Origin of the sequence: Pseudoalteromonas sp. T1lg24, from assembly GCF_002964745.1 — a bacterium.
Lineage (GTDB): Bacteria > Pseudomonadota > Gammaproteobacteria > Enterobacterales > Alteromonadaceae > Pseudoalteromonas > Pseudoalteromonas spongiae.
The window spans coordinates 173,014-230,423 of record NZ_PQCB01000006.1; the positions used below are offsets into that span (position 1 = coordinate 173,014).

Annotated in this window: 63 protein-coding genes and 1 pseudogene (1 of these 64 running past the window's edge); 28 read left to right on the forward strand and 36 right to left on the reverse strand. The window is 41.3% G+C overall.

Going from position 1 to position 57,410, the window contains the following annotated elements; genetic code table 11:
- Positions 1–2: 2 nt before the first annotated feature.
- From C2M30_RS03765 to murJ, 7 genes are all read right to left on the reverse strand, one after another.
- Positions 3–1,013, reverse strand: coding sequence for a sensor histidine kinase (locus tag C2M30_RS03765; protein WP_105170713.1), 1,011 nt, complete (start codon positions 1,011–1,013; stop codon positions 3–5).
- Between the two features lie 15 nt (positions 1,014–1,028).
- Positions 1,029–1,958, reverse strand: coding sequence for a 4-hydroxy-3-methylbut-2-enyl diphosphate reductase (gene ispH / locus C2M30_RS03770; protein WP_105170714.1), 930 nt, complete (start codon positions 1,956–1,958; stop codon positions 1,029–1,031).
- Entirely contained in the window at positions 1,958–2,398 is a 441-nt protein-coding gene (gene fkpB / locus C2M30_RS03775; RefSeq protein ID WP_100912970.1) for an FKBP-type peptidyl-prolyl cis-trans isomerase, read from the reverse strand. Before fkpB ends, ispH begins: the two co-directional genes overlap by 1 nt.
- Complete coding sequence (lspA, locus tag C2M30_RS03780; protein ID WP_100912969.1) at positions 2,395–2,883, reverse strand: signal peptidase II; 489 nt, start codon at positions 2,881–2,883, stop codon at positions 2,395–2,397. Before lspA ends, fkpB begins: the two co-directional genes overlap by 4 nt.
- Positions 2,884–2,892: 9 nt before the next feature.
- On the reverse strand, positions 2,893–5,721 hold the full coding sequence (ileS, locus tag C2M30_RS03785; RefSeq protein WP_105170715.1) for an isoleucine--tRNA ligase: 2,829 nt from the start codon (positions 5,719–5,721) through the stop codon (positions 2,893–2,895).
- A gap of 25 nt (positions 5,722–5,746) precedes the next feature.
- Positions 5,747–6,673: a bifunctional riboflavin kinase/FAD synthetase gene (gene ribF / locus C2M30_RS03790; protein ID WP_105170716.1), complete on the reverse strand. Its 927-nt coding sequence runs from the start codon at positions 6,671–6,673 to the stop codon at positions 5,747–5,749.
- A 73-nt stretch (positions 6,674–6,746) separates the two neighbouring features.
- Positions 6,747–8,309, reverse strand: coding sequence for a murein biosynthesis integral membrane protein MurJ (gene murJ / locus C2M30_RS03795; RefSeq protein ID WP_199775870.1), 1,563 nt, complete (start codon positions 8,307–8,309; stop codon positions 6,747–6,749).
- Between the two features lie 289 nt (positions 8,310–8,598).
- Here murJ and rpsT point away from each other — a divergent pair, with 289 nt between their 5' ends.
- Positions 8,599–8,859, forward strand: a complete 261-nt coding sequence (rpsT, locus tag C2M30_RS03800) for a 30S ribosomal protein S20 (RefSeq protein WP_010560657.1) — start codon at positions 8,599–8,601, stop codon at positions 8,857–8,859.
- A 71-nt stretch (positions 8,860–8,930) separates the two neighbouring features.
- Here rpsT and C2M30_RS03805 read toward each other — a convergent pair whose 3' ends face one another.
- On the reverse strand, positions 8,931–9,311 hold the full coding sequence (locus C2M30_RS03805; protein WP_010560658.1) for a response regulator: 381 nt from the start codon (positions 9,309–9,311) through the stop codon (positions 8,931–8,933).
- 99 nt (positions 9,312–9,410) lie between these two features.
- Here C2M30_RS03805 and C2M30_RS03810 point away from each other — a divergent pair, with 99 nt between their 5' ends.
- The 3 genes from C2M30_RS03810 to smrA all read left to right on the forward strand — a co-directional run bounded on the left by C2M30_RS03810 (position 9,411) and on the right by smrA (position 10,822).
- Positions 9,411–9,863, forward strand: a complete 453-nt coding sequence (locus C2M30_RS03810; protein WP_105170717.1) for a hypothetical protein — start codon at positions 9,411–9,413, stop codon at positions 9,861–9,863.
- Positions 9,864–9,956: 93 nt separating this feature from the next.
- Complete coding sequence (locus tag C2M30_RS03815; protein WP_054978487.1) at positions 9,957–10,196, forward strand: hypothetical protein; 240 nt, start codon at positions 9,957–9,959, stop codon at positions 10,194–10,196.
- A 50-nt stretch (positions 10,197–10,246) separates the two neighbouring features.
- Positions 10,247–10,822: a DNA endonuclease SmrA gene (smrA, locus tag C2M30_RS03820; protein ID WP_105170718.1), complete on the forward strand. Its 576-nt coding sequence runs from the start codon at positions 10,247–10,249 to the stop codon at positions 10,820–10,822.
- A 14-nt stretch (positions 10,823–10,836) separates the two neighbouring features.
- On the opposite strand, the gene C2M30_RS21920 is transcribed toward smrA, so the two are convergent.
- Together C2M30_RS21920 and C2M30_RS03825 are read right to left on the reverse strand one after the other, a co-directional pair.
- Entirely contained in the window at positions 10,837–10,971 is a 135-nt protein-coding gene (locus C2M30_RS21920) for a hypothetical protein (RefSeq protein WP_267890920.1), read from the reverse strand.
- Positions 10,972–11,092: 121 nt separating this feature from the next.
- Positions 11,093–12,010: a 2-hydroxyacid dehydrogenase gene (locus tag C2M30_RS03825; RefSeq protein WP_105170719.1), complete on the reverse strand. Its 918-nt coding sequence runs from the start codon at positions 12,008–12,010 to the stop codon at positions 11,093–11,095.
- A gap of 155 nt (positions 12,011–12,165) precedes the next feature.
- On the opposite strand from C2M30_RS03825, the gene C2M30_RS03830 reads away from it, so the two are divergent.
- Complete coding sequence (locus tag C2M30_RS03830; protein ID WP_010560663.1) at positions 12,166–12,831, forward strand: OmpW/AlkL family protein; 666 nt, start codon at positions 12,166–12,168, stop codon at positions 12,829–12,831.
- Between the two features lie 91 nt (positions 12,832–12,922).
- Here C2M30_RS03830 and C2M30_RS03835 read toward each other — a convergent pair whose 3' ends face one another.
- Entirely contained in the window at positions 12,923–13,528 is a 606-nt protein-coding gene (locus tag C2M30_RS03835; RefSeq protein WP_010560664.1) for a peroxiredoxin C, read from the reverse strand.
- A 357-nt stretch (positions 13,529–13,885) separates the two neighbouring features.
- Positions 13,886–14,608, reverse strand: coding sequence for a fatty acid metabolism transcriptional regulator FadR (gene fadR, locus C2M30_RS03840; protein ID WP_105170720.1), 723 nt, complete (start codon positions 14,606–14,608; stop codon positions 13,886–13,888).
- 271 nt (positions 14,609–14,879) lie between these two features.
- Here fadR and dsbB point away from each other — a divergent pair, with 271 nt between their 5' ends.
- Both dsbB and C2M30_RS03850 read left to right on the forward strand, forming a co-directional pair.
- On the forward strand, positions 14,880–15,404 hold the full coding sequence (gene dsbB / locus C2M30_RS03845; protein WP_105170721.1) for a disulfide bond formation protein DsbB: 525 nt from the start codon (positions 14,880–14,882) through the stop codon (positions 15,402–15,404).
- A gap of 1 nt (position 15,405) precedes the next feature.
- Complete coding sequence (locus C2M30_RS03850; protein ID WP_010560667.1) at positions 15,406–15,708, forward strand: DUF6170 family protein; 303 nt, start codon at positions 15,406–15,408, stop codon at positions 15,706–15,708.
- 21 nt (positions 15,709–15,729) lie between these two features.
- Here the strand turns inward: C2M30_RS03850 and C2M30_RS03855 are convergent, their stop codons facing one another.
- Positions 15,730–16,050, reverse strand: a complete 321-nt coding sequence (locus C2M30_RS03855; protein ID WP_105170722.1) for a ComEA family DNA-binding protein — start codon at positions 16,048–16,050, stop codon at positions 15,730–15,732.
- A 163-nt stretch (positions 16,051–16,213) separates the two neighbouring features.
- On the opposite strand from C2M30_RS03855, the gene C2M30_RS03860 reads away from it, so the two are divergent.
- From C2M30_RS03860 to C2M30_RS03875, 4 genes are read left to right on the forward strand one after another with little or no spacing between them, the layout of a single operon-like run.
- On the forward strand, positions 16,214–16,948 hold the full coding sequence (locus C2M30_RS03860) for a TrmH family RNA methyltransferase (protein WP_105170723.1): 735 nt from the start codon (positions 16,214–16,216) through the stop codon (positions 16,946–16,948).
- Positions 16,949–16,951: 3 nt separating this feature from the next.
- Entirely contained in the window at positions 16,952–17,686 is a 735-nt protein-coding gene (locus tag C2M30_RS03865) for a 5-oxoprolinase subunit PxpA (protein ID WP_105170724.1), read from the forward strand.
- Positions 17,679–18,371, forward strand: a complete 693-nt coding sequence (gene pxpB, locus C2M30_RS03870; protein ID WP_105170725.1) for a 5-oxoprolinase subunit PxpB — start codon at positions 17,679–17,681, stop codon at positions 18,369–18,371. The genes C2M30_RS03865 and pxpB overlap by 8 nt, the downstream gene beginning before the upstream one ends.
- A gap of 1 nt (position 18,372) precedes the next feature.
- Positions 18,373–19,290: a biotin-dependent carboxyltransferase family protein gene (locus C2M30_RS03875; RefSeq protein ID WP_234004695.1), complete on the forward strand. Its 918-nt coding sequence runs from the start codon at positions 18,373–18,375 to the stop codon at positions 19,288–19,290.
- 48 nt (positions 19,291–19,338) lie between these two features.
- Here C2M30_RS03875 and C2M30_RS03880 read toward each other — a convergent pair whose 3' ends face one another.
- Positions 19,339–19,788 carry an Hsp20 family protein gene (locus C2M30_RS03880; protein ID WP_010560673.1) on the reverse strand — a complete coding sequence of 150 codons (450 nt, stop codon included), beginning with the start codon at positions 19,786–19,788 and terminating at the stop codon, positions 19,339–19,341.
- Positions 19,789–20,067: 279 nt separating this feature from the next.
- Here C2M30_RS03880 and C2M30_RS03885 point away from each other — a divergent pair, with 279 nt between their 5' ends.
- The 3 genes from C2M30_RS03885 to C2M30_RS03895 all read left to right on the forward strand — a co-directional run bounded on the left by C2M30_RS03885 (position 20,068) and on the right by C2M30_RS03895 (position 21,240).
- On the forward strand, positions 20,068–20,499 hold the full coding sequence (locus C2M30_RS03885) for a TlpA family protein disulfide reductase (RefSeq protein WP_325050730.1): 432 nt from the start codon (positions 20,068–20,070) through the stop codon (positions 20,497–20,499).
- Positions 20,500–20,556: 57 nt separating this feature from the next.
- Positions 20,557–20,835, forward strand: coding sequence for a peptidylprolyl isomerase PpiC (ppiC, locus tag C2M30_RS03890; RefSeq protein WP_010560675.1), 279 nt, complete (start codon positions 20,557–20,559; stop codon positions 20,833–20,835).
- A 138-nt stretch (positions 20,836–20,973) separates the two neighbouring features.
- On the forward strand, positions 20,974–21,240 hold the full coding sequence (locus C2M30_RS03895) for a GrxA family glutaredoxin (RefSeq protein WP_010560676.1): 267 nt from the start codon (positions 20,974–20,976) through the stop codon (positions 21,238–21,240).
- A gap of 92 nt (positions 21,241–21,332) precedes the next feature.
- Here the strand turns inward: C2M30_RS03895 and C2M30_RS03900 are convergent, their stop codons facing one another.
- The 5 genes and pseudogenes from C2M30_RS03900 to prmB form a co-directional block, all read right to left on the reverse strand.
- Positions 21,333–21,608 (reverse strand): YfcL family protein, encoded by a 276-nt coding sequence (locus tag C2M30_RS03900; RefSeq protein WP_105170728.1) that lies wholly within the window; start codon positions 21,606–21,608, stop codon positions 21,333–21,335.
- On the reverse strand, positions 21,609–22,736 hold the full coding sequence (locus tag C2M30_RS03905) for an ATP-NAD kinase family protein (protein WP_105170729.1): 1,128 nt from the start codon (positions 22,734–22,736) through the stop codon (positions 21,609–21,611).
- Positions 22,720–23,274, reverse strand: a complete 555-nt coding sequence (locus tag C2M30_RS03910) for an elongation factor P hydroxylase (RefSeq protein ID WP_105170730.1) — start codon at positions 23,272–23,274, stop codon at positions 22,720–22,722. The genes C2M30_RS03905 and C2M30_RS03910 overlap by 17 nt, the downstream gene beginning before the upstream one ends.
- 86 nt (positions 23,275–23,360) lie before the next feature.
- A pseudogene (aroC, locus tag C2M30_RS03915) lies at positions 23,361–24,460 on the reverse strand (chorismate synthase).
- Positions 24,461–24,537: 77 nt separating this feature from the next.
- Entirely contained in the window at positions 24,538–25,470 is a 933-nt protein-coding gene (gene prmB / locus C2M30_RS03920) for a 50S ribosomal protein L3 N(5)-glutamine methyltransferase (RefSeq protein WP_105170731.1), read from the reverse strand.
- A 93-nt stretch (positions 25,471–25,563) separates the two neighbouring features.
- On the opposite strand from prmB, the gene smrB reads away from it, so the two are divergent.
- On the forward strand, positions 25,564–26,103 hold the full coding sequence (gene smrB / locus C2M30_RS03925) for an endonuclease SmrB (RefSeq protein WP_105170732.1): 540 nt from the start codon (positions 25,564–25,566) through the stop codon (positions 26,101–26,103).
- A gap of 46 nt (positions 26,104–26,149) precedes the next feature.
- Here smrB and sixA read toward each other — a convergent pair whose 3' ends face one another.
- Complete coding sequence (gene sixA, locus C2M30_RS03930; protein ID WP_105170733.1) at positions 26,150–26,635, reverse strand: phosphohistidine phosphatase SixA; 486 nt, start codon at positions 26,633–26,635, stop codon at positions 26,150–26,152.
- 199 nt (positions 26,636–26,834) lie between these two features.
- On the opposite strand from sixA, the gene C2M30_RS03935 reads away from it, so the two are divergent.
- Positions 26,835–29,570, forward strand: coding sequence for an insulinase family protein (locus C2M30_RS03935; RefSeq protein WP_105170734.1), 2,736 nt, complete (start codon positions 26,835–26,837; stop codon positions 29,568–29,570).
- A 46-nt stretch (positions 29,571–29,616) separates the two neighbouring features.
- A complete protein-coding gene (locus C2M30_RS03940; protein ID WP_100912948.1) occupies positions 29,617–31,866 on the forward strand; it encodes a sensor domain-containing protein in 2,250 nt (749 codons plus the stop codon).
- Between the two features lie 18 nt (positions 31,867–31,884).
- Here C2M30_RS03940 and C2M30_RS03945 read toward each other — a convergent pair whose 3' ends face one another.
- From C2M30_RS03945 to fadI, 3 genes are all read right to left on the reverse strand, one after another.
- Positions 31,885–32,085, reverse strand: a complete 201-nt coding sequence (locus C2M30_RS03945) for a hypothetical protein (protein WP_105170735.1) — start codon at positions 32,083–32,085, stop codon at positions 31,885–31,887.
- A gap of 122 nt (positions 32,086–32,207) precedes the next feature.
- Positions 32,208–34,340 carry a fatty acid oxidation complex subunit alpha FadJ gene (fadJ, locus tag C2M30_RS03950; protein WP_105170736.1) on the reverse strand — a complete coding sequence of 711 codons (2,133 nt, stop codon included), beginning with the start codon at positions 34,338–34,340 and terminating at the stop codon, positions 32,208–32,210.
- Position 34,341: 1 nt separating this feature from the next.
- Positions 34,342–35,652 (reverse strand): acetyl-CoA C-acyltransferase FadI, encoded by a 1,311-nt coding sequence (fadI, locus tag C2M30_RS03955; RefSeq protein ID WP_105170737.1) that lies wholly within the window; start codon positions 35,650–35,652, stop codon positions 34,342–34,344.
- 287 nt (positions 35,653–35,939) lie between these two features.
- Between fadI and C2M30_RS03960 the strand changes: the two genes are divergently transcribed.
- The 9 genes from C2M30_RS03960 (at position 35,940) to C2M30_RS04000 (ending at position 44,493) form a co-directional block, all read left to right on the forward strand.
- Positions 35,940–36,143 carry a hypothetical protein gene (locus C2M30_RS03960; protein ID WP_010560689.1) on the forward strand — a complete coding sequence of 68 codons (204 nt, stop codon included), beginning with the start codon at positions 35,940–35,942 and terminating at the stop codon, positions 36,141–36,143.
- A 247-nt stretch (positions 36,144–36,390) separates the two neighbouring features.
- Positions 36,391–37,347, forward strand: a complete 957-nt coding sequence (locus C2M30_RS03965; protein WP_100912943.1) for an AAA family ATPase — start codon at positions 36,391–36,393, stop codon at positions 37,345–37,347.
- Between the two features lie 7 nt (positions 37,348–37,354).
- On the forward strand, positions 37,355–38,287 hold the full coding sequence (locus C2M30_RS03970) for a DUF58 domain-containing protein (RefSeq protein WP_105170738.1): 933 nt from the start codon (positions 37,355–37,357) through the stop codon (positions 38,285–38,287).
- 7 nt (positions 38,288–38,294) lie between these two features.
- Positions 38,295–38,756: a DUF4381 domain-containing protein gene (locus C2M30_RS03975; protein WP_105170739.1), complete on the forward strand. Its 462-nt coding sequence runs from the start codon at positions 38,295–38,297 to the stop codon at positions 38,754–38,756.
- Positions 38,749–39,729 (forward strand): vWA domain-containing protein, encoded by a 981-nt coding sequence (locus C2M30_RS03980; protein ID WP_105170740.1) that lies wholly within the window; start codon positions 38,749–38,751, stop codon positions 39,727–39,729. The genes C2M30_RS03975 and C2M30_RS03980 overlap by 8 nt, the downstream gene beginning before the upstream one ends.
- Entirely contained in the window at positions 39,726–41,618 is a 1,893-nt protein-coding gene (locus tag C2M30_RS03985; RefSeq protein WP_105170741.1) for a vWA domain-containing protein, read from the forward strand. Before C2M30_RS03980 ends, C2M30_RS03985 begins: the two co-directional genes overlap by 4 nt.
- Positions 41,612–43,228 carry a BatD family protein gene (locus C2M30_RS03990; RefSeq protein WP_105170742.1) on the forward strand — a complete coding sequence of 539 codons (1,617 nt, stop codon included), beginning with the start codon at positions 41,612–41,614 and terminating at the stop codon, positions 43,226–43,228. The genes C2M30_RS03985 and C2M30_RS03990 overlap by 7 nt, the downstream gene beginning before the upstream one ends.
- Before the next feature lie 10 nt (positions 43,229–43,238).
- Positions 43,239–43,793: a sigma-70 family RNA polymerase sigma factor gene (locus tag C2M30_RS03995; RefSeq protein WP_010560696.1), complete on the forward strand. Its 555-nt coding sequence runs from the start codon at positions 43,239–43,241 to the stop codon at positions 43,791–43,793.
- Positions 43,786–44,493: a DUF3379 domain-containing protein gene (locus C2M30_RS04000; RefSeq protein WP_105170743.1), complete on the forward strand. Its 708-nt coding sequence runs from the start codon at positions 43,786–43,788 to the stop codon at positions 44,491–44,493. Before C2M30_RS03995 ends, C2M30_RS04000 begins: the two co-directional genes overlap by 8 nt.
- A gap of 143 nt (positions 44,494–44,636) precedes the next feature.
- On the opposite strand, the gene C2M30_RS04005 is transcribed toward C2M30_RS04000, so the two are convergent.
- Complete coding sequence (locus C2M30_RS04005; protein ID WP_100912936.1) at positions 44,637–46,190, reverse strand: AbgT family transporter; 1,554 nt, start codon at positions 46,188–46,190, stop codon at positions 44,637–44,639.
- Between the two features lie 154 nt (positions 46,191–46,344).
- On the opposite strand from C2M30_RS04005, the gene C2M30_RS04010 reads away from it, so the two are divergent.
- Entirely contained in the window at positions 46,345–46,878 is a 534-nt protein-coding gene (locus tag C2M30_RS04010) for an NUDIX hydrolase (protein WP_105170744.1), read from the forward strand.
- Positions 46,879–46,888: 10 nt separating this feature from the next.
- Here the strand turns inward: C2M30_RS04010 and C2M30_RS04015 are convergent, their stop codons facing one another.
- The gene (locus tag C2M30_RS04015; protein ID WP_105170745.1) at positions 46,889–47,461 is read right to left on the reverse strand and encodes a tRNA-(ms[2]io[6]A)-hydroxylase; all 573 of its coding nucleotides are present in this window, start codon (positions 47,459–47,461) and stop codon (positions 46,889–46,891) included.
- A 60-nt stretch (positions 47,462–47,521) separates the two neighbouring features.
- Positions 47,522–48,118 carry a sulfotransferase family protein gene (locus C2M30_RS04020; protein WP_234004679.1) on the reverse strand — a complete coding sequence of 199 codons (597 nt, stop codon included), beginning with the start codon at positions 48,116–48,118 and terminating at the stop codon, positions 47,522–47,524.
- A 92-nt stretch (positions 48,119–48,210) separates the two neighbouring features.
- On the opposite strand from C2M30_RS04020, the gene C2M30_RS04025 reads away from it, so the two are divergent.
- A complete protein-coding gene (locus C2M30_RS04025; protein ID WP_105170747.1) occupies positions 48,211–48,969 on the forward strand; it encodes an MBL fold metallo-hydrolase in 759 nt (252 codons plus the stop codon).
- Here C2M30_RS04025 and C2M30_RS04030 read toward each other — a convergent pair.
- The 10 genes from C2M30_RS04030 to C2M30_RS04075 form a co-directional block, all read right to left on the reverse strand.
- Positions 48,956–49,252, reverse strand: coding sequence for a hypothetical protein (locus C2M30_RS04030; RefSeq protein ID WP_105170748.1), 297 nt, complete (start codon positions 49,250–49,252; stop codon positions 48,956–48,958). The two genes, C2M30_RS04025 and C2M30_RS04030, sit on opposite strands and share 14 nt — an antisense overlap.
- 1 nt (position 49,253) lies before the next feature.
- On the reverse strand, positions 49,254–49,718 hold the full coding sequence (locus C2M30_RS04035; protein ID WP_105170749.1) for a cyclic nucleotide-binding domain-containing protein: 465 nt from the start codon (positions 49,716–49,718) through the stop codon (positions 49,254–49,256).
- Positions 49,719–49,730: 12 nt separating this feature from the next.
- Positions 49,731–50,639, reverse strand: a complete 909-nt coding sequence (locus C2M30_RS04040; protein WP_105170750.1) for a M14 family metallopeptidase — start codon at positions 50,637–50,639, stop codon at positions 49,731–49,733.
- 249 nt (positions 50,640–50,888) lie between these two features.
- On the reverse strand, positions 50,889–51,944 hold the full coding sequence (locus tag C2M30_RS04045) for a hypothetical protein (protein WP_105170751.1): 1,056 nt from the start codon (positions 51,942–51,944) through the stop codon (positions 50,889–50,891).
- Positions 51,945–52,155: 211 nt separating this feature from the next.
- Positions 52,156–53,604: a sigma-54 dependent transcriptional regulator gene (locus C2M30_RS04050; protein WP_105170752.1), complete on the reverse strand. Its 1,449-nt coding sequence runs from the start codon at positions 53,602–53,604 to the stop codon at positions 52,156–52,158.
- 136 nt (positions 53,605–53,740) lie between these two features.
- Positions 53,741–54,526 (reverse strand): flagellin N-terminal helical domain-containing protein, encoded by a 786-nt coding sequence (locus C2M30_RS04055; RefSeq protein ID WP_105170753.1) that lies wholly within the window; start codon positions 54,524–54,526, stop codon positions 53,741–53,743.
- 65 nt (positions 54,527–54,591) lie between these two features.
- Positions 54,592–55,404 carry an SDR family oxidoreductase gene (locus tag C2M30_RS04060; protein ID WP_100912927.1) on the reverse strand — a complete coding sequence of 271 codons (813 nt, stop codon included), beginning with the start codon at positions 55,402–55,404 and terminating at the stop codon, positions 54,592–54,594.
- Positions 55,401–56,114 carry an acylneuraminate cytidylyltransferase family protein gene (locus tag C2M30_RS04065; RefSeq protein WP_100912926.1) on the reverse strand — a complete coding sequence of 238 codons (714 nt, stop codon included), beginning with the start codon at positions 56,112–56,114 and terminating at the stop codon, positions 55,401–55,403. The genes C2M30_RS04060 and C2M30_RS04065 overlap by 4 nt, the downstream gene beginning before the upstream one ends.
- A gap of 133 nt (positions 56,115–56,247) precedes the next feature.
- Positions 56,248–57,117, reverse strand: a complete 870-nt coding sequence (locus tag C2M30_RS04070) for a Gfo/Idh/MocA family protein (RefSeq protein ID WP_105170754.1) — start codon at positions 57,115–57,117, stop codon at positions 56,248–56,250.
- Positions 57,111–57,410 carry the final stretch of a nucleotidyltransferase family protein gene (locus tag C2M30_RS04075; protein WP_105171145.1) on the reverse strand. It continues 759 nt past the right edge of the window, so the window shows 300 of its 1,059 coding nt (coding positions 760–1,059); the start codon falls outside the window, past its right edge — the gene reads right to left on this strand; the stop codon is at positions 57,111–57,113. The genes C2M30_RS04070 and C2M30_RS04075 overlap by 7 nt, the downstream gene beginning before the upstream one ends.

Consider the following 57,410-nt stretch of genomic DNA (forward strand, 5'->3'; position numbering starts at 1 on the left):
TGCTATCTCGGGATCACCAACTTAGTGCGAAAACTATCGCCTTGAACAAAATGAGTCAATTTTGCCCGTTTGCCAAAATACATTTGCAGCCGCTCTTTAATATTCTCTACCGCAATACCATTGCTAGGCCTTGATTTAGACGCTTCAGGCAAGTACGGATTATCGACAATAAGCGACACCGAACTGTTACTTACTAATAATTGCACTGAAATATGCGATGAATTCACACTTGGTTCAACGCCATGGCAAATCGCATTTTCTAAAAGAGGTTGAATAGTTAACGCAGGTATTTTAAGTTCAGGTAATTTCTCTGGAATTTGCCAATCAACGGTTAACCTATCACCAAAACGCCAAGACTCAACCAGCATATATTGTTGGGCTAATAACACGTCTTTTTCAAGTAAAATCGCTTCATCGCAATGCATTGCAGCACGGGATAAATCTGCCAGCGCTAAAATTGTTTTTTCAGCATCTTGTGCATCGTGATACACCAATTCAGCTGCCATATTAAGACTGTTAAACAAAAAGTGTGGTCTGATCCGCGCTTGTAACGAACTTAACTGTGCCTTGGTTGCGACTTGTTCTGAATGGCTGCGCTCCGCATGCATAATGCTAAATTGCGCGTAAAGCATTGCAATTATAAAGGCGATAAGTAAATTTCGTGTTAGAAATTCGAGCAGCGAAATTTCATCTAAAATCTCAAACGAATAAACAAAGTAGCTGGTCGCAAGTGTAAAACCGCATATAAGCAGTACTAGTACAATAAGTTGCTGCTGATAACTCGCTTTTTGCAACTGACTTTTAAGCAAATAAATTGACGTTAAACTGGTTAGTGAAACAAAATGAATAAACAGACTAACGGGTGCGAGGGCAAGCCAAGGGTCGCGGTGAATAAGGGGTGAGAAGGTTAAAATAACTGCCAAGAGTTGGCCGACAATAATTACTGCTAACAGTGCGCGGTCATTAAGTAAGCTTGCTAATAAATCGCCTTTAATTTGATTCATCGAAATCATTAGCAAGCCTTGTCGTTATCTCAATTCAGCAGGTACCGCAAAGATGATATTTTCTTCTTCACCTGGGTTTTCAATTGCTTCCGTGCCACCCCATGCTTTGAGTTGGTCTACCACTTGTTGCACCAAGACTTCTGGTGCAGATGCTCCTGCGGTTACACCGACACTCGATACACCCTCAAACCAAACTTGCTCCATTACGCTTGCATCGTCAATTAAGTGTGCAGGTGTTCCTACTTTTGCACTTAGCTCACGTAAACGATTTGAGTTAGAGCTGTTTTTAGCGCCAACCACTAATACTAAATCACTCTTGTCGGCTAAATCACGCACAGCATCTTGGCGATTTTGTGTTGCATAGCAAATATCGTCTTTACGCGGGCCATGAATGTTTGGGAATTTTGCTCGCAGCGCATCAATCACATCGGCAGTATCATCCACCGACAGTGTTGTTTGACTACAGTAGAACAGGTTATCCGCATCTTTCACTGAAAGTGTTGCTACATCTTCTGGTGTTTCCACCAAGTAAATGCCGCCGTCATCATTGTCGTACTGACCCATAGTACCTTCCACTTCTGGGTGACCATGGTGACCAATTAACACACATTCTGTGCCTTTGCGGCTAGCGCGTGTTACTTCCATATGCACTTTTGTGACGAGTGGACAGGTTGCATCAAACACTTTAAGCTCGCGGCGCTTAGCCTCTTTGCGTACGGCTTGCGATACACCGTGAGCGCTAAAAATAACAATGTTATCGTCAGGTACCTGGTGCAATTCTTCGACAAAAATTGCACCGCGGTCTTTGAGACGGTTAACCACATACTTGTTATGCACAACTTCGTGACGCACGTAAATAGGCGGCTTAAATAAGTCTAAAGCACGTTCAACAATGCTAATCGCTCTATCAACCCCTGCGCAAAAGCCACGAGGGTTTGCTAACAAAATTTTCATTAATTTCGCACTTCTAAAATTTCAACTTCAAACTCAACCTGTTGTCCCGCTAATGGATGATTAAAATCAACCGTTACAGAGTCACCCGCCACTTCGCGAATTAAACCAGGAAGGTCGGTGCCATCAGGTTGTGTAAACGCGATAATTGCGCCTACTTCAGCCGGTGTATCTGAACCAAATTTACTGCGGTCAACATAGTAAATATTATCAGGATTAGGCATACCAAACGCATCTTCTGGCGCCAGGGTAAAGCTTTTTTCATCGCCTGCGCATAAGCCTAGCAAACACTTTTCAAAATTTGCAGTTAAGCTGCCATCGCCCATCACTAATTTAGCTGGTTTGTTATGAACTTTCGTTGAATCGGCAGCTGAGCCATCTTCTAATTTGATTGAAAAGTGAAAAATTACTTCTGAGTTTTCACCAATCTTTAAATCTGTCATTTATCGCTCTCTTTTTGCTCAAAAAATGCATCAAGTAACAATAATCCTGCACCAATACTAATCGCCACATCAGCAATGTTAAATACTGGGAAGTCATACTGCTCATAGTACACATGCAGGAAGTCAATCACGTATCCATGTACTAAGCGATCAATCAAATTACCAATTGCGCCAGCTAACACTAAAGCATAAGCACTGCACAGCAGCTTGTTAGTAGCGGGTAATTTCTTTAACCAGTAAATTAACAGCACACTAATCGTTACTGCAATTGTGCTAAAGAAATAACTTTGCCATCCACCCGCTTCGCTTAAGAAGCTAAATGCAGCACCATAGTTGTGCACATAAGTGAAGTTAAACACTGGCAGAATATCAATTGTTTGGTAGAGAGACATTTCTGTGCTCACTACCCATTTAGTAATTTGGTCTAGTGCCAGCAAAATGATGCTGAGCACTAACCAAATTAGACCACTACGTCCTTTTAACACACAAATCCCCTATGCAAATTGACGAACTTCACCTTCGCCATCTACGTTGGTTACACAGCGGCCACAAATATCTTTGTGTTCTTCGTGAGTGCCTACATCATCGCAGTAATGCCAACAACGCTCACACTTTTCTGCTGATGTTGCTGCTACCGAAATAAACAAACCGTCAATTTCGCTTGCAACCGCATCTGCTGGACGGTTTTCTTTATTTTCAACAGCAGCTTTTGAAGTAAGCAATACGAAGCGTAACTCATCGCCAAGCGCATTCAGTTGCGCTTCAAGCTCAGTTCCCACATACAAGGTAACTTCTGCTTGCAATGTCGCGCCGATTTTCTCTTCTTTACGTGCAGCTTCAAGTACTTTGTTTACCTCAGCGCGCACTTCTAAGAGTTGCTGCCAGAAAGCGTTATCTAGCTTAGCTGAATCTGCTTTTACCAGACCTTGGTACCATTCGCCTGTAAATACAAATTCATCACGCTTACCTGGTAGTACTTGCCAGATTTCTTGTGCTGTGAAGCTCATAATTGGTGCCATCCAGCGCGTCATTGCTTCTGCAATATGGTAAAGCGCTGTTTGACATGAACGACGTGCAACACTGTCAGCCTTTGCAGTGTACTGACGGTCTTTAATGACATCTAAATAGAATGAACCAAGTTCAACGGTACAGAAGTTCATTAGCTTTTGAGTTACTACCAGCATTTGATATTCATCGTATGCTGCAACTAGCTCGTCTTGCAATACAGCAGCACGGTCTAAAATCCAACGATCAAGAGCAACCATTTCATCAGCTGCAACCATATCTGTTTCTGGATTAAAACCATTTAGGTTCGCTAATAAGTAACGTGCAGTATTACGAATACGGCGGTAACGATCTGCTGAACGTTTGAAGATTTCGTCCGAAACTGTCATCTCTGCTGTGTAATCAGTAGACGCAACCCATAAACGTAGGATATCTGCACCCATTTTGTTCATGATATCTTGCGGCGATATTACGTTACCCAGTGACTTCGACATCTTGCGACCATTTTGGTCAACTGTAAAACCATGTGTAAGCACTTGCTTATATGGTGCGTGACCGTTAATCGCAACTGATGTCATCATTGACGACATAAACCAACCACGGTGTTGATCAGAACCTTCAAGATATAAATCAGCAGGACCTGTTAATTCTTCACGTGCATCGACAACACATGCGTGTGTTACACCTGAATCAAACCAAACATCTAACGTGTCTTGTACTTTTACGTATTGCGCTGCGTCTTCAGCACTTAGTAGCTCAGTTACTTCTAAGTCATACCAAGCTTGAATGCCCTTTTCTTCCACCTTTGCAGCAACTTGTTCGATAAGCTCGGCAGTATTCGGGTGTAGGCTACCAGTATCTTTATCAACAAATAGTGCAATTGGCACACCCCACGTACGTTGACGTGAAATACACCAATCTGGGCGGCCTTCAACCATGTTCGCAATGCGGCTTTCACCCCACTCTGGTAGCCACTGAGTCTTTTTGATTTCGCTTAATGAATCTTGACGCAAATTTGCCTGATCCATACTAACGAACCACTGCGGCGTTGCACGGAAAATAATTGGCGTTTTATGACGCCAGCAATGCGGGTAACTGTGATTAAGCGCATGATGATGCATTAATGCACCTTTTTCAGTTAATACGTCAATTACGTTAGCATTTGCTTTAAATACATGTTGGCCTGCAAATAGTTCAGTATCAGGTAAATACACACCATTAGCACCCACTGGGTTAGCGACTTCTAAGTTATATTGCTGACCCACAACAAAGTCTTCTTGACCGTGACCCGGTGCAGTATGAACCGCACCCGTACCAGAATCAGTAGTAACGTGCTCACCTAAAATCACAGGAACAGTGAAATCGTAGAATGGGTGATTTGTTTGTAATAATTCAAGGTCTGAACCTTGGCAATAACCAAGTGCATGGAACTTATCCACACCGTAACGATCCATTGCATCTTTTACTAGGTCAGATGCTAATACTAAACGCTGCTTACCTTGTTCAGTTTCAATTTGAACTAAGCTGTACTCAAGACCTTCGTGCACTGCAACCGCACGGTTAGCAGGCAGTGTCCAAGGTGTTGTAGTCCAAATAACAATGCTGATATCGCCTTCGCCTTCATGACCATCCGCTAAGTTAAACTTAGAGATAAGTGCTGCTTGATCAGCAAAGGTGAACTTAACGTCGATTGCAGGCGATTGCTTGTCTTGGTACTCAACTTCTGCTTCAGCAAGTGCCGAACCACAATCAGTACACCAATGAACTGGCTTAGACCCTTTATGAAGGTGACCGTTTTTAATAATACGGCCTAATACGCGAATCGCGTTTGCTTCAAAGTCGAAGTTCATTGTTAAATAAGGCTTGTCCCAATCACCGAATACGCCAAGGCGTTTAAAATCTGCCTTTTGCCCTTCAACTTGCTTTTTAGCGTAGTCGCGGCACTTTTCTCGGAATTCGGCAACAGACACTTTTTTACCTGGCTTGCCTACTTTCTTTTCTACTTGTAGCTCAATTGGTAGACCGTGGCAGTCCCAACCTGGAACATACGGTGCATCAAAACCTGAAAGCGTCTTAGACTTAATAATAATGTCTTTAAGAATTTTATTTACAGAGTGACCTAGGTGAATATTGCCATTTGCATACGGAGGACCGTCGTGCAAAATGAAAGATTTCTTGCCTTTCTTAGCGGTGCGAATTTGACCATATAAGTCTTTTTCGTACCAAGATTTAAGCATTTGTGGTTCGCGTTTTGCTAAGTTACCACGCATTGGAAACTCAGTTTCCGGCAAATTTAAGGTATGTTTGTAGTCGCTCATTTAATTCTACTTTCCGTATCGGCTACTAAATTAAATCAAAATAGGCTTTTGCTTCGTCAACATCACGCGAAATTTGCGCTGTTAACTGGGCAAAGCTATCAAACTTTATTTCATCTCGAAGTTTATGCACAGGTGCGACTTCGATAATCTGACCATAAAGGTCACAATTAAAATCAAAAAGGTGCGCTTCTAAAAGGGTGCGCTTGCCATTAAATGTTGGCTTAGTGCCAATATTAGCAACCCCGTAATAAATTTTACTTGCTACTGTGACTTGTACACAGTACACACCACTTAACGGACTAACTTGTCGTTTAAGCGGAATATTTGCCGTCGGAAAGCCTAGTTCTCGCCCCTTCTTCCAGCCATGTACCACTTTACCAATAACACTGTAAGTTCGGCCTAACATTTCATTTGCCAGATGAATATCACCTTGGCTCAATGCTAAGCGAATTGCAGTACTACTCACGCGACAATCTTTTTGTCGCAAGCTTGCGGTACTTTTTACATTAAAACCATGCGTCGCACCGCTTATTTGTAACATTTGATAATTGCCACTGCGGCCCTTACCAAATCGAAAATCATCGCCCACAGTTAACGCTGCTACGCCAAGTTTTTCAACCAGTACGTGCTCAACAAACTCATCAGCAAATTGATTCGCAAATTTCTCGTTAAATTTTATGCAAATTACACGCTCCACCCCTAATTGAGACAATAACGCTAGTTTGTCTCGTAAACGTGTTAAACGTGCTGGCGCATCACTTTTTCTAAAATACTCTTGTGGCTGAGGTTCAAATATCATTACCGTACTGGGCAATTGATATTGTTTTGCATCTTGAATTAGCCCTTTGATAACCGCTTGGTGACCTAAATGCACACCATCGAAATTACCAATGGTTAATACACAGCCTTTATGTTTTGGCCTTATATTGTGTATACCGCGGATTAACTCCATTACGTACTAGCAAACCTCAAAAAAAGTGAATTAAAATTTAAGCGCCCGATTATAGACTTTTTTTACTCGATTATCAGTTAATATTTTTTATTTGTCTGAATCGCACACCCATAAGCATAAGCAATAAAAAATAAACAACTACTGCGACCACGATAAATCCACTTAACAAAGCCACTTGTTGCATAAAGCCTTGCTGCTGCCATGGAAAATAGTGCTGTAATTGAGAAACAGCTAAAAACATTAAAATACTGGCTATTAAACACTTAATAAAGAACCATACAGTGGTTTTCGACACCCCATAAACGCCCTGTTTGTGCAAAAAGTAATAGAGTAAAATTGCATTACAGGTAGCAGAAAGCGATGTTGCCAGCGCCAAACCTAAATAGCCAAACATTGGGGCTAGGATTAAATTAAACACCATATTTAGTACCATTGCAGCTACGCCAATTTTGGCTGGTGTTTTGGTATTTTGTTTCGCGTAAAAAGCGGGTGCTAATACTTTAATCAACATAAAACTTAACAGGCCAAACGCATACGCGGTAACACCCATAGCCACCTTTTCAACATGATTGCCGCTGGCCATAAATTCCCCATGACCAAACAATACATTAATAATCAAAGGCGCTAACACTATTAAACCAAAACAGGCGGGAATGCCAAGCCAAACAACAAAGCGTACGCCCCAATCGACCGTGGCTTGGAACTGTTTAGGATCATCATTGACATGTAGCTTAGACAAGGTAGGCAAAATAACTGTCGCAATACCAATACCAAATAAGCCAAGTGGAAATTCAATTAAACGGTCAGAATAATAAAGCCAAGCAACTGAGCCTGTAACTAAGAACGATGCAATCACGGTATCTAACAACAAGTTGATTTGGCTTACCGAAACACCAAACATTGCAGGTAACATTAACGTACGCACTTTCTTTACGTTTTTATCGCGCCACGCAAATGTTGGTTTTACCAGCACATTATTTTTTCGTAAAAATGGCAGTTGAAACAAAAGCTGTACTAGACCACCTATAAACACACCAAGTGCCATAGCAAATGCACCAAACTCAAATTTATCGTGAAAGTAATATGCGCAACCAATAATAGAGATATTTAATAAAACAGGCGTAAAAGCGGCAACCGAAAACTGATTGTAGACATTGAGTACTGCGCCAGATAACGCCACAAGACTAACAAAAAACAAATAGGGAAAGGTTAATTTAAGCATTTGACTGAATAGTTCATACTTAAACCCTTCGGCGCCGCCAGAAACATATTCATTGTACCAACCCGGTGCAAATATCGCGGCAACCACACCTGATCCTAATACCCCAAGAATTGTGACAATTAATAACACCGTACCGAGTGTGCCTGCTGCTTGGGCTACAAATACACGTACTCCGTTGTCGCCGTCTTTTTCTTTTACTTCAGTTAATACGGGTACAAACGCTTGTGCGAATGCCCCTTCAGCAAAGAGGCGACGTAAAAAGTTGGGGATTTTATTAGCAAATAAAAAAATATCAGCAGCAGCACCTGCGCCGAGTAAATGAGCTGTAACCGCATCGCGAACCAATCCTAAAATACGGGAAATAAAGGTCATTAAACTCACAACCATGCCCGAACGAAATAGGCCTTTTGCCACTGCTCCCCCTACGCTTTAATAACCGACAATAAAATTAAGTTGCTCAGTATGCCACAAACTTCTTATGTGGTGACACACGCGTATGCAGTTTATAACGATAAATTATCGTGTGAAGTACTAGTATTGCTAAGTGCTTATTTGATATACTCCCGCCACTTGTTCGGTTGAGGCAAGCCAGTACAGCAATTAAGCTAAACTAAAGTACAAAAGTCATTGACTTTTGCTCTTAATGTTGGCATATTCCTCGGCCTTTAAATTAAGCTTATTTTAAGATTGTTAGGAGCAAACCTTGGCTAACATCAAGTCTGCAAAAAAACGTGCTATTACGAGCGAAAAGCGTCGTCAGCACAACGCAAGCCGTCGTTCAATGATGCGTACTTTCTTCAAGAAAGTAGTTGCTGAAATCGAAGCGGGTAACAAAGAAGGCGCACAAGCAGCTTTCGAAAAAGTAGTTCCAGTTTTAGACCGTTACGCAACTAAAGGTCTAATTCACAAGAACAAAGCAGCTCGTCACAAGAGCCGTCTTGCTGCAAAAATTAAAGCACTTTAATTAGTACTTTATTTTGCAAATAAAAAAACCGGTTCACACCGGTTTTTTTATGTCTAAAATTTGTATCGCAACTAAATTGCCAGCTCAGGCAGTAGCTTCTTCAAAATACCTGCAATCTTTTTTGGTGAAAATGGCTTTACCACAAACCCTTTTGCACCACGTTCAATCGCGTCCTTAACGTTTTCAACCGTTGAGTGTGCCGAAACCATAACCACATTCGCCTCGGGTGAAATCTCGTTAATTGATTTGATCAGCTCTTTACCATCACCATCTGGCAATTCAATATCTAAAAAAATCACGTCGTATTGATGGTTTTTAATCTGTTCCAAACACGCTTGTGCAGTTGATGCTTCGTCTATGTTTGCTAAACCAAAATGAATCAAAGTCTGGTGAAGAAAGTTTCTCACTGTCCCTACATCATCTACTATTAAAATAGCGTGCTCACCACTCATAAATCGTCCCGTATTTATTAATGAATTATAATGTTAAACTTATATACTTATAATTCAGATCACAAATTAATGACACTATTGTCAAACGAAATTATACATATGTCTATTAAAATTAAGCGCCAGTCGTTAATGGGCGACTCAGCCAGCAAAAAAAAAGTAAAACAGAGAGCCACAAAAAAACAACCAGCTCAAAGTCCTTCGCAGGCTGAAATTCAAGCCGCACAAAAACAAGTCGCAGCCAAAGTAGAAGCTAAACCGAAAAAAGGCTTATGGTTAAGTTTAGCCTTTATTGCCCTAGCCGCTTTAATTATTCCCAAACCACAATTAATCTCGTACCAAAAGCTTAATGTAGTGGGTACGAGTATCTATTGGCCTGGTTTTTTAGGTCTACCAGCAACCATTTTTGATTCCGACCTCACCCTTGCAGGCGAAATCGAGCAAGGAAAGATCTTTTTATGCGATAACATTAATCAAAATGTAGGTTGTCATAAATATCAAGTAGTTAAACAGGAAGGCTTTATTTCGGTGATCTTGAGCTTATTTTCGGATTAGTTTTTTTATTGTAAAATTGTAGATTTTCTCGTTTGAAGAAAAGCCTTAATGCTCCGATAATTCGCGCCACTTAGTATTATCGGAGGCACCAAAGTGGAAAACTTAATTTTTTTATCAACAAACCTAACAATTGTCGCTTTATGTATTGGTGCATTTTTTATTAGTAATACTAAGGTTATCAAGCTATTTGCCGCAATTTCATTAGTTGCACTTTTTGTTATGCAAAGTATGAATACTGCGCCACAACAGCATTTGTCAAATATCACGCTTATTCTGATTAACGCGTTTTATCTATTTAAAGTTTATACCCAGTATCAACTAGAACAGAATTAAGCATAACGATACAATAGTGACATGATTTCGTAACCATTTGGGGCCATATCATGTCACATTCCGATTCTGACCTTTTTTTACAGCAAATGGCTGATGTAACGCCACTCAAACAAGACGCTGTTTCAACCCCAACCTCTAACGCTAAGAACGCGCTAAGTAATTTCTACAAGCAACAAAGCTCAAAGCAAATAAGCTTACTAAATGATGCATTGAGTAGTGCAACTGTTGAATACGTTGAACCCGACGATTACATTAGCTACAAATCTTCAGGCCTTCAGGCTGGCGTATTTAAAAATTTGCGACTTGCCAAATATGATATCGATGGCAAAATCGAACTGCAGGGCCACTCCATCAAAGAAGCACAGGATAAGTTAATACACGAGTTGTCGGATTGTCATCGTCGCAACATACGTGTTGTGCTTATTAAACACGGTGTTGGCAAAGAAAATAGCGAACAACCAGCTAAATTAAAAAGTCATGTAAATGCGTGGCTTGTGCATTTCCCGTTTGTACTTGGCTTTCATACCGCGCAAACCCATCACGGTGGCTATGGCGCAGTTTACGTATTGTTGAGTAAAAACGAACAAGCAAAACTTGCAAACAAAGAAATTCACGCAAAAAAATAAGGCTCTATTGAGCCTTATTCTGCATTTGTTACTACTGTATTTTGGTTTACGGCTTCATCAGCCTGAGTGAACCAAGCACTCACTCCTAAAAAAGCAACCAATAAAGCGACTGAGCTTAATTTGATCCCTTTTGCCATTGCGCGGTGCATAACTCCCCCAATAATTTTGTTTTTTATTATTGTTTTAGTACATAAACTGTACTGGGGAATCATTCTAAACAATTTACAAATTTTAACAACCCATTAAAACGCTGGTTTTACAACCAGTAGTTTAATAACCTAAGTCACGGTCTACAGTGTTCATGAGCGCTTGGCCCGCTTTTAATCTCAAATAGTTATCACACAACTGACGTGTCACTGTATCAACATTGCTAAGTGCCGAGCAATGAGGGGTAATAGTTATTGCGCTATGCTGCCAAAATGCATGTGTTTGCGGCAAAGGTTCAATACTAAACACATCCAAAATTGCATGCGCTACCTGACCTGAATCGAGATTAGCTAATAGGCTTTGCTCATCGATTATTTCGCCACGTGCAACATTAATAATCACCACGCCTTTTTTGGTTTTTGATAAAAACGCATGATCAATCATATTGTGGGTATGTTTAGTTGATGGCAATAAGCACACAATATAGTCGGCATCACTTACCGCTCGTGCTAAATCATCTTGCGCATAACTAGTAATGCCCTCTAGTGATTTAGCGGTGCGTGACCAAACACTGACATCAAAGCCATTTAGTTGCAGTAAATTTGCGCTGGCAGTACCTAGCTGCCCTGCGCCAAGAACTGTTACTTTATTGCCCACTCTTGCGCGTTTTGGCTTCCAAAGTTTTTCTTGTTGCTGCTTAACGTATAATTCAACTCGATGTTGATACGCTAAAATATGCGTGAGTACGTAGCGGCTCATATCACTCGCTAAATTATCATCAACAATACGGGTAATTGGCACATTGAGTAAACCATTGTATTGCAATAAACTGTCTACGCCCGCACCAAACGACGCAATCGCCTTACAATTAACAAACGGTGCTAACGATCCTTTCGGTGGTTGCCATGCAACAATGTATTCAACCGCGAGTGCATCACTCACTTCTGGCCACACCTGAATTTTGACGTCAGGCAATATACTGTGAAATTTTTCGATGAGTTTATCGAGCTTGCGGTTGGGGATTACTAATAAAATACTCATAAACGAACTCTAGGCTGTCAAAAACTTAATCTAAATCAAATTCTAATGTGGATAGACCGTATTTGACTATCAAAACTTGATCTAGAACAGCTTTTAATTTTTCTAGCTACCGATAATAGCCACATCAAAACAAAAGATGATTCGGGAGATTATCGATGAAAAAATTACTAACTACAGCATTACTAACTTCAGGTTTAATCGCAGCTCCAGCAATGGCAAAACTAAGCGTTAACGTAGGTGCAATCAACGTAAACCCTGACAGCGGTACAAGCTACTTAAATGAAATCCCAACTGCAGGCGTTTCAGTAGACAGCAACACCCAGCTAGGTATTACATTTGACTACGCGATTAATGATAACTGGGTAGTAGAGTTAGTAGCAGCAACACCATTTAGCCACGATATTTCTGGTGAAGGTAAAATTGGTGATTTAGCTATCGGCGGCGCAAGCATCGGTTCAACTAAACACTTACCACCATCACTGTTTGCACAATACCACTTCGGTAGCGCTGGTGACAAATTCCGCGCATTCGTAGGTGCTGGTGTTAACTACACTATCTTCTTTGACAGCGAAGCGGGTGCAGACCTAAAAGCAGTATTAGGCACTGATGATGTTAAACTTGAGCTATCAAACTCATTTGGTTTAGCAGGTCAAGTAGGTGCAAACTACATGATCAATGAAAAATGGGGTATTCACGCAATGGCTTCTTACATCGACATCGATACAGATGCTGAAGTATTTGCAGGTGGCAACAAGGTATTAACGTCAGACGTTGCAATCGACCCATTTGTATTTATGTTAGGTGCTAAATACAAGTTCTAATTAGAATTTAAACCATAAAAAAATCCGGCAATTGCCGGATTTTTTTATATCTTTTAAAAGCTGCTAAAAAGCAGCTTTTAACGAAAAAGACTTATAGGTCGCCTTCGTTTTCAGAAAGGAATGCAGCAACGCCAGCTGGGCTTGCGTCCATACCTTTTTTACCTTCTTCCCAACCAGCAGGACATACTTCACCGTGCTCTGAGTGGAATGCTAGTGCGTCAACCATGCGAAGCATTTCGTCGATGTTACGACCTAGTGGTAAGTCGTTAACTACTTGGTGACGTACGTTACCTTCTTCATCGATAAGGAAAGAACCACGGAAAGCAACGCCAGCTTCTGGGTGCTCAACGTCGTATGCTTGACAGATTTCGTGTTTAACGTCAGCAACTAGTGCGTATTTAACTGGACCAATACCGCCTTCGTTAACTGGCGTGTTACGCCATGCGTTGTGTGAGAATTGTGAATCGATAGAAACACCGATTACTTCTACGCCACGCTTTTGGAATTCTTCAAAACGCTTGTCGAAAGCGATTAGCTCTGAAGGACATACGAATGTAAAGTCTAATGGGTAAAAGAAAACAACTGCTTTTTTACCTTTGATTGCTTCGTGTAAGTTGTAGCTATCTACGATTTCGCCGTTACCTAGAACTGCTGCAGCTGTAAAGTCTGGTGCCTTGCGGCCTACTAATACGCCCATTATTTTCTCCAATTATTTATAATGAAATATCCAGTTTTGATGATTAATCATCATCTCTGGCAATAAATATAATGCCAAAATAAAAAAAACCAAGAGGGCTTGGCTTTTATTTTTATACTGCAGAAAGTTTAACGAATCGATGTAGTTAAAGATAATCAATTAAAACGATAAGGCCGTTCGATAAAAACGATTATGATACAAATCACACAATTGTGCGTTCTAGGTTATCAATCATTGTTGTTTTTGCACGACGTTTTTTTACGGCAGAAAAGAAGTGTCACCTACCTTGCTATTTCAGCAATAAAAACAAAAAAGCCAGCAAATGTGCTGGCTTTCGTTGGGTAAATGCGCACTTAATTACGCATCTTGCTCCATAATATCTTCAGGCATACTTTCTCTAATTTCTTGCCATAATGCGCCTGACTCTAAACCATATTTACGCACTAAGAAAATAGACTCATCAAACTTGTCTTGCTCTGCTAGTGCCTTTAATTCTGCAAAAAACTTAAGCGCTAACTTACGCGTGCGCTCATCGGCAAAATAGTGACGCGCGATGCGTGCGTAAAAACCTTTGAAACCATTTAACGTCAATACATAAATTGGGTTACCACAGGCAAATGCAAGTTCGTGATGCATGCGATAGTCGTAATCTGCAAACGCTTCGGCAGTGTCGGCTAAATCATCAGCACGAGACAAGGTTTCGATTACTTTATCTGGATTTGTTTTAATCGCTGAACGCGTGTAAATAGCACTGATATTGGTACGTGCTGAAAGCAACTGGTCAATTAACTCGGGTACTTTAGTTGAGTCTAATTTAGCAAGCGTTTCTAGAATATTAAGACCTGACGTTTCCCAGTAATTATTAACCCGCGTTGGCTTACCGTGTTGAATAGTCAACCAGCCGTCGCGCGCCAAACGCTGTAGCACTTCACGTAAAGTTGTACGTGTCACACCAATAAGCTCTGAAAGCTCTCGCTCTGCTGGTAAAATTGAACCTGGCGCAAATTCGCCGTTCCAAATCGATTCAACTATGTATTCCTCAGCAAATCCCGCAGGGCTTTTGGCTTTAAAAATTCTCATGAAGTGTCCAGTCGTTCTTGTAATGCTTTTTTAATCAAACTGATTGTACCAGATGCGATTGTTTGCACAAGCAAATAAATGCATAAGATAAAATAGTCTGTAATCTGTTTTTACCAAAGCTCTGTTAATGTTTGTAACGCATTTCACAATACAAAAATCACGCAAACCTTGGTATTTACGCCGTTTTACAAAATTCCATCGAAAATTCGTGCGAAGCAGTGGCGTTTTTTTTATAGTGTGCCCCATTATTAACAAATAATTAGTAACGCCTATGTTATCAAAACTTGCTCATTGGCCGGAACAACGCTTACCTTGGCTTCTATTAGCGGGCATCGCACTTGTCTTAGAAGGTGCTGCACTTTTCTTCCAATACGCAATGGATTTAGGGCCATGCGTAATGTGCATTTATCAACGTACCGCGATGCTGGGGCTATTGTTTGCAGGTATTGCAGGTGCCATTAAACCGCAAAATGTCTTTGCGCGTGTTATCGGATTTACGCTTTGGTCTATTTCAGCAATTTGGGGTTACTTAATTGCTGCCGAACATATCGCTATGCAAAATAATACCGACCCATTTGCTTTTGCAGGTTGTGCCTTTGAGCCGAACTTCCCTGAGTTTTTACCGCTGCACCAGTGGATGCCATGGTTTTTTGAAGTAACCGGTGATTGCGGCAATATCAGCTGGCAATTTCTTGGCTTGAGTATGCCAGGTTGGATGCAAGTGATCTTTGCGATTGCCAGTGCGGTATTGTTTGTTGTGTTAATTACGCGTTTGGTTTTCGCTAAAAAGATTTAATATGTATTTCTCAACAAAAAACATTCCTGAATTAGATGGTTTATCAGTTCGACAACGACAAGAAGTGATTCACTTAGCCGTGGCGAACTTGCCGGCCAGCAAAAAAATTACACTCAATGTAGTAAAAATAGCGTGTTTAACACCCATATTTTTACTGTTAGCAAATATTGAATCTTGGTGGTTGCTTTTGTACTTACTAATAGTAGGTTTGTGCTATCCACTGATTACTACACCACTCACACTAATGTTTATTAAGCCTCTGCTTAAAGAGGCGCGAGCTGAGTTCGAAAACAATAATAAATAAAGGGGCAAACGCCCCTTTTAATTAAAACGTTACTCTACCTTTTAGTTTGGCGATTGACCTTTCACCAAATCCCTTAATTTCATTCAATTCCTCAAGGGATTTTATTTTTCCATTCTGCTCACGATAGTTAATAATTCTAAGCGCTCGCGATTCGCCAATACCGGGCAAGGTAGCTAACTGCTCTGCATTCGCCGTATTTACATTGACGAGCTCTAACTTAACAACCTCTTCAACATTGTTCTTTGTCGGCTTTGTCGCTTGTGACTCTGCGTTCACAGAAAAAGTGATTGAAGTAATGCCTAATAAGACTGCGCCAAGTACTGGCAGTGAAAGTAATTTCATTACGCGCTCCTTTGCGTTGAGGTTCAAACCATTCGAACGAATTGTGAGTATATAAAGCATTTGCCTTACACTTTTAGGTATAGGTTAAAAATTCTTGTTGTCAAAACCCTTCCGCCTAAAGCGATGAGTGATATAATTTTGGAAGAATTAAGAAGGGTACAGTATGATCTCTAAAAACCAGCTAAAACAATTACGTGCGTTATCTCAAAAAAAGCAGCGCAAGTTACAAAATTTATTTTTAGTGCAGGGTGAAAAAAACGTACTCGAATTACTCGACAGCAATTTAGTCATTGAACAGCTTTTTGCTACCCAAATTTTTTGCGAAAAGCACGCATCACAATTAACTGGCCTTAACATTATCACTTGCGATGAAGAGGAACTTGCTAAGGCAAGTACACTAGTTAGTAATAATGCTGCCATTGCGATTGTTGAAACGCCAAAACAAAGTGAGCCAAATAGCCAAGGTATTTCCATTGTACTTGATGGCGTTGCCGATCCTGGCAATTTAGGCACCATTATTCGCGTGGCCGACTGGTATGGCATTAATGAGCTGATTTTAAGCCCTGACTGTGCAGATCCGTATAATCCAAAAGTGATCAGCGCGACGATGGGCAGCTTTACCCGCGTCAACATTATTCAAACTGAATTAACTGACTATTTTAGTAAGCAAACTCGTCCTGTCTATGGAGCGTACTTAGGCGGCGAAAGCATTCACTCAACCCAGTTTGAAAGCGACTTAATTTTAGTGATGGGCAGCGAATCACACGGTATTCGCGAGCATATTGCCAGTGCGATTACTAAAAAAGTAACCATTCCGGCATTTGGCCAGGCTGAATCACTCAATGTTGCTATGGCAAGCGGCATAATTCTCGATAACATTAAACGCTGCCAAGGATAAACCATGAAGCTCAATTGCGATTTAGGTGAAAGTTTTGGTCAATATACATTAGGTTGTGATGAGCAAGCCATGGCTGTAATTGATATGGCCAATATCGCTTGTGGCTTTCATGCAAGTGACCCAAATGTGATGGCACACACACTGAGTCTAGCGAAACTTCATAATGTAGAGATTGGTGCTCACCCAAGTTACCCCGATAGGCAAGGTTTCGGCAGGCGCAGCATGCAATTATCAACTACCGAGCTTACCAATTTGTTGCACTATCAAATCGCAACACTTGAAGGCATGGCAAAAGTACAAGGCCTTAGCCTTAGCTATGTAAAGCCGCACGGCGCACTTTATAACGATATGATGGCAAATTCAGAGTTACTTACCACCATTGCAAATGCAATCGCAAGTTACCCTTGTGAGTTAAAGTTAATGGTGCTAAGTAAAGTCGATAACAGCCAAGTCACTCGCATCGCTGAACTAGCCGGTATTGAGTTACTGTTTGAAGTTTTCGCTGATAGGCAATACAACCCTGATGGTTCCTTGGTATCACGTAATCTTGCAGGTGCTGTGCACAATGAAAGCAAGTTACTTGAGCAAGTGAGTGAGTTAAAGCAGTTTGGTACGATCACCACCCGTGGTGGCAGTAAGTTAACACTGCAATGCGACTCGTTATGTGTACACGGTGATAATCCTAGTGCGGTTGCTCAAATAGCAAAAATCAAACAGATTATTGGTAGCAATGAATAACCCTAGCTATCGCATTTTTGATGCCAGTGAACATGCGGTTTTAATTTATTTTAGTGACAATATTTCACGTGAGCAAACACAAAAAATCGCTGCCTTTTCACACGCTTTAAAGGCTTCACTGGGTGAATTAATTGTTGATGTGACCATTTCCTACACCAGTGCGTTAGTTACTTATCAAAGCCTGAGTATTGATCACTTCTCAATAAAGCAGAAAATTAAAAGCATACTTATCCAGCTAAACGATACTGCATTTTCAGTAAAACAAATCGAGTTACCCGCCTATTACCATAGCGAAGTGGGTGCTGATATCAACGCCATGGCAAAAGCAAAAAATCTTACTGTATCCGATATTATCAAATACCACAGCGAACAAATTTACAGTGTATTTGCCATTGGCTTTGCCCCCGGTTTTGCATTTTTAGGTGAAGTAAACCCAATACTCGCCACTCCACGCCTTGCGACTCCCCGTCAAAAAGTAGCCAAGGGTTCAATCGCCATCGCAGATAGGCAAACTGCGGTTTATCCAGCTGCTTCACCCGGTGGTTGGAATCTTATTGGCAACTGCCCTGTTTCACTATTTGATGCTGCGAATATCCCACCTTTGCCTTTTAATATTGGCGATAGCGTGAAGTTTATACCGATTGAGCGAAACGAATTTATTCGCTTAGGAGGCCACATTGACTAGCGTGCTCAAAGTGATAAACCCAGGGCTCTATTGCTGCGTTCAAGATTTGGGACGATTCGGGCAAAACCACTTAGGTCTTACCACAGGTGGTTGTCACGATCCTTACGCCTTTAAAATTGCTAATGCCCTTGTCGGCAACCCAATTAGTAGCCCAGCACTTGAATTAACCCTTGGCGGCTTTCGCGCGGAAGTACTAGCGCCAATAACAATTGCACTTACAGGGCCAAATGTCAGGTTTACGATTAACAATAAAAGCCAAGCGCTTTGGCAAAGTATTCAAGTAGCACGTGGCGATGTAATTGAAATTGCAACGCCCCACACTGGTTTGAGGCACACGCTTGCAATTTCAGGTGGTATCAAGGCGCAGTCCCATTTTACAAGTGTTAGTACTGTCATGCGTGAAGGACTTGGCTGCAAAATTGAAGCTAACACACTGATAAAACAGCAAGCACCTCGTTTTACAAAGCAAAAGAGGTTACCTGCTAACTTAATACCTGATTATTGCCAAAACACACCGCTTAATATGGTGCTTGCGCTGCAACATCATGAATTTTCAGCGGCTGATATAAACCGCTTTTTAAGTTCAAGTTATACCGTAACTGGGCAAAGTGACCGCATGGGTTATCGTTTACAAGGCGCAGCGTTAGAAAGCCCAGCCGGTGCACGCTTTTCTGAGGGCATTAACCTAGGTGCCATACAAGTACCCGCCGATGGTCAACCTATAGTACTTTTAAATGATCGCCAAACCATTGGCGGCTATCCGAAGCTCGGTTCAGTCACTGCATTAGATTGTGCAAACTTATTTCAAAAGCGCGCGGGTGATGAAGTGGCGTTTAATGCAATTAGTATTGAAAAAGCGCAAAACCTTAATCACCTCGCCCAAGTCAAATTACAGCGCGCGCTCGACACCTTAAACTAAAAAAGCGCCTTACGGCGCTTTTTGTGGTTGGGAAATCTGTTTTAAAGTTTATGCTTCTTCAAGTAACTCTTGCGTTGAGTTAATCGCAATTTTACGTGGCTTATGCGCTTCTGGAATTTCACGAAGCAAAGTAATGTTCAATAAACCGTTTTCTAAATTTGCGCCAACAACTTTAACATGATCACCTAACTGGAATTTGTGCTCAAAGTTTCGCTCAGCAATGCCTTGGTGAATAAATTTACGCTCAGCTTGCGACTCTTTTTCTGCTTTAACGCCAGATACTTTTAGCGTGTTTTTCTCTGTTTCAATGGTTAACTCAGATTCTAAAAAGCCTGCAACAGCCATGGTGATTTGATAGTCATTTTCACCTAAAAGCTCAATATTGTACGGTGGAAAATTTGATTGTTTGGTATTGCGGCTTGCGTTATCCATCATTTGAGCTAAGTGATCAAAACCGATGAAAGAACGATAAAGTGGAGATAGATCTAAATTACGCATAGTATATATCCTCATAAAGCGATAATTGTCTTAAAAACGACTCTCCTAAAGCGGACAAGTCTTAAATAAAGTCAGGAAATTCAAATTATTACCTGAGCAGAAGACCCTTATGGCGTCTTCATAACTAGATATGTGGTGGCTAAATTCTTTTTCAAGGTATTAATTTAAATTTTTTTAATTAATCACCCTAAATTCACCTTTAGAGAACACTTCAACCCTATGAAATTAAAAATAAAAAGTATCATTTCAAATATTTTATTTTTTTCTGTGATTTTTTTTGTGATCACCACTTTTCAGCAGAGAAACTTACTGAGTAACGACCAGCCTGCACCCTATTTTAATTTAGAAACACTACAAACTGGCGAGCGAGTATCCATTAAATCGTTACAAAACCAACAGACGGTGGTTTACTTTTTTGCCCCTTGGTGCACCGTATGCAAACTTAGCATGCCAAACCTCGATAAACTGGCTAAAAATGGCAGTATCAATGCCATAGCAATTGCCGCTGACTATGAGAGCAAACAACAGGTTGAAGCATTTGTAGACGACTTATCACTTAGCATGCCGGTGTTATTAGCCGATAGTCACACCGCTAGTAATTATAAAATTTCTGCGTTTCCAACTTATTATGTAATTTCAGAAGATTTAAAAATTATTGCCAAGTCGATGGGTTATTCCACAGAATTAGGTCTAAGAGCTCGCAGCTTTTAGACAAAATAGCAGCTAGCCATTAAAATACGCGTATCTTAATTTACATTCGAGAATCCAATGCCTAAAGCATGCGCATATCACATCTTAGTTAATACTGAAAAACTTTGTTTAGAACTAAAAGAGAAGCTTAAAAAAGGAGCTGACTTTAACAAGCTTGCAAAACAACATTCAACCTGCCCGTCGCGTAAACGCGGTGGTGACTTAGGTGAATTTAATAAAGGCGATATGGTAAAAGCATTTGATGATGTGGTTTTTAAAAAGCCATTATTTGAAGTACACGGCCCTGTAAAAACCAAATTTGGTTATCACTTAATTAAAACGGTTTACCGTACGTAACCTGATCTTGGGATAACAAAAACATTTTTATTTAAACCATCCATCGTTATTTGCGAATGATGCGATTGAGTTAATCAATTTCACAAACTCATCTTTCGCTGACACAATGGGTTCATTAAATTTAAAGAGGAAAGAATAATGTTTACAGTAATTTTTGGCCGTGATGGCTGCCCATTTTGTGTTCGTGCAAAAGAATTAGCAGAGCGTTTAACTCAGGAACGCGATGATTTTAAATTCCGTTACGTAGATATTATTAAAGAAGGCGTATCTAAAGCGGATTTAGAAAAATCAGCTGGCAAGCCATGCGAAACAGTACCTCAAATCTTTTTAGATCAAAAACACATTGGCGGCTTCACTGATTTTGAAGCATACGCAAAAGAGCACTTAGGCTTATACGCTGAGTAATTATCAACACTAATGTGTTTAAATCTATGTATTTAAAAAGTAAAAAAGCAGCCATTGGCTGCTTTTTTTGATTTTGAAAATGCACAAAATACTTAAACAAGCTCTTTTACTTTTTCCCAAATCGAAACCACATGATCGCGGTCTTCATCGGTTAGTTCACCATTGCGATACGCTTTAACCAGTGATTTTTCGATTTTTTCATTTAACTCATCACAGCTTAAATCATCACCTTCAACTTGCGCGTAACCTACTTGCAAATCAAAGTGACCACGTAAGTAACCACTTGCAAACAGTTCATCATCGGTCGCTGTTTCAATTAGTTTGTCGAAGTACTCATTGGCCTTATCAACATACGCTAAAAATTGCATTTATTTTTCCTCTTCAAGGCCCACTGCATACATCACATGATCGTTGTATCCAGTTACCACTTTTATAAAACCTGATAGTTCGTCATCTAACACGCTGTCGCCTGTGTCACAAATAAGCGGACGGCCGTTAAGTGCTTGCAGTTTACGTTTAGTTGCAACCACAATGATATTTTCTTTGCCTATTTGGCGAATAAGTTCAGGGCTCAGTTGCTGATTACCACGACCAAAAATATGGCCTTGCCCACCAATTAAGGTGATCACAATTTTTGTTGGCTTACCCTTAGTTAAATCGATTAATTGCTTTGCGGTGCAATCTGCAGCAATAACATCTTGGTCGAGAACAACATCCACACCGAGTAAGGTATTTTCAAGCCCCATTTCATCCATAATCGCAGCAACGGTAGAGCCCGAGCCCATTACATAGTATTCGTCATCTTCCATTTCTGACACAACATAGGCCGATAAGTCAGCAAGTACTAACTCATCCGTCTCTTTGCCGCCGCTTTTAACGGCTTGCACATAGCGTAATTCACTTGGCACCTGCATTTCACCATAGCGCTTGGCTTTAACTACCCCTTCACGAAATGCCGATTCATCAATATCCATCACATCAGCATCTGAAAGGGTAACTAGCTCGCCATTTATCAGCATTTCAACAACGCGCCCTGCTGCTTTTGGGGTAATCGCATATACGCCAGAGTGAATTTTACAACCAGCAGGAATACCGAGTACGGTTGTATTATCACTAACCGCACTGCAAACATTGCGCGCTGTACCATCACCACCAGCAAATAAAATTAAATCAACGCCTTGTTCAATTAAGGTTTTAACCGTTAGCTCGGTATCAGCACGTGATGTGCTCTCTCCTACTGTCAACACAACTTCGGTACTAAACCCCATTTCTTCAGCAAGGGTTTGACCCATTTTGCCACTTGGGGTAAATATTTGAATCTGTTCTTTATACGGCAAAAGCACTTCAAGTGCCGCTTGGGTGCGTTTATGCGATTTAGGTTCAGCACCAAGGGCAAGCGCCTCTTCAGTAACATTATCACTGCCTTTTAGGCCAACACTGCCACCTAAACCTGCAACAGGGTTAATAATAAGGCCTAGTTTAAACTGCTTCGTCATTGATTAATTCATCCTGCCAAGTAAATTGTGCGCGTGTTAACGGGTATGGTGTGTGATAAAAATCGCATAAAGACTTAATTAAGGTCTCCGTACGCTTATTAAACCCGCTCTCAAGTAACTCACATACCTTTTTGTAAACCTTACGCTGAAATGCAAAGCGACACGTTTGTGCGCCGTTTAAGTTATCTGCTGATACATTAAAATTAAAGCCAGCTGCTACACTGAGCGCCCATTCAATGGCTTGTGGATGCACTTCCACTTTTTCAAATTCAGCTTGCTGCGCTTCATTACGCCCATCTGGGCAATACCAGTAACCGTAATCTTCTAATAAGCGTCTAGCCTCACCTGCCACTAACCAATGTGCCACTTCATGCAGGCCACTGGCATAATAACCATGGGCAAATTCAATGCGATGAAATGCTGTATTGTCATCTGCAGGCAGATAAATCGGCTCGCCATCGCCTTTCACTAAACGTGTATTTAGTGTGCTTTCAAAACAGCCATTAAAGATGGAAATTAAATCTTGATAACGATGCATAACGATAGGTACAGCAAAAAATTGCTGGCATTTTAGCAAAAATAAAAAGGGGCTGAAATAGCCCCTTTTTTAAATATCTGCGGTAATTATTCAGCTTGCCCTGGAATTGGGCCAGGCTGCACATTCACATGCTTGTTTTGCCCTTGATGACGCAATAAGTGGTCCATCAAGGTAATTGCCAGCATTGCCTCGGCAATTGGAATTGCACGAATGCCCACGCACGGATCATGACGCCCTTTGGTGATCATCTCAACCGCTTCGTTTTGCTATTAATGCTTTTACCTGGCACTGTTATGCTCGATGTTGGTTTAAGCGCAATAGATGCGACAATATCTTGCCCTGTTGAAATGCCTGCAAGTACACCACCTGCGTGGTTTGAGGTAAAGCCTTCAGGGGTGATGGTATCGCGATGCTCTGAGCCTTTTTGCTCAATCACTTCAAAACCGTCACCGATTTCAACACCTTTTACAGCGTTAATGCTCATCAGTGAATGGGCGATTTCAGCATCTAAACGATCAAACACTGGCTCACCTAAACCCACAGGAACATTTTTCGCAACCACAGTGACTTTCGCACCGATTGAATCACCTTCTTTTTTCAGCGCGCGCATATATTCATCAAGCGCATCTAGTTTAGTGCTATCGGGAAAAAAGAATGGGTTTTCTTCAACCACAGACCAATCAAATTGCTCTGCTTTAATTGGCCCAAGTTGCGATAAACACGCATTAATTTCAACACCATGAAATTGCTTTAAATACTTTTTAGCAATTGCGCCTGCGGCAACACGAATGGCTGTTTCGCGCGCTGACGAGCGACCGCCACCACGATAATCGCGAATGCCGTATTTGTGCCAGTAAGTATAATCACCGTGACCTGGACGATACACATCAGCAATTTTTGAATAATCTTTTGAACGCTGATCGCCATTTTCGATAAGCAGGCCAATGCTCGTGCCTGTCGTTTTACCTTCAAAAATACCCGATAAAATTTTAACGGCATCTTCTTCGCGGCGCTGCGTGGTGTAACGACTTTGCCCAGGCTTTCGTCTATCTAAATCGATTTGTAGGTCAGCTTCACAAATCTCCAACCCCGGCGGGCAGCCATCGACCACCCCACCCAGAGCAATACCATGGCTTTCGCCAAAGGTACTCACCTTAAATAATTGACCAATACTATTTCCGGCCATAACGTCTCATTTCCTCATTCCCAAATGGCAGCGTTGGTAGATACAGTGCCGCCAAACTGCGTTTTTTTACTTAGTGATTACCCTAAATGCGCAATTAAATCTTGTTTATTAATTGCAAACACGCCTAAGCCGCCGTGTTTAAATTCAATCCACTCAAATGGCACGCCAGGATAAAGCGCTTCCATATGTACCATAGAATTACCCACTTCAACAAATAACCAACCGTTATCAGTTAGATGCTCCGCCGCTTCATTAAATAATGTACGAGTAACATCAAGGCCGTCTTCACCTGAGGCAAGGCCTAATTCAGGCTCGTGATGGAATTCATCTGGCAAATCGCCCATGTCTTCGGCATCAACATACGGTGGATTCGCCACGATTAAATCGTATTTTTGGCCAGGCACACCCGAAAACACGTCCGATTGAATTGGGAAAACACGATGGTTTAACTGGTAATTAGAAATATTAATATCCGCTACTTCTAATGCATCAAACGAAATATCAACCGCATCTACTTCAGCATTTTCAAACGCTTGTGCTAGAGCAATAGCAATACATGCCGAACCTGTACACATATCTAAAATTCGGGTAACTTCTTGCTCTGGATCGAGCCAAGTATCAAACTTTTTATTGATAAGTTCAGCAAACGGTGAACGCGGCACTAATACGCGCTCATCAACATAAAATGGTAGGCCTGCGAAATAAGCTTGATTGGTTAAGTAAGCAACTGGAACACGTTCATTAATGCGCGCCGCAATTAACGCCACCAGTGTTTCTTTTTCAGACGTGGTCAGTTTGCTGGTTGCAAGCTCTTTTGGCGCATCAACAGGTAAACTCAATGCTGGCATAATTAATTGTACAGCTTCATCCCACGGGTTATCTGAACCGTGACCAAAGAAAATACCTGACGCTGCAAACTGACTGGTCGTCCAACGTAACCAATCATTAATTGTATTAAGCTCTGTAACGGCTTCTGTTTGCATTGCCGAATCTAAAAATGCCTGTTCCATAATCAAGTTTCACTAGTGTTTAAAAGCACTATTGTAACGGTTTAAAGGCGCAATACTCTAGGTTTTTTACATATTTTTGGATACAATCGCGCCATGAAAAAAGATCACTCACTATCCGATGACGACATTGCCCTTTTTCGCAATGAAATGTCTGGCTCAAAAAAAATAAGCCAAGATACTGTTCATTTTAAAAAAGCGCAAAAAGCACCTGAGCAAACTACCAACACTAAGGTAAAACAGCTCGATGCTGAATTTTATTTCTCGGATGAATACATTCCTGACATAGACACATCAGGTACCGTTAACTTTGTTAAACCTGGTGCGGATAGCTATTTAGCAAAACAACTGCGCCGTGGTGACTTTGCTCCTGAGCTTATTTTAGATATGCATGGCATGAATAAAGAAACGGCAAAGCTGGAATTAGCAGGCCTTATCAGCGCCTGTAAAAAGCGTCATTTACGCTGCGCATGCATCGTGACGGGTGTGGGTGAGCGCGTATTAAAACACAAAGTGCCACATTATCTAGTACAGCACCCTGATGTGCTGGCTATTCATCAAGCGCCGCTTGAATATGGTGGCCGTGGTGCGTTACTTATTTTAGTGGATATTCCGGAAGATCCATTTTTCCGCTAATGTTTTTCAGCTAATAAAAAATGACTCAACTGAGTCATTTTTTGTTTTAAGAGACTTTTTCACCAACATCAGGTAAATGCATGGCTACTAACTCAGCCAAACCTGATTCTTCATTATAGTGAATTTCAGCGACCGCCGCTGTTGCAAAAATTGGCATATTATCAGGACAAAATTGCTCAACGATGTAACTCACAATTGGCATATGAGCAACCAAAATCCAGTTATTTAAGTTAGGTTTGTAACTGATCATTGCTTTAATCAGCTCTGCAGCGTTTTCAGCATCACCACTTGGAATAAAGTCGTCAAAACTGTCTTGGTAACGAATGTTTTCTTGTTTTGCCGTAACAATTTCGGCTGTTTGCAAAGCGCGAAGATAAGTACTTGTTAGTACAGCATCTATTTTACAATCCTGCTGTAATTTACTCGCCATTGCGGCCACTTCAAGTCGACCTATATCCGTTAGCATTCTGTTTTGGTCATTTACCGTCAAAGACTGTGCTTGACCATGACGCATAATAAAAATTTTTTTCATAACAATGCTCAATAAGGCAAAACCGTAAAACTACAAAAAATAACGACTTTGCTATAGCCAAATCTATGATATGTCCGCTATATTAGCTTTAAAGCAATAAAAACTCAGGTAGTTTTTAGTTTAGCTGTGTTGCTTCCAGATCCACTTCAATCGTGTTGATAAGCGATTATTCTTTTCTTTATTAGATACGGAGCAAACCTTGATAACCAGCAGCAATGATAGCAGAATTTATCAGTCCCTAAAACTGGACAATGGTCTAAAAATCTTAGTGATTGAAGACGCTGCCAGCGATAAATCAGCGGCGTCACTTACCGTAAATTGCGGACACTTCGACGACCCTATCAGCCGTCAAGGTTTAGCACACTTCTTAGAACACATGCTATTTTTAGGTTCAGAAAAATACCCTGAACCGGGCTCTTTTTCACAATTTTTATCGCATCATGGCGGTAATTGTAATGCGTGGACAGGCACAGAGCATTCGAGTTACTTTTTTGAAGTCCTGAACGAACACTTTTTACAAGCGCTTAGTCAGTTTGCTGATATTTTTCATGCGCCGCTTATTTTACCGTCTGCATGTGAGAAAGAGCGCAATGCCATTGATGCAGAATTTAAATTAAAGCTGAAAGACGATTCACGTCGCATTTATCAAGTCCATAAAGAAACGTGTAACAGTGCCCACCCGTTTGCGAAATTTTCGGTCGGCAACCATCAAACCTTAGTTAATAAAAACGAATGTATTAGCGAAGAGATCCGCGCTTTCTTTTTAAAACACTACCAAGCACAAAACATGACCTTAGTGATTTCAAGCAATACGCCTTGCGAACTCATGAAGGTTAAAATAGCGCAACTATTTAATTGCCTTAGTGGCAACCCTGAACGCGAAAAACCCAGTATTGAAGCACCACTTTATCTGCCTGAAAACATGTGCCAGTCGATTTATATTGAGCCACACAAGCATATGCAAAAGCTCATTGTATCGTTTGCGCTGCCCAGTATTGATAATTTTTACCGCGAAAAAACAGTAAGCTTTATCGCCCACCTAATTGGCTACGAAGGCGTAGGCTCACTTTATTCGGTGTTAAAAAAAGCGGGATGGATTAACGGACTCAGTGCCGGTGGTGGTATTAATGGCAGTAATTTTAAAGATTTTAATATTAGTATTGCACTGACCGACGAAGGCGAAAAACATAAAACCGCCATTGTGGAATACCTGTTTTGTTACCTGCAGCTGATTGCCAAAGCCGAAACCCCGTTGTTAGAGCGCCTTTACCAAGATAAAAAAGTGCTGATGGACATCGCCTTTAATAATCAAGAGAAATCCCGCGTACTAGATTGGGTTAATAGTTTAAGTGTGAATATGCATCACTATCCAGATGAACACTTAATTTATGGCGATTACATAATGACAGGCTTTAACCGTGATCAGTTTGATAATGTGTTCACGCTGCTAAATGCCAATAATATGCGCCTTATTCATATTCACCCAGGTGTGCCAACCGATGCCAACGCAAAGTGGTATGGTACGCCTTATAGCATCAACAAAATATCGCAACCTTGGTTAGACTCACTGGAAAAAGTAGATGCGAACGCCGTTGAACTAACCCTGCCAACCAGCAATCCTTATTTAACAAAACCGGTTGTGCTGCATCCGATAGAGCATAAACATAAAACACCGGAAAAACGCGTTTCAAGCGACACGTTCGAATTTTGGTATAAACAAGATTCCACCTTTAGAGTCGCCAAAGGTCATTTTTACTTGGCGCTAGACAGTAAAATTACGGTGCAAAACGTTAAAAACATGGCGATGACACGCCTGTTTGCTGACCTTTTTATGGATAAAGTCGCTGAGCAATTTTATCCGGCTGAATTAGCGGGCATTAATTATCAGCTTTCAGCTCACCAAGGCGGTTTAACGCTGCACACTTGGGGGTTAAGTGGTAATCAAATTGAATTAATCGGTGAAATTTTAAATGAGTTATTGATCTGTAAATTTGATTCAATTCGCTTTTATGAATACCAACGTCAGCTTGTTCGTCATTGGCAAAATGGCAACCAAAGTAAACCGGTTAGTCTTTTATTCTCAGAACTGAGCGCTACATTGCTACCGTGGAATCCAACGCCGTTAAAACTTGCCGAAGCGATTGAACAAATCAGTTTCTGTGAGTTTAACGCATTTTGTAGTCAGTTATTTGAAGCCCTGCACTGTCAAATTTTAATGCATGGCAACTGGACACCATTAGAAGCCGACGATTGTGTAGCATTAATCAGAGAAAAACTAAAAACACGCACCACTATTGTTGATTTAAACCGCCCTATCGTAACGTTAGATAACAAACAAGAGCAAACCCACGATGTGCCGCATCCTGACAATGCGCTGGTAAGTTATTTCCAAGCAAGCTCTGATTCAATCAGCGAAAAAATCAGGTTAATGGCACTAAACCATTTAATCAGCCAAGACTACTTCCACGATATGCGTACCGAAAAACAGCTTGGCTATTTAGTTGGCTCAGGCTTTGCGCCTTTAAATAATCGCGCTGGTATCGCATTTTATATTCAGTCGCCAGAAATCGCGTCCGATATTTTAGCCCAACACAGCAATCACTTTTTAGCCAACTATCATCAGAAAATTGGCGCCATGAGCGATGAAGATTGGCAACAAGCCAAACAAGCATTAATGATGCAAATTGTTGAAAAAGATAAGAACCTACGTCTTAAATCACAGCGATTTTGGCTGGCAATCGGCAATGGTGATGGCCAATTTAATATGCAGTACCAGTTAAAAACAGCGTTATTGCAACTCAGTAAGGCGCAATTAGTAAGTTATAGCAAACGTTTGTTTAGCGAAAACAGTACACGTCTTGAGCTAAAAACCAAAGAAAAGGCCGCAAAACAAGCAACTAGTTCACAATCGGTTAAACAAGCTTTGACACCATAAAGACAATCCCTTAGTGTAAGGGGGTTAAATACAATGCGTTAAGCCAATGCCCAATAAAATAATAAAAATAATTGCTGGGTTTACTGGTTTGTTTACTGCTTTTTCAAGCGATGCACACCAACCCACGCTGCTAGACTCCAAGCTGGTGATCCCACTTGCGCTCGCAACATTAAGTTTGCTGATAGCGCTGGTTGCTGTTTTGCGCCTGCGACGCTCGCAACTTGCCTTAAAACGTTCAGAACACCGATTTAAAAACAGTATATTAGCAAGTGGCGATGCTGTTTGGGATTGGCACATTAGTGAACATCGCCTAGAGCGCATTAATGACGGTTTATTTAATGCCATTGACCACACGCCCGATTTACCACCTAATAAATCAAATATCCACCCATCTGATCTACCGCACGTTGAACAAATTCTTAAAAAACACCTGTCAGGGGAAATTTCGCATTTCGAAGCGAGTTACCGTGCGAAAGATGCAAATGGCGATTGGCGTTGGGTACTCGATAAAGGCCGCGTAATTGAAACGGATGCGGACTTAAAACCACTTAGAATGATGGGCACGGTCAAAGATATTGGTTCGGTAAAACAAACCCAAGAACGTTTAAATTTACTGGCAAACTGTATTGAAAACCTCTCAGACCCTATTGTTATTTTTGATGCAAATTTTAATATTGTCGAAGTAAATCAGGCCTACTTAAGCTATTTTGGCGGCACTACTGCAAATCACATTGGCACCCCTTACCGACTTCCAGGTTACGACAAAACAAAAACAAGCCAGCTGTACAAAGCAATACAAAAAAAATCGCACTGGCACAAAGAACTTACATTTAGCAAAGACAAGCAAAGCACGTTTTTCTCACTTTCGATTGATCGCATTGATAATAAAAAAAGCAATCTGCGCCACTATATTGCGGTTTACAACGATGTAACCGACAACAAGCAAACTGAATTGGCACTGCAAAAACTGACCAATCGCGACCGCTTAACCGGCCTGCCAAACCGTAATCAGTTCTTTAGCAATATGAAATCCCTTGTCGGTAGCAAAAACCGCCATGCATTATTAGTATTTGATTTAGACAACTTTAAAAAAATTAACGATAGTTTAGGCCACCACGCAGGTGATATTTTATTGTGCCGTTTAGCATCACGTCTATCCAAACGCACTCGTGAGCGCGACCAGTTCTATCGCCTAGGCGGTGATGAATTTGCGCTTGTAATGCAAAATACCAATGATATTCATACCATTACACAAGCTGCCAAAAGCTTTTTAGCGCTGATTGAAGCGCCATTCCATATGTCTGGGCACGAGCTTGTGATCACCTCCAGTGTGGGCATTGTGCTCTTCCCTGAAGATGGTAATACACCTGAGCTACTGCTTAAAAACGCCGACACGGCAATGTACCATGCAAAACAACATGGTAATCGTTACTTATTCTTTAACGATGCAATGAACCGCCAAGCGGTTAAGCGCCTACAAATCGAAAACTTAATTCGTTACGGCTTAAAAGAAGATCACTTTAAAGTGTTCTACCAGCCTAAAATGGACATTAACAGTGGCGAACTTGTCGGCATGGAAGCGCTAGTGCGTTTTATTACACCGAATAAGGGCCTAATAAGCCCTGCTCAATTTATCCCAATCGCTGAAGAAACAGGCCAAATTGTTGAAGTAGGTGAAGTGGTGCTAGAAAAAGCCTGTCGCGATGTAAAAGACTGGATTAACCGCGGTTTATTTGATGGTCGTGTGGCTGTAAACCTTTCTGCAAAACAGTTTATGCAGCCAGATCTCATTGGCAGTATTGATAAAATACTAAAACGTGAAGGACTCGCGTCGTACTACTTAGAACTCGAAATCACCGAAGGCACTATCATGGAAGATCCAAAAGATGCTATTCGCATTATGAATACATTAAGTGCTCGCGGCATTCATTTAGCAATCGACGATTTCGGCACCGGTTATTCATCACTCGCTTATCTTAAACAATTTCCGCTAAACACCCTAAAAGTCGATAAAGCCTTTATTGACGACATGGGCAATGAAAAAGGTAAGAATATGGTCGATTCAATCGTGACGATTGCCCACAACCTTGGCTTATCTGTGGTAGCTGAAGGCGTTGAGTACGAAGATCAAGTGGAGCAATTAAAAGAACTAAACTGCGCGACAGTGCAAGGCTATTTTTACTCTAAACCGCTTTCACATGAGCAATTTGAACAGTTTCTACTAGCTCGCTGTAAAGAAGCGCATTTGCCGCCAAGAGATTTGGAACAAGAAGTAAAGCTCAGCCTAGTGCAATAACACACTAGGCGCTCTGATTTATGCACTAATACGTGTAAAAACAAAGCCTAGTGACTTTCTTAGTAACATTCGCTGTTTAACATTAATTACACTATATACCGCAGGCCCAGTTAATAACCCCGCGATCGCCCAGCGCTTGCCAACTAATCCAAAGCGGCCCGCCACAACAGCGCTCATATAACCATTAATAATTAATAACGCGAATAAATACCCAAGCATCGCTTCTCACCAAGCACAACATAAAACCGGGGCACTATAGTACAAAAAAAAGCTCAAAAAATCGATGATTAATTGAGCTTTCAGGGTGAAATCTATACTAAACGTTTACTGAACAAGAAACCTTAACTTGCGCTTGCCTGCTCTGTATAAAACGCTTCTTTAGCTTCTGCCATCGCGATTAATGGCTCGCACGGTGTAAAGTGCTTATTGTACTCTGCAAATGTTGCTAAGCGCGATGCTAAATGCCCTGCACCTAACGAATCCATGTAACTAAATGGACCACCCAGGAACGGTGGGAAACCAATACCAAATATCGCACCAATATCACCATCGCGTGCACTTGCAATAATGCCTTCATCTAAGCAGCGTGCCGCTTCGTTTAGCATTTGCGCAACACAACGCTCTGCAATTTCTTCTTTATTCAAGCGTGGATTTTTACTAATGCCAAGCAATTCATACACTGACTCATCGACTTTTTTATCTTTCTTATCGTAAACAAAAAAGCCTCGACCACTTTTACGACCTAAGCGACCCGCATCAATTAAGCGTGAGAAAGCATCTGGTGCTTTAAAACGCTCACCCAGCTCTTTTTCAAGAATTGGGGCGATTTTCGAGCCAATATCAATGCCTACTTCATCAAGTAGTGTCATTGGGCCAACTGGAAAACCAAACTCGACTAAGGCTTCGTCAATCTTTTCAATTGGCTCACCAGCAAGCAATAAGTTTGCGGCTTCGTTAACGTAAGGCGCTAAAATACGGTTTACATAAAAACCCGCTTTGTCCTTTACAACAATCGGTGTTTTACCTTGCTTGCGAGCAAAGTTTACAACGCGCGCAATGGTCTCTTTCGCTGTTTTCTCATGAGGAATAATTTCCACTAGTGGCATTTTTTCAACCGGTGAGAAATAGTGAAGACCAATTACATTTTCAGGACGCGCAGCATTTTCAGCAATTTGACCTATTGGCAGCGAAGATGTGTTCGACGCAAAGATTGTATTTTCATTACAATTTTCTTCGATATCTGCAACCATGCTTTGCTTTAGTTTTAAATCTTCAAATACCGCTTCAATAGCAATATCGGTATTTTCAAAGCCAGCGTAATCGGTGCCGCCAGTAATACGCGCCATTTGAAGCTGCAATTCAGCTTTAGATAAAATACGGCGTTTTTGCTTTTTGTTTAGAATTTTAAAGCTGTAGTTAAGTGCACCAGAAATGCCTTTTTGCGCAATGTCTTTCACACGCACACGGGCACCGGCTTTACATGCACTGACATGTGCAATGCCCGCACCCATTAAACCACCGCCTAACACAGCAACATTTTCTGTTGGCTGCGATTGCTCATTCCACTCTTTTTTCATTTCAGTGGTGGCAAAGAAAATACCACGAAGCGCTTTTGACTCTTTGCTCATTACCAGATCAGCAAAGCCTTGCGCTTCAATTTCATAACCTTTAGCTGGTGCCATTTCAGCAGCAGCACGAATTGCTTTAATTATGGCAAATGGCGCAGGATAGTGACCACCTGTTTTCTTCTCAACATTTTCAGTTGCTTTTTTGAAGATAATATTGCGACCAAATGGGTTCGACTCGAGTAATTGAGACACTTTACCAAGCTTAGGCTTAATGCTCTTACGCTTGCCTTTAACAGCAAATTTAAGCGCCACATCAAGTAATACACTATTAGGTACTACATCATCTACAAGGCCTGCTTTTTTAGCTTGTTTAGGACGCACTTGTTTACCTGTTAATGTCCATTCAAGTGCTTTTTGAATCCCTACCAATTTAGGTAAACGTTGCGTACCGCCACCGCCAGGCAATAAGCCTAACTGCACTTCAGGCAGGCCTAACTTGGTATTGCTGGCATCACTGGCAACACGATAATCACACGCCAGTGCAAACTCTAAACCACCACCTAAGGTTGCACCATTCATTGCTGCAACGGTTGGGAAAGGTAGTTTTACTAAATCAGCAAATACGCTGTGACACGTTTGTGATAAATACAGCGCGTCATCACGGGTTTTCGCGTTATCCAACATTTTAATATCAGCACCTGCGATAAAATTATCTGGCTTACCGCTGATGAATACCATGCCTTTAATATTTTGCTCAACACCTTGTTTAATAACCGCATTAAGGTCATCAACAAAGCTGTCGCGCAGGGTATTCATTTTTTCCCCTGCTACGTCAATGGTGACAATCGCAATGTTGTCTTCATTGACCTTAAAATCAAAAACTGAGTTCGCTTGTTCAGCTGTCATACTATGCTCCCTCTAAAACGAATGCCGCACCTAAACCACCTGCAGCACATGCTGTTGTTAATGCAAGGCCACCGCCACGACGATTTAATTCATTTAAGCTTTGTGTAATTAAACGTGCGCCTGTTGCTGCAAATGGGTGACCATAAGCAAGTGAACCACCGTTTACATTAAACTTATCCATATCAATTTCGCCAATCGCCTTAGAACGGCCTAACTTCTCTTGGGCAAATTTATCACAGCCAAACATCTTCATGTTAGCAAGTGCTTGTGCTGCGAATGCTTCGTGCATTTCAATTAAATCAAGATCTTGCAACGTGATACCCGCTCTATCAAGCGCCATTGGCGTTGAGTGTGCAGGACCCATTAGCATATCTTCATGTACGTCAATCGCGCTAAACGCGAAGCTACGAATATAACCTAAAATTGGATAACCAAGTGCTTTCGCTTTTGATTCGCTCATCATTAACACAGCTGCCGCACCATCAGTTAGTGGCGTTGCATTTGCAGCCGTTACCGAACCATGTTGACGGTCAAATACCGGACGTAATTTTGCGTAGCCTTCAACTGTTGAGTTTTCACGGATGTTGTTATCGCGCTCTAAGAAACCTTTGTAAGGCGGCACATGTGCAGTCATTACTTCGTTGCTTAGTAAACCGTCATTCCAGGCTTTTGCCGCAAGCGAGTGTGAGCGATGCGCCATTGCATCTTGATCAGCACGGCTAATGTTATGAGTTTTTGCCATTTGCTCTGCGGTTTGGCCCATTGAAAGACCCGTTGAATATTCAGCTACCGCAGGTGGTACTGGCAGTAAATCTTTGATGCGCAGTTTCGAAAGAATTTTAAAGCGCTGACCAAAGGTACGCGCTTTATTTAAATCAACAAGGCTACCCGCTAATTTTTTACTTACGCCAATTGGTAAAACAGATGATGAATCCGCGCCGCCAGCAATACCGACATTTACAGATCCGGCAATAATTGATTCCGCTACGTTGGCAACTGCTTGGAAACTTGTTGCACACGCACGTGATACAGAATATGCATCTACCGATACCGGCATGCCAGTACCCAGTACAATTTCACGTGCAATGTTTGGTGCTTCTGGCATTTGAACAACCTGCCCGAAAACCAGCTGATCGATTTCATTTTTATCAAGATTCATGCGTTCAAGCATTTCATTTACAACCATCTTACCCATATCTAATGCAGGTACGTGGTGGAAGTAAGTTGCTTGCTTAGCAAATGGAGTTCTCAATCCGCTGACAACGGCAATTCGGTCGCCTTTTGTTGTTTTTAGTATATTTTGTTCAGACATAGGTTGTTCCTCTGGTTACAGGTCTGACCTGTTATCAAGTTTATTGATTCTAAACAAGGTATCTTTGTTTGCCAATAGCAAAACGTAAGTTTTTGTCAACCACCCTTGCCGACTTCCCTTTGCTGTGATCGCGGTAAAAGTCTTCTGCCAGCTATCGCTTTAATTCCAACATTCATTGAATAACATTTAATCACAAATTAAAACAAAGGATTACGGGGGCTCTCTGTTTTTTCACCGAAATAAAAGTAACAATTTCCATATTACAAACACGTTAGATGGAGAGCGCTATGAAGCTAACTCAATACATAAAACTGGAGCTAGGCACGCAATGGACCGCTAACACGATTTCAGAACAAACCCAAGGTGCACTTAGCAAGCGTACAGCTAATAATTGGTACAATGGTGAAAAACGTCCCATTCTGGAACTGGTTATCGACGGTTTAAAATACCGCAAAATGCAAAGTGAACAAAACAGCAACGAAAGCGCCTAATACGCACGAGTGTTGACATTATCACTGCCAAGCTGCATTTCCTATGCAGCTTTTTTTGAACTTTTTATTACTGCCACCATCTTAGCCTCTGTTGTTCTTGCCTCATAAAACAAATGCGAAGATCAACACACCTAATTTTTCCCGATACATTTATTAACGTAAGCCCTTGGCTTAACTAACAGCTTAAGTATAATCTAGCGGTTAAGAACTATTTAAGCCAATTAAAACAATAAGGATAGCGACTAACATGGCGGTATCAGCGTTTGTTCAGCTACAAAATTATTTAGACAGCCAAATCATTGGCCAACCAGAACTTACTCAGGCACTTTTACTAGCATTACTTGCTGATGGGCACCTACTTGTTGAAGGTCCTCCTGGTCTTGCTAAAACCCGTGCAGTAAATGCGCTGGCAAAAGGTGTTGAAGGCAATTTCCAACGCGTACAATTTACCCCCGATTTATTACCGGCAGATATCACAGGAACCGATATTTATCGCCAGCAAACCAGCGAATTTGTGTTTGAAGCAGGACCTTTGTTTCATAACCTTGTGCTCGCTGATGAAATTAACCGTGCGCCAGCAAAAGTTCAGTCAGCTCTATTAGAGGCCATGGCAGAAAGACAAATCACGGTAGGTAAAAAAACGTACCCACTGCCAGAGTTGTTTCTTGTTATGGCAACGCAAAACCCGCTAGAGCAAGAAGGGACCTACCCGCTTCCAGAGGCGCAGCTTGACCGTTTTTTATTGCACCTTAGTATTGATTATCCAGACGCACAAAACGAGCTCGACATATTACGCCTAACCCGCGGTGAAGCGCTGTCAGAAGAGCAAGTTAAAGCACCACAAATTTCGCAACAAACCTTGTTTGAATCGCGCAAGCAAGTGCTTTCACTGCATTTATCAGAACCACTTGAACGCTATCTTGTGCAGCTAATAATCGCAACACGCCAAGCTGAAAAATTAAGCCCAGAGTTAGGCCGCTGGATAGAATACGGCGCAAGTCCGCGCGCTACAATTGCGCTTGATCGCTGTGCCCGAGCTCATGCATGGCTCGCCGGTCGTGATTTTGTCGCACCTGAAGATATTCAAAGTGTATTTGCTAATGTGCTACGTCACCGCATTATTTTATCTTACGAAGCGCAAGCTGATGGCGTAAGCAAAGATGATGTGCTCGCCGAGATAATCGCGCGCGTGGTAGCACCTTAATCCCATTATGAATACACAAACTGCACAACTCGCCGAACTGCAAAGCAATGGTGTGGAGCTCTCGCTCAATGAGTTGATGGCGTATCACAACAAAACTACCTTGCTTGAGCTAACGCCAAAACGCAAAGTGAAGCACCACAATGCGGGTCAATATCTTGCGCCACATAAAGGCCGAGGTATGGAATTTGCCGAAGTTCGACATTATCAACCGGGTGATGATGTACGTGCCATCGACTGGCGTGTTACCGCTCGTACCGGAATCGCCCATACCAAGCTATTTCAGGAAGAAAAAGAACGCCCCGTTTTTATTTTGACCGACTTTAGCGACAGCATGATCTTTGGCTCTCAGCTGCTTTTAAAGTCTGTGCAAGCGGCTCATTTAAGCGCACTGATTGCATGGAGTGCCGTTCAGCGCGGCGATCGTGTTGGCGGGTTAGTCTTTAATCATAATGCCCATTGGGAGCTAAAGCCCGCTTCACGTCAAAGTGCTGCATTAAAGCTGTTTCATAATTTACAGCTTGCCCACCAAGCGGCATTAAACAGTAAACTCGACGGCGAATCGCAAACGCTGAATGATCAATTAAATCGTTTAGTGCACTTAGCAAAACCCGGCTCCTTGGTATATCTCATTTCGGATTTTCATCATTTAAGTGAAGATATGGCAAAGCAATTGCTGTTATTAACCCGCCACTGCGAGTTAATTGCCTGCCCTATTTTTGACCCTATGGAACGTGCGCTGCCGAATGTTGGCGAGCAACTTTCACTAAAATCAGGTAATCGCCAAGCAAGTTTACCGCTAGCTAATGCTAAATTTCGCGAAAGTTATGCGGCAAAAGCCAATGCCCAGCAAAATGCGCTTTATCAGCTATTACATAAATCAGGGTTAGCGCTGATGCCTTTTAGTGCAGCGCAATCAATCACCGAACAATTAAAGGGATAATGATTTAATGGCGACACCAACATCTCCGTTAGATAATTTGCATGATGTTATCGCACCTGCGACAGTGCCTTGGTGGCCTCTTTCGCTGCCCGCTATAGCAATCATTGCAGTAGTCCTATTGCTACTCGTTATTGCCAGCTATGCAATTTACCAACGTCACTTACTCAATAAAGCTAAAAAACAAGCAATTAAAGAAAGTAAAGCATATCAATCTTGCAATTTAGATAATGTTCAGGCGTTGCATTTGTTATTGAAACGTCTTGTAAAACACTACTATGGCGCAGAAGCTGCCAGTCAAAGTGGTGAAAAATGGCTTGAGCTTGTCGCCGCAACATCAAAAACAACGCTCAGCAATGATGAGCTAATGCGCTTGTATCAAGCCGAAAATAATGAACCACTTACCGATTTCCATAACAAGCTGACACAGGCTATTAATCGTTTTAAAGTAAAAGGAGCGATTAATGTTTGAGTTTGCTTGGCCATTTGCCTTTTTATTATTGCCGCTGCCGTTTTTTCTGCGTAAGTTACAAAAAAACAAACAAGTCGCAACCGTTAGAACAACGGCGCTTTACCATAACCCAGTAGTGCAAACCGGTAACATATCGCAACCAACACGCTTTTCACTTTGGCCTTGGCTAATCTGGGCATGTTTATGCGTTGCCCTCGCCCACCCTAAGTACTATGGCGAACCGATTCAGTTACCCAACGAAGGGCGTGAAATTATGCTGGCTGTCGATTTATCTACCTCAATGCGTGAGCAAGACATGCAATATCAGGGGCAGTACATTGACAGATTATCTGTAGTTAAAGCAGTACTTAACGAATTTATTACGGCCCGCACTGGCGATCGACTAGGCCTTATTCTATTTGCCGATACCGCTTTTTTACAAACGCCACTCACCCGCGACTTAACCACAGTAGCTAAAATGCTAGAAGAAGCGCAAATTGGCTTGGTGGGTCAAGCCACCGCAATAGGCGACGCGCTCGGCCTTGCTGTAAAACGGTTTGCTTTAAAAGAAGACAGTAACCGCATACTTATTTTGTTAACCGACGGACAAAATACCGCTGGTAATTTAAGCCCTGAAGAAGCGCTGATCCTTGCGAAGGATGCGGGAATCAAAGTATACACCGTCGGTGTAGGAGCCGACAGCCAATCAAACTTTTTTGGCTTTCAAATGCAGCGTGGCAGCGCATTAGATGAAGGCTTATTAACTGAAATTGCGCGTGATACCGGTGGCCAATACTTTCGCGCAACCGACGTAGCAAGTTTACAGCGCATTTATCAAATGCTTGATCAGTTAGAACCAATTAGCGATAACAGTGAAACCGTAAGGCCGCAAAAAGCGTTGTTTTATATTCCATTATTTATCGCAGTGCTACTGCTATTCACGCAAACATTAGTAAATAGTATTCGCAGTTTAACAACACGGAGTGGCGCATGACGTTAGAATTTATTCGCCCTGAAGCCTTTTACCTATTACCGTTAGTTGCCTTAGTAATGGCATTGCAGTTTATTAAAAAACGTAAACATATTAGCAATAGTCCCATCGCCCCTCACCTTGCACAATTTCTATTAGATGGTGAAACCAAACACAGCAAAACCAATTCTCTGTGGTTAAGCTTATTTTTGCTTGTCAGTGTTGTCGCACTTGCAGGACCGAGCTGGCAATCACAACCGTTACCAGTTTATCAAAGCAAGCATGCGCGCGTGTTAGTGATGGACATGTCTCGCTCAATGTACAGCCAAGACATAAAGCCAAATCGCTTAACACAGGCACGTTTTAAAGCACTTACACTGACCGATATTTTGAAAGAAAGTGACTTAGCACTCGTGGCATACAGTAACGATGCTTACACCATTTCTCCACTGACGTCAGATCACCAAACGCTCGCCAACCTCATTCCGAGTTTAAGCCCAGAAATTATGCCTGTGCCGGGTAGTAATACCTTTGCTGGTATCAATTTAGCGGTCGAGTTACTGAACCAAGCAAGCGTGACCAATGGCGAGATTTATTGGATCACTGATGGTATTGATGATTTTGATGAAAGCCGTGACATTGAGAAACTATTAGATAAGCACAATATCAAACTCAATATCTATGCGGTAGCAACCGAACAAGGCGCGCCAATTCAATTGCCAAACGAAGGTTTTTTAAAAGATAACTACGGGCAGATTGTTATTCCAAAAGCCAACTTTAGCCTATTACAACAACTTGCCTCAAATACGGGTGGTAAGTTTAATTACTATCAAGTAAGTGATGCCGATCTTGCGCTATTTAAGCCTACAAACACTAACCAAGACGATGTGGTAAAGCGTGAGCAAACCAGCCAACAACCCATTGATGGCGGTATTTACTTAGTATTTTTACTTATACCACTCGGTTTTATGATGTTAAAACACCAACCTAAATTTTTATTAGGCCTTTGCTGCCTATTTATATTTAAACCAAGTGTCAGTTACGCATTGTCACTACCGAGCTGGTTATTAAATGACGAGCAAAAAGCGCACCAAGCGTATCAACAGCAAGATTATAAAGCCGCAAGTAACGCTAAGACTGCGAATTTATCAGGCTCTGCGCTATACCAACAAGGTGATTTCGAAAACGCGCTCAAAAAGTTTAAGCAAGATGGCAGCGCAGAGGGACTTTATAATCAAGGTAACGCCTTAGCAAAATTAAATCGTTTTGATGAAGCGATTGAGGCTTATGACAAAGCCTTAGCCCAGCAACCTGAATTTAAGCAAGCGCAAGAAAATAAAGCCTTATTAGAAGATTTGAAGCAACAGCAGCAAAATCAACAATCTCAAGATGGTGAAAATCAAGAGCAAGATAAACAGCAACAAGGCGACAATCAGCAACAACAAGACCAACAATCTGGCCAACAAAACCAGCAATCAAATGAGCAAAACCAGCAAAATGGTGAGCAATCTGAGTCTCAAGACCAGCAAAATCAAAATGGTGAGAAAAGCGAAGGTGAAAAGCAAGAAAATAACAATCAGCCGGATATGAAAGCTGAGAATTCGCCTGAGCAACAAGAGCAAAAAGAACAATACGCTAACCCTTCAGATAAAGAGTCTGAACAACAGCCAGAGGGTGAAGCACAGCAACAAGCCGAACAACAGCAACAATCTGAGCAGCAAATGCCACAACAGCAGGCTACGCCAGCGCCCGAGCTAACCCCAGAAGAAAAAGAGCAAGTCCAGATTATTAATCAGCTACTACGCAAAGTACCGGATGATCCGGCTATTTTGTTACGCAATAAAATGAAGTTAGAAAGTCAAAAAAGATATCGTCAGCGCATCCAGCAGCAAGGAGTTGAGAAGTCATGGTAAGTCGCTTAGTTGTTTTAATTAGCCTTGTATTACTGCCTTTGCAAGCGATAGCAGCACTCACTGCCAGTGTTGATCGCAACCCAGTATTAGCGGGTGAGTTCTTTAATTTGACAATTCGTGCTGAACAAAATGTAAAAGGTGAACAGCCCGATACCACACCGCTCTTAAAAAACTTTGTAGTGGGTCCTACATCAGTGCGCAGCAACACCAGCATAATTAACGGCCAAGTAAATCACACCACACAGTGGCAAGTGGAATTAATGGCACGTAACCCTGGCACGTATGAAATACCCAGCTTTTCTGTTGCCAATATGCAATCTAATCCGCTTAGCGTTAAAGTCGTGCCATCATCAACCGCTGATAACCAAAGTAAAGATGTGTATATCGAAACAAGCATGCAAAGCGATACGTTATACGTACAGCAAGCTGGCGTATATACCGTTAAATTATTCCTTGCCAACGACTTAACTGAGGGGCAATTAGGCTCTCCAGAGCTAGAAACCGCTAATGTATCCCAGCTTGGTAAGCAAAAAGAGAGTTACGAAATTATTGATGGCATTCGCTATTTAATTATTGAGCGTAATTACCTTATTCAACCGCAAAAAAGTGGTCAATACACTATTAAGTCGCCTTACTTTAAAGGCCGAATTCGCGACAATTACCGCACTCGTGCGGCAAGTGCTGTAGGTAAAGATATTCAGTTAAACATTAAACCTATTCCACAAAGTAGTTCTGGCAACTGGTTACCAAGTGAACTTGTGACCTTAAATGAAGAGTGGCAACCAGAAAAGCAGAGCTATCAAATTGGTGAACCAATTACCCGTACCATTACTGTTACGGCACTTGGCATTACTAAAGAACAATTGCCTGAAATCAATTTGCCAACAATTAATGGCGTGCGCAGCTATTCAGACCAAGCGGAAAGCAATAACCTAGTACGAAATGGTAAAGTTATTTCACAAAAAGTTGAGTCATTTGCGCTTATGCCTCAAGCTCCGGGCAGTTATACTTTGCCTGAGGTTCGCGTACCTTGGTTTAACATTATTACCAACCGCACAGAGTACGCCACACTTCCTGAGCGCAAGTTAACTGTGGTTGGTGACCCTAACTTTGTGCAACCAGCCATCTCTGCGCCAATTCAGAACAACGCGTTACCTGAAAGTACGCAAACAAACACAGCGAATCAAACCACGTTTGAAACCCCGTTTTACTATTGGCCGCTAGTTTTTCTTGGCTATGTATTGTGGTTAATCACCTTAGTTATTTGGTGGATAAAACGCAAACCGGTAACGCAAGCAGGCAATAATGATGTAACACCTAAACAAAACACAAGCCCATTACCTGAGCTCAAAGAGGCGTTGAAACAAAATAATCAACGCGCGTTTTATCATCAACTGGTAAAGCTGTGTAAGCTACATACAGGCAGCGCAGATTTAACTAAACTCAACAATATGGTGAACAACTCGCAATTTGCTGAGTCGGTAAATCACTTACAAGCAAATTTATACGCCGGTAAAAATAACGCGGTCGACCTAAAGTTTATTTACCAGCAGATAAATAATTTAAATAAAAAAACCAAAAGCGAGAATGAGTTAACCCAACTCTATTAAAATAGTTTCAATGTTTGGAAAGAAAAAACAGCAACGTCAGGTCTTAATTGACATGGCTGATAAACAAAAACGATATGAAGCGTTAGTGAATGTGTATCACAAAGAGCTATATCGCTTCGCATACTGGTTAGCAGGTGACCCAACGGTTGCCGAAGACCTTGTGCAAGAAACTTTTTTGAGGGCTTGGCGCTCGCTTGATTCATTACTTGACCAGCAAGCAGCTAAAGCATGGTTAATCACGATTTTACGTCGTGAGAATGCGCGCCGTTTTGAGCGTAAACAATTTGATTACAGTGATGTTGAGCAAGATACGCTGTGCGATACGCAAACCTTAGATATGGAACAAAACGCAGAGCGTTCACAGCTACAAAAACGCATTATGCAACTCGATGAAGAGTATCGTGAGCCCTTGCTTCTGCAAGTAGTAATGGGGTTTAGTGGTGATGAAATCGCATCCATTTTATCACTTAACAAAAACACCGTCATGACACGACTATTTCGTGCTCGCAACCAATTGAAAGACAATTTACAACCAAGTTTACAAAGGGGGATCAACAATGGATGAATTAGAATTACGACGTCGTTTATATGCTGATCCTAATACCAGCGACAAAGACGTGCTCGATGCGCTTGAGTCAGACCCAGACGCACACGCATTTAGTAACGAGCTAAAAGCACTCGATAACGACATTGAGCAAGCACTTAACATCCCTGTGCCAGAGAATCTCGCTGAGCGCTTGGTGTTAAATCAGTCATTGCATGCCTTTCAAACTCAGCGTAAAAAAACACGCATTCATTTAGCATTAGCAGCATCTGTGGCGTTTTTATTTGGCGTGTCGTTCACTTATTTAAATATGGGCGCACCGCTTAATTTAGAGCAACACGCACTTGCTCATGTTTACCATGAGCCTAGCTCGCTTACTAATGTAAATCACAACTTTAGTTTGCAAGAAGTAAATGCAAAGCTTGCCAGCTTTGGTGGTAATTTTAGCGAATTACCAAACCAAGTAAGCTACCTTACCTTTTGTGATTTTAAGGGGCAAAAAAGCCTGCATTTGGTATTTCAAACAGAGCAAGGCCCGATGACACTGTTTATTGTACCAAGCGAGAATCAGTATCGTACCGAGTCTTACTTTTCGGACGAATCATTTGATGGTGCGACGTACCAAGGCCATAAAGCAAATCTCATTTTACTCGGTGAAAAAGGTCAAGCACTCTCGCCGTACAATGACAAATTGCAAAATTCACTGCAATGGCGCATTTAATAAAAAATAGAGTGTAACTTAAACAAAAAAACAGCAGGTATTAACCTGCTGTTTTTATTTGAGCTGGAAGCTAAACGTTATGCCAACGCAGTTAGCAAAACGTTTAGCCCACTAGAATGATTAGCTATTTAAGTGAACCGCTATTAACCATAGGTATAACTTGCTTGTAAACCTAATTGTAAACCTAGGCCCCAGTAAGCAAGTAAGAACAAGGTCCAGCCAATCATAAAGGCTATTGAATATGGGATCATTAACGCGATTAATGTACCAATACCGGTATTCTTAACATACTTTTGACAGTACACCACCACTAGCGGGAAATAAGGCATTAACGGCGTGATAATATTCGAGCTTGAATCACCAATACGGTAAGCCGCTTGTGTTAAGTCTGGCGAAATGCCCAACTGCATTAACATAGGTACGAAAATAGGCCCTAGCAGCGCCCATTTTGCACTACTTGATCCAACAAACAGGTTCACAAAACCAGTTAAGAAAATAATGCCCACCACAGTAACCGCACTTGGTAGCTGCATTGCTTTTAGTACTTCGGCACCTTCAATGGCGAGTAATGCACCCAGATTCGATTGCGAAAACGCAGCAATAAACAGTGCACAGAAAAACGCCATAACCACATAATACGCCATGCCATGCATTGCTTTGGTCATTGCATCTATCATGTCTTTACTTGATTTAAAGGTACCCACCACAAAACCGTAAACCGCCCCTGGGATCCAGAAAACCAAGAAAATAATCGGCACGATAGATTGCATTAGCGGCGCTTTAAAATCAGTAAGTGAGCCCTCTTTACTACGAAGTGGAGAACTTTCGCCCCACGCAGCATAAGCAAGCAGCGCAAGGCCTGCAATCATGACTGCTGACGCAATATAAAAGCCTTTGCGCTCGGTGTCATTAATTTGGTCAAAGCTCGGTAAGTCATCAGTGTTGCCATCAAGCTCAACCTTGTTTAGACGCGGCTCGATAATTTTATCCGTGATATACCAGCCAAGTAGCACGATGAATAGACTCGACGCCGAAGTGAAATACCAGTTATTGAGTGGATTCACTTCAATAGTAGGGTCAATAATTTGTGCTGCACTTTGGGTAAAGCTTTGTAGTAACGGATCGATACCCGATGGAATAAAGTTAGCACTAAAGCCACCACTTACACCGGCAAATGCCGCTGCAATACCGACTAATGGGTGACGCCCCATGGCATAAAAAATCACACCCGCAAGCGGAATTACTAATACATAGCCTGCATCTGTTGCAGTGTGGCTCACTATCGCAATTAAAATTACACAAGGCGTTAATAGCGCCTTTGGTGTGCGTTTTAACATTAATTTTAGGCCAGTGTTAATGTAGCCCGAATGTTCCGCAACACCTACACCTAGCATTGCAACTAGCACCACTCCAAGTGGTGCAAAGCCAGTAAATGTTTTAACCATATTCGCCAAAAAGGCGGCAAGGCTATCACCAGTAAGTAAGTTATTTACAACAATTGCCTCGCCAGTGCGTGGATCGATTGCTGAAAACGTGTAATTTGAAAAAATTGCTGAAAGCACCCAAATCAATAACATTGAGAACAAAAATATCATTGCCGGATCTGGCAATTTATTTCCTACATACTCAATACCATTAAGAAATTTATCTATGGGTTTTACTTTTTGTGTCTGTGCATCAGTGTTACTCGATGACATGGTATTTCCCTAATAGTTATTATTCTTGCTAATTTATCATAAACGATGTCGCGATAAAGGAAACTTAATTTGTTTTAACGCGTCGTTTATTTTGCATTTAATTTATATATGTGCAGTGCTACTATTCGCACCCTTTTACTAATCGGTTTGTTTTATGCAGGTAATTAAAGAGTTCCATTTTGTTGATGAGCTCGCTCTTAACAATCATCAACATATTTTACGCCCAGCAACGCGTGCTATCGTCACCCAAGGGCGAAATATTTTACTGCTTCATACCGAACGTTATCGTGATTACTCCCTACCTGGTGGCGGTGTCGATCATGGTGAAAGTTTACAGCAAGCATTAGTGAGAGAGTTACAGGAAGAAACAGGGGCACGTGCGATTGAGAAGATTACACCTTATGGCTTGATCCGTGAATTTCGTCCCAACTACAAACTAGATGGCCAAATTATAGAAATGCTATCTTATTGTTTTACCTGCGAAATTGATGATGAATTTGATCAGCAAAATTTAGAAGACTATGAAATTGCCAATGGCATGACAGTTCATTGGGTCGATATAGATAAAGCCATTGCTTACAACAAGCAAACAATGGCTGAGTCAGATAAAAAAGGCATCAGCATTGTGCGCGAAACCTTTTTACTTGAGCATATTGCAGAAAATCTGCTTAACCCAAAGTGTAAATAAGCAAGACTTATTAGTGAAGTGCCGCTGTATGCGGCAACTTGGCACAAATTTCCGCTTCCGCTTCTAAAATTTCCTCTAAACGCGCATCCACTTCGGCTTTATCAAAATATTCATACGCCAGTTCGACAAATAAAAATGCGTGCTTTTCTTCTGATTTGGCAATGGTAACGTAAAAGTCTTTTTCTTTGCCTTCTTCAAGTGCTTCAGCGACCAATGAAAAGCGCTCATAACCGCGGGCTTCGATTACCGCTGCGACAATTAGACGGTCTAATAAAAACACATCTTTACCTTGGCGAAATAGCGCACGTAAGTCTTTTACATACGTATCTTTGGTATCTTTGCCAAGGGTAATATCGCGCTCTAACAGAATTTTCACTACTTGCTTAAAGTGGATCATTTCTTCAAGTGCTAAGTCAGTCATTGCACGCACTAGTTTACGACGGTCTGGATAATGCGAAAGCATTGAAAGCGCCATGCCAGACGCTTTTTTCTCAGCGGCAGCGTGGTCTTGTAAAAAGGTATCAAAATCGGCCATTACTGCTTCAGTCCATGAGAATGGCGTTTTGTATTTTAGTTCAAACATACTTGGCTAATTGTTATCAATTCAAATTAGCCGCAGTTTAATGGTCAGCACCAAAGATGTCTATTTTAAATCCGCTTTACCATTTCGTGTTGAGTCGAGTTTTAGTGGGCTTTTGATTTGTTTCCACGCCGTAACTTTGCCATTTACGTTGAGCTGTTCAAAACCGCCTTTCTCTTGTTTACCCAGAAACGAACAAAATTGCTGATAGCTGATATCATCAGACAAGTTAATCACTAAGTGCTCGCTATCGATGCGCTGAAAAAAGTCCATTACCTTGGCTTTATGTGATAAATAACACTGTGTTAAATGCGCATCATCTAACATGGTTTGCTTATTAAGCGGATGAAAAACCTCACCATAACACCGCTTTAAACTCGGAAAAAAGCCGCCATGCTCGGTAAGAAGCCTATCTGCCATACGCGTTAATAGCACCTTTATTGATGGCAACCAATCTGCTAAATCTCGCTCAAGGTAAATAAATTTCGCATTTGGGTATGCCGCCAAAAGCATTTCATAATCATGAAAAACGGGGGTATCGGCAATAAACTCCGCTTCATCCAAGGTTGACTGAATATAGGCGGTATGTGCGGTTTTAAAGCCTAATGCTAATGCGGCTGCACACACACTTGTTGTGCCTGTGCGCGGTAAACCAAGCACAAAGATTTTTTGACTACTAATAACACACCTCTTGAGTGGTCTGATGAGTTGCGATAAGCTGAATATTATCGCATGTTCTAAATCAGCTTATTATGCAATTACACACCTTAAATGGACATATACAATCTATCTATTTAGTCGAATATTCAGATAAATTAATGTTACTGGATGGTTGTTGCCGTGCCGATTGCGATTTAGTTGCGCATTTTATTACAACCGAATTAAATCGCCCACTGTCTGATTTAAAACTCATTGTGGTGACCCATATGCACCCTGATCATGCCGGTGGCGCTCATAAACTGCGTGCTATGACAGGCGCAAAAATAGCAACATCAAACGCACCCGGCCACTGGTATCAGGGGTTTGATGGCATTATGATGCATATTACCGATATTTTGTTAGCGCGTTGGGTAGCCAGTCGTAAAGGGAAAAAGCAAGGGTTTATGTGGTACCCACGTAAGCTTAAGGCCGATATTTATTTGCCTGATGGTGTGAGCGTGCCAAATTTTGATGAGTGGCAAGTACATCATAGCCCAGGTCATACTGACAGAGATATTTGCTTGCATCACCTACCAAGCAATATGCTTTATGTGGCTGATTTAATGGTTAAAGTAAAAGGGAAATTAATCCCACCTTTTCCTGTTTTTTACCCAAAACGATATCTTAATTCGCTGTTAATGTTAAAAACATTAAAGCCAAACTCTTTACTATTGGCACATGACGGTAAAATCCAATTTTCCGACATCGACTTCAATTATCTATTACAAAAAGCACCAAGTATCCCGATGACACATTGGCGCTCTGTTAAAAGTAAATTAAAGCAGGTTTTTAAGAGCTCTAAGGCGTATTAACCACGCAGCCGTTATATAAACTCATCCATTGCTCATAGCTAAGCGACGATGCTGTTTGACAGGTTTTAGCTTTAATCTCTTTTAACTTGCCAGAGACGCACCCTGGGCGAAACTCATGACGCATCGCAAAGCGCTCTACCTCATATTGCTGCATTTCGCTCATGTAGGTCACAGGATAACGCTCACCATTACATTCGATTTGATTGCTGTTTCTTGGCGCAGTACTACACGCACTTAAGGCAGCAATCGCGCTTACCAAAGCCAATAATTTATATAATTTCATGCTAACTTCCTTGCAGTTTCTCAATCACTACGCCAAGTTTTTCAATGCGTTGGCTCATGCCTAAAATAATGCGATCTTTTATCTTATCGCGAATTGCGTAAGGCAATTTTTGCATCGCCGTATGTGAAATAGCCAACACGATAGTTTCTGCGTTCGCTTTGGCATTAATACTGCGATTATGTGTTTCGACAAACGATCCTTCGCCAACAAAATCGCCAGGCTGAATAGAAACAAGCGATGGTTTATGCTGCTGTTTAAACAACACTAGCTCACCGGACAACACAATATATAGGTGGTTATCGTGTTCATTTTGCCTAAATACCATTTTGTCTTTTTTGAACAAATGCAATTCAGAAAATGACTCAACCACCATTTGCCTTTCTGCTAATGTAAGCGTTTTAAAAAATGACAGGCGGTTAACCAACTCCATTTTTTTGATTAGGGGAATTTGTGTGATCAGTGCCACTAATTCTCTCCGTTACAACGCGTTCAAGTAGTTTAACCCGCCACGAATTGCGGCAACTTGTGCATCAATGCAATTTTGCTCATCCGCTTTAGGGCTATCCGGATAAACTTCTGTGGTAGTAACATATGTCGCATCAGTAATACCAGCGCACAGAGATAAACCTTTACAGTCGTAGTTGCATACACCAAATTGTGAAATCGCTACGCCGATTAGTTCACCATTTTCATCCGCCGGCGCAATATGGGTGACTTGTTCAACAGACTCGATAATGGCTTTTTGAAACGCCGCTTCTGGACGTTTTGAATCGCCTACCAAATAAAACCCATCAGGAATATTCCAATTGGTGTGCTGAGCGCCATCACGCGCTGCTAATGCTGGGCGAAATTCAGAATTGTCGGTGTCTGTGGTTTCATGCAAATCAATATGCATTAAAAAATCACAGTTAAGTTTGCTTAAGTAATTTAATACCGCCCGAGATTCAGGGGCTGGAGAATCATTAAAAAAAGACCGATTTGGGTCAACCGCATAGGAATTCCAGCGATTAATGGTTTCAAATCCCCACGGGCTAATACAAGGTAAAATCACAAAATTAAACGCATTTTCAAAGTCTTTGACATCGTTTTTAGCAAATGCCAGAGCACCCATTACGCCGCTAGTTTCGTAACCATGTACTCCACCTGTAATTAATACACATGGCTTATCTTGTTGCCAAGATTTAGAGCGCAGAGCAAAAAGAGTAAGATCATCACCGTAAGGCAGCTGTCCATAACTTTCAATATCAAATGCATCGGTTAGTTGGTTTACTTGTGAAACCACCAGCTGATTGTAATCACGCTTTTTTTGTTGCTGATTTAACCATTGTGACTTTTCTGCGTCATTCCACTTTTGGCCAGGAATACCTATTGGATAATGTGAACTCAAACTACACCTACTATTCAAAAATACAGAGTTACTATCATATCAACTGGCTGAATAAATGACATAAAAAAAGCGGCCATTGCCGCTTGTATTAATATCTGTCGCTTTTTACCGCACTACTTTTGCTTTGTTTCAATGCATTTGTATTGCAACGTTTGATTCATCACCTCGCAATCTAAACAAACATCGAGCAACGGTTTGCGCCTCGCTGCGTACGGGCAACAAAAAGAAGACTAAGCTCAACAAGACCTGCTATAAGATGCCAATATTTGGCGTTGCACGATACATATCTTTTTTCAACGACATCATCAGTGAGTTAAGTTGGTCATTCGGTTTTAAATCAGACTTCTGCACTTTTTCGCTGTAGTTGTAGCGTTCTTTTAATTCTTCGGTCACAGCCGCTAACTTATTACGTGCCATACGAGATTTAGCCGCGAAGTTTGAAAATTCATCAGGCTCGATTGTGTAACCTTCATATGCCTTTAATAGACGATGACAATCTTTTGCGATGGCGTAATCTCTAATTTTTTCATCCAGTACCATGCACGTATTATTAACCAGTTCGTAGCGCCATAAGTTCTTTTGCTGCCATGCGTACATATCTGGTTTTAACATTTGTCTGGCTTTTTCCGCACGAACACCTGCTAGAATGCGGTCGGCGTCTTGTTCAATTTGTTTTTTATCCGCGTAAAAATCTTCCTTATTGGTCTCACTAGCCTGAACCAATATAAAAACGATTTCTTGTAGTTCTTGATACTCACGTGCAATGGCTCTATCTAACCACTTTCTTAACTCTGGGTTGTTATTTTTCTTCTTAACATTTTTACCTTCGTCAACCGCATGTAAAACCTGCGCGTTGTATTTTACTTGCTGTATTACCGAGTAAATATCCCATGTATCTGCGGTAGTGGTATACATAAAGTCCGCAGCTTGTTCATTTTTAAAATAAGGCTCAATGCGACGATACAGCCCAGTGACATCCTCTAGTTTTTTGGCACTCACTACGGCTTGATAGTCAGATTCATCGGTATAGTATGCATCGCGGGCAAGAAAGCTATGGTGGTACGAGGAAAAGCGGTCTTTCTCAGTTTTACTTTGCTCAAGTAGTTTATAGCTTGTACTAATTTTTTGATACAGCTCTTGGTGCTGCTTCGAGCGATCTTTCGTAAGCTCAATTGTCAGTAGCTTTTCGTGTAGGTTTTTATTTTCTAAATTACGTTTAACAAATTCAATGTTATCCAAGCTATCGGGATCGCCACAACCAAGTAAAGACAAGGCTAAACATGCCGTAATTGTGAATTGTTTCATACTACCAACCTTATAATTATTATTTTCCTCAACCTCGATACAAAAAATTAACAATTATTACAGTTGAATTCAATATAATTTATCTTAGGTACAAGAAATATAGAGTCTAGACTCTAATTGTCGTTTAGATTTATATAGGGGAAATGCCGACTAAATGGCCTACTGTTAACGCCAAAATGAATTAACAAGCAAGCCATTACTGTGAACTTATTTAGTTGTTTAGATTATACTTTTTCATCTTTTCAACTAACGTTGTGCGCCTTACACCAAGCACTTCAGCAGCACGCGCTACCACGTGTTCATTGCGCTCAAGTGCTTGTTCAATTAAACACACTTCTAACTCTGCTAAGTAGCTTTTTAATTCGATACCTTCTACAGGCAGTACTGCAGGTTGACTTGTATCAAGTGGAACATCAAAAGTATCGCTGTCGTTGTCTTCAAATTCACCAAAGCCTTCACTAAAAATATCGTTGAGGGCCTGACGCTCTAAAATCTCTTCTGGATACTCAGGAATATACTCTTCCACATCAATATGCTGATATTTTTTAGGCAGATCAGACACATCAACCACTTTTTCTGGAAACATAATTTGCATACGTTCTACTAAATTAGAAAGTTCCCTAACGTTACCTGGCCAACCATGTTCTTTTAAACTATCAAGCGCTCGCTCGGTAAACTTTACATTTGCCCCACCAACTGCAACGTTGCGCTTAATCAACTCTTGCAATAATAAAGGAACATCATTTTTACGCTCACGCAGCGATGGGTTTTCAATAGGAAATACATTTAAGCGATAATATAAATCTTCACGAAACGCGTCTTCTTCAATCATGGTTTCTAGATTGCGGTGCGTGGCTGCGATGATACGAACATCTGCTTTTATTGGCTTGCCGCCACCAACACGTTCGTATACACGCTCCTGCAAAACTCGCAGTAGCTTAACCTGCATTTGGCTTGGCATATCACCGATTTCATCAAGGAATAAAGTTCCCCCTTGTGCCATTTCAAATCGCCCTTTTCGCGTAGAAATAGCCCCAGTGAATGCCCCTTTTTCATGGCCAAATAACTCACTTTCCAGTAAATCACCGGGAATTGCGCCACAGTTAACCGGAATAAATGGTCCATTGTTGCGATTAGACAATAAATGAATATTGCGTGCGACAACTTCTTTACCTGTGCCCGACTCACCTAAAATAAGTACATTCGCGTTTGTTTTTGCAACTTGTTGGATTAAAAAACGAATATGCTCAATTTCAGACGTCGCTCCAATTAAGCCGTCAAAGCGTTTTTCATTCTGCGAATTGGTTAAGTTAGGTAAATGACGTTTGTATTCTTGACAGTCGCGCAGCAATTCAGTGGTTGGCGCATAAGCGAAAGGCTCCGCTAAAATGCCAATCACGTTAGCCAACGATAATAGCGGTCGTAGCGTTTCACCAATTAGAATAAAAGGAGTCTCTGGCTGGCTTTTTATCAGCGTTTCATGATCATGACCGGTTAACGCACCTAAAAATACCGTTTCCACATGATGCAATGCTGATTCTTGCACGTCTGTTGCTGTTGCCACTTTCGCGTGTTCTCCAATAAAACACAGTGATGCAACTAACTTATTTGCTCGATTCTCGTTTTCGTCAATAACCCAAGTGGAATTGGTAAGGCTCATATACGGGCACAATTATAATGTTATTCTAATTATTGTTTTATTGTAACGGCTTAGACCGATGTTGCAAGGTACAAGTGGCGGGATTTTGGCGTCAATTCAAAAAATTGACACCAAAGTTTGATTTATCACAAGCAAATTAAAGCAAGCCAAGTACTTGGCTGGCATTTTGATTTGCCTGACCAGCAAGCGCTACCGATGCCTGTGAGAGAATATCATTAGCCGTTTGTTGAGAAATTGCTTGAGCGTAATCAGTATCTTGAATACGGCTTTGTGACGCAGCCACATTAATCGCATTATTCGTCAACCCACGAATGTTCTGCTCAAACGCGTTTTGACTAGCACCTAAACTAGCACGATTAGAATTAATATCGTCACGTGCCTGTTGAGTCACACTTATGGCAGCTTGAGCACCAGCTTGGGTCGAAACGTCAATAGTAAGCACATTTGAAACAACACTATTATCACCGGGATTCAAGCTTTGGGTTTGATTTGCATCTGCACCCACCTGAAAGGTTACATCATTACCATCAAGCAATTTTGCACCACCAAATGTAGTGTTTTCATAGGTTTCAGTAATACCTGTTTGTAGCTGCGATATCTCCTCTTGAATTGCACTTCTATCAGAGTCTGTTAATGCACCGTTTGCAGCTTGCAATGATAATTGCTCAATACGAGATACAGATTCATTTACCCCAGCGAGCGCCCCCTCAGCGACTTGTGCATATGAAATACCATCATAAGCATTTCGGATAGCTTGGTTTTGACCGTTTTGCTGCGCTTGCAATCTGTCAATAATTTGCAGTGCCGCTGCGTCATCAGATGCTGAATTAACCCGCTTTCCGCTAGCTAATTGTTCAAGTAATGTTTTGCTTTTTTCCTCAGTGCGATTGAAAAAAGCAAAATTTTGATTTTGGATCTTCATATAAAACCCCTAAAGCCAACCTACTGTACAAATATAGTACAAACATTCTAGTGAGGCTATAAGTGCTATATTGCCGTCCAACCGCCATCTAAAACGATAGACTGACCAGTCATATAATTTGACATTTGACTACATAAATAGGCAAATGCTCCTTTTACATCTTCTTCTGTAGCCATACGTGCTAAGGGCACTCTAGCTGTATACTGCGCTAAAAAAGCCGAATCTTGGTTTCTAAAAATACCCCCAAGCACCAAATTATTCACTCGAATCGTCGGGGCTACCACGCTGCTTAACCAAGTTGTTAGCTGCATAAGCCCAGCTTTACTAGCGGCATATGCCGCTGGGTTTCCTAAATTAGTACCTTCATACATCGCCATCTGAGGCCCGACTAACGCGTAGATAGAGGACACATTAACAATACTTTTGAGAGGCGAATCAGTGTTTTTAAACAAGGGGATACATTTCTGTGCTAATAAAAAAGGAGCGGATAAATTAACATTTAAGCAATCATCAAACGTGTTGATATCCTGCTGCTCAAATGGTACGGCCCAACCTTTCAATTCATCAGTTCCAACAAATGCTGCATTATTAATCAAAACATTCAGTTTATTAGATGAAATATCTGCTACTTCATCAACAGCACGATGAATTGATTGTTTACACGCAAGGTCACACTGTACACTAAAAACATTTTTTCCATGAGCGAAATGTAAAGAGCTCAAAGCTCTTTCAAGCAAGGTTTGGTCTCGATCTAACAGAATTACGTTGCATCCAAGCTCTAACAAGGTGTCCGCTGCAGCCGTACCTACATGACCTGCACCTCCGGTGATCAAGGCCCAAGTTCCCGTTAAATCTTGTAGTGTAGCTATGTTTCTCATACCGCTCTCTGTGAATTTCGTCTCGCCATTAAAAACTCGGCAAAATCGAAGTCTAACTGTGTATCTATGTCGATGGCGTGTTCTTCTTCTATTTCTACGCCAATAGTTCTGCCCGCCATTACACTTTGATTCTCTAAAAGGAACCTCGCTGTTGTTACATAAGCAACCGTTGTAATGTTATAAACATTCGGTGAATCTTGTCTACGAAATACTCCAGAACGTTGATTAATAATCTCTACATCACCGTTTGAGTTCCGATGTACCATATTAAAATATGGGCTGTGATTCGTTTTACAAATACCCAGCGCTAAGTCACCATGGGTGCTTTCAAAGGCTGTTATAATTTTTGATATATCTGCGGCCGTGCGCAGTGGAGAAGTTGCTGGAACGCTGATAAAAACATCATCAGGAGACATCTCTCCGCTTTCTATCAAAGTAGTCACAGCATGCTGCCATGCCTGCCACTCATTCGCATTATCAGTGGCCAAGTGGTTTGGACGATAAATAACATCAGCCCCATTATCTCTAGCAGTACGCGCAATGTCGTCACCATCTGTCGAAACATAATGAGCTGCAATGCCATCAAGCTTTTTAACTTCATCAATTGCATAAGTTAGTAACGGTTTACCCATTAAAGGCTTTATATTTTTACCGACCACTCCTTTAGAACCGGCTCTTGCAAAAGTAAAACATATTTTTTTAGTTACCATGTTAAATCATAGCTCATTTGTTTTTTTTCACGTGCAGCAATGCGTATCCATTCTATCCATTGCATCGTTTTTTTTGCTTTATCAAATCGCTCTGTTTTCAGCCCAGAGCCTTGTTCATCAAGTGCAGCATACATCAAATGTTTGTACGCAATATTTGGATCTTCAGAAACGTCAACAATCTTCGCGTCTGATCAAACAATTTAATTTTAATTACTTGTTTAACGAGATCCCAATACAATGAGCCCATTGTCCCTTCAATGGTTAAATAACGAGTGGCATTTCGGGATAGCATATTTAAATTAATATGCATACTGACAGGGTTATCTTTGTCAGACAAAATAGCTTTGCACAGAATATCAACTTGGTTTTCGCAGTCCATCTTTAAACTTGAATGCGACATCAAATTTGCTTGAATTGTCAATGAGTTAAATTTAAACAATTCCAGTAGATAATTTAATTCATGGCTTAATTCAAGCAGTGCGCCTCCACCCATACTAGCATTTGCAGACGCTGTGTTGGAGAAAGGCTTATTGCTGCGCCAATCAGGTAGGTACTGTCCCACTTTACAATCTATTTGCCAAATATCTCCTACAGTTTTTTGCTTGAGTAATGCAGCTATTTTTTGAAAACCTCGGGTATAAAGCAAGTTGTAGCCTACTACAGGTAAGTTCTCGTTACCTAACAAATCATCAAGTTGCACTATCTCGTTTGCTCTCGCCAACAGAGGCTTTTCTACAAAAAACCGAATCCCTTTTCTTTTAACACTTACCATATCATGTAAATGAGCGCTACTCGGTGAACAAATGAGTGCAAAATCGAAAATTATCGAATCTGGGATTTCATCTATTGACTGAAAAAATCTTACATCCTTAACATCAGCGATCGATTCTTTTTGGTGACTCTTTCGAACCACACACAATTTAGATATTGGCTTTATGCCGTTTAAATTATGTATATGCCGCTTTGCAATATTACCGAGTCCGATACATAAAACGGTCAGCATTTATTGATTAATTCCATAACTTCAAGCTGTGCTTTTTCAAAATCTGCCAATCGACCAATATCAAGCCAATATTCGTGGATCGGAAACATACTGACACCACTGTTGTCTTCTACGCACTGATTTAATAAGTCAGGCATGTCAACTCGTTGATTTGGCGCCACATAATCGAGAAGCTTAGGAGATAACATATAGATACCAGCATTTACAAAGTACTTCTGAGTTGGCTTTTCTACGATATCGGTTATTTTCTCATTATCGTGTTGGATCACCCCGTATGGCACTTGCTGGCTATA

Coding starts and splice junctions, on each gene's coding strand:
- C2M30_RS03765 (WP_105170713.1), bottom strand. CDS start 1,013: ATGATTTCGATGAATCAAATTAAAGGCGATTTATTAGCAAGCTTACTT.
- ispH (WP_105170714.1), bottom strand. CDS start 1,958: ATGAAAATTTTGTTAGCAAACCCTCGTGGCTTTTGCGCAGGGGTTGAT.
- fkpB (WP_100912970.1), bottom strand. CDS start 2,398: ATGACAGATTTAAAGATTGGTGAAAACTCAGAAGTAATTTTTCACTTT.
- ileS (WP_105170715.1), bottom strand. CDS start 5,721: ATGAGCGACTACAAACATACCTTAAATTTGCCGGAAACTGAGTTTCCA.
- ribF (WP_105170716.1), bottom strand. CDS start 6,673: ATGGAGTTAATCCGCGGTATACACAATATAAGGCCAAAACATAAAGGC.
- C2M30_RS03805 (WP_010560658.1), bottom strand. CDS start 9,311: ATGAGTGGTGAGCACGCTATTTTAATAGTAGATGATGTAGGGACAGTG.
- C2M30_RS03810 (WP_105170717.1), top strand. CDS start 9,411: ATGTCTATTAAAATTAAGCGCCAGTCGTTAATGGGCGACTCAGCCAGC.
- smrA (WP_105170718.1), top strand. CDS start 10,247: ATGTCACATTCCGATTCTGACCTTTTTTTACAGCAAATGGCTGATGTA.
- C2M30_RS21920 (WP_267890920.1), bottom strand. CDS start 10,971: ATGCACCGCGCAATGGCAAAAGGGATCAAATTAAGCTCAGTCGCTTTA.
- C2M30_RS03825 (WP_105170719.1), bottom strand. CDS start 12,010: ATGAGTATTTTATTAGTAATCCCCAACCGCAAGCTCGATAAACTCATC.
- C2M30_RS03830 (WP_010560663.1), top strand. CDS start 12,166: ATGAAAAAATTACTAACTACAGCATTACTAACTTCAGGTTTAATCGCA.
- C2M30_RS03835 (WP_010560664.1), bottom strand. CDS start 13,528: ATGGGCGTATTAGTAGGCCGCAAGGCACCAGACTTTACAGCTGCAGCA.
- fadR (WP_105170720.1), bottom strand. CDS start 14,608: ATGAGAATTTTTAAAGCCAAAAGCCCTGCGGGATTTGCTGAGGAATAC.
- dsbB (WP_105170721.1), top strand. CDS start 14,880: ATGTTATCAAAACTTGCTCATTGGCCGGAACAACGCTTACCTTGGCTT.
- C2M30_RS03850 (WP_010560667.1), top strand. CDS start 15,406: ATGTATTTCTCAACAAAAAACATTCCTGAATTAGATGGTTTATCAGTT.
- C2M30_RS03855 (WP_105170722.1), bottom strand. CDS start 16,050: ATGAAATTACTTTCACTGCCAGTACTTGGCGCAGTCTTATTAGGCATT.
- C2M30_RS03860 (WP_105170723.1), top strand. CDS start 16,214: ATGATCTCTAAAAACCAGCTAAAACAATTACGTGCGTTATCTCAAAAA.
- C2M30_RS03865 (WP_105170724.1), top strand. CDS start 16,952: ATGAAGCTCAATTGCGATTTAGGTGAAAGTTTTGGTCAATATACATTA.
- pxpB (WP_105170725.1), top strand. CDS start 17,679: ATGAATAACCCTAGCTATCGCATTTTTGATGCCAGTGAACATGCGGTT.
- C2M30_RS03880 (WP_010560673.1), bottom strand. CDS start 19,788: ATGCGTAATTTAGATCTATCTCCACTTTATCGTTCTTTCATCGGTTTT.
- ppiC (WP_010560675.1), top strand. CDS start 20,557: ATGCCTAAAGCATGCGCATATCACATCTTAGTTAATACTGAAAAACTT.
- C2M30_RS03895 (WP_010560676.1), top strand. CDS start 20,974: ATGTTTACAGTAATTTTTGGCCGTGATGGCTGCCCATTTTGTGTTCGT.
- C2M30_RS03900 (WP_105170728.1), bottom strand. CDS start 21,608: ATGCAATTTTTAGCGTATGTTGATAAGGCCAATGAGTACTTCGACAAA.
- C2M30_RS03905 (WP_105170729.1), bottom strand. CDS start 22,736: ATGACGAAGCAGTTTAAACTAGGCCTTATTATTAACCCTGTTGCAGGT.
- C2M30_RS03910 (WP_105170730.1), bottom strand. CDS start 23,274: ATGCATCGTTATCAAGATTTAATTTCCATCTTTAATGGCTGTTTTGAA.
- prmB (WP_105170731.1), bottom strand. CDS start 25,470: ATGGAACAGGCATTTTTAGATTCGGCAATGCAAACAGAAGCCGTTACA.
- smrB (WP_105170732.1), top strand. CDS start 25,564: ATGAAAAAAGATCACTCACTATCCGATGACGACATTGCCCTTTTTCGC.
- sixA (WP_105170733.1), bottom strand. CDS start 26,635: ATGAAAAAAATTTTTATTATGCGTCATGGTCAAGCACAGTCTTTGACG.
- C2M30_RS03940 (WP_100912948.1), top strand. CDS start 29,617: ATGCCCAATAAAATAATAAAAATAATTGCTGGGTTTACTGGTTTGTTT.
- C2M30_RS03945 (WP_105170735.1), bottom strand. CDS start 32,085: ATGCTTGGGTATTTATTCGCGTTATTAATTATTAATGGTTATATGAGC.
- fadJ (WP_105170736.1), bottom strand. CDS start 34,340: ATGACAGCTGAACAAGCGAACTCAGTTTTTGATTTTAAGGTCAATGAA.
- fadI (WP_105170737.1), bottom strand. CDS start 35,652: ATGTCTGAACAAAATATACTAAAAACAACAAAAGGCGACCGAATTGCC.
- C2M30_RS03960 (WP_010560689.1), top strand. CDS start 35,940: ATGAAGCTAACTCAATACATAAAACTGGAGCTAGGCACGCAATGGACC.
- C2M30_RS03965 (WP_100912943.1), top strand. CDS start 36,391: ATGGCGGTATCAGCGTTTGTTCAGCTACAAAATTATTTAGACAGCCAA.
- C2M30_RS03970 (WP_105170738.1), top strand. CDS start 37,355: ATGAATACACAAACTGCACAACTCGCCGAACTGCAAAGCAATGGTGTG.
- C2M30_RS03975 (WP_105170739.1), top strand. CDS start 38,295: ATGGCGACACCAACATCTCCGTTAGATAATTTGCATGATGTTATCGCA.
- C2M30_RS03980 (WP_105170740.1), top strand. CDS start 38,749: ATGTTTGAGTTTGCTTGGCCATTTGCCTTTTTATTATTGCCGCTGCCG.
- C2M30_RS03985 (WP_105170741.1), top strand. CDS start 39,726: ATGACGTTAGAATTTATTCGCCCTGAAGCCTTTTACCTATTACCGTTA.
- C2M30_RS03990 (WP_105170742.1), top strand. CDS start 41,612: ATGGTAAGTCGCTTAGTTGTTTTAATTAGCCTTGTATTACTGCCTTTG.
- C2M30_RS03995 (WP_010560696.1), top strand. CDS start 43,239: ATGTTTGGAAAGAAAAAACAGCAACGTCAGGTCTTAATTGACATGGCT.
- C2M30_RS04000 (WP_105170743.1), top strand. CDS start 43,786: ATGGATGAATTAGAATTACGACGTCGTTTATATGCTGATCCTAATACC.
- C2M30_RS04005 (WP_100912936.1), bottom strand. CDS start 46,190: ATGTCATCGAGTAACACTGATGCACAGACACAAAAAGTAAAACCCATA.
- C2M30_RS04010 (WP_105170744.1), top strand. CDS start 46,345: ATGCAGGTAATTAAAGAGTTCCATTTTGTTGATGAGCTCGCTCTTAAC.
- C2M30_RS04015 (WP_105170745.1), bottom strand. CDS start 47,461: ATGTTTGAACTAAAATACAAAACGCCATTCTCATGGACTGAAGCAGTA.
- C2M30_RS04025 (WP_105170747.1), top strand. CDS start 48,211: ATGCAATTACACACCTTAAATGGACATATACAATCTATCTATTTAGTC.
- C2M30_RS04030 (WP_105170748.1), bottom strand. CDS start 49,252: ATGAAATTATATAAATTATTGGCTTTGGTAAGCGCGATTGCTGCCTTA.
- C2M30_RS04045 (WP_105170751.1), bottom strand. CDS start 51,944: ATGAAACAATTCACAATTACGGCATGTTTAGCCTTGTCTTTACTTGGT.
- C2M30_RS04050 (WP_105170752.1), bottom strand. CDS start 53,604: ATGAGCCTTACCAATTCCACTTGGGTTATTGACGAAAACGAGAATCGA.
- C2M30_RS04055 (WP_105170753.1), bottom strand. CDS start 54,526: ATGAAGATCCAAAATCAAAATTTTGCTTTTTTCAATCGCACTGAGGAA.
- C2M30_RS04060 (WP_100912927.1), bottom strand. CDS start 55,404: ATGAGAAACATAGCTACACTACAAGATTTAACGGGAACTTGGGCCTTG.
- C2M30_RS04065 (WP_100912926.1), bottom strand. CDS start 56,114: ATGGTAACTAAAAAAATATGTTTTACTTTTGCAAGAGCCGGTTCTAAA.
- C2M30_RS04070 (WP_105170754.1), bottom strand. CDS start 57,117: ATGCTGACCGTTTTATGTATCGGACTCGGTAATATTGCAAAGCGGCAT.